This window comes from Neolewinella antarctica (assembly GCF_011927835.1).
GTDB lineage: Bacteria > Bacteroidota > Bacteroidia > Chitinophagales > Saprospiraceae > Neolewinella > Neolewinella antarctica.
This window is the reverse complement of record NZ_JAATJH010000006.1, coordinates 176596-229351: the sequence shown is the minus strand read 5'-3', so window position 1 is coordinate 229351 and position 52756 is coordinate 176596. Positions and strand designations below refer to the sequence as shown.

At 54.2% G+C, this 52756-nt stretch carries 43 protein-coding genes and 1 pseudogene (1 of these 44 cut by a window edge); 23 read left to right on the top strand and 21 right to left on the bottom strand.

The window, feature by feature from the left end; translation table 11 throughout:
* Window positions 1–83: 83 nt before the first annotated feature.
* From GGR27_RS20650 to GGR27_RS16605, 8 genes are all read right to left on the bottom strand, one after another.
* A complete protein-coding gene (locus tag GGR27_RS20650) occupies window positions 84–392 on the bottom strand; it encodes a helix-turn-helix domain-containing protein (RefSeq protein ID WP_406603642.1) in 309 nt (102 codons plus the stop codon).
* Window positions 393–652: 260 nt separating this feature from the next.
* On the bottom strand, window positions 653–1750 hold the full coding sequence (locus tag GGR27_RS16630) for an NHL repeat-containing protein (protein ID WP_168039391.1): 1098 nt from the start codon (window positions 1748–1750) through the stop codon (window positions 653–655).
* 130 nt (window positions 1751–1880) lie between these two features.
* Complete coding sequence (locus GGR27_RS16625) at window positions 1881–2456, bottom strand: IS630 family transposase (RefSeq protein ID WP_320060364.1); 576 nt, start codon at window positions 2454–2456, stop codon at window positions 1881–1883.
* Complete coding sequence (locus GGR27_RS16620) at window positions 2447–2908, bottom strand: helix-turn-helix domain-containing protein (RefSeq protein WP_168039389.1); 462 nt, start codon at window positions 2906–2908, stop codon at window positions 2447–2449. The genes GGR27_RS16625 and GGR27_RS16620 overlap by 10 nt, the downstream gene beginning before the upstream one ends.
* A gap of 88 nt (window positions 2909–2996) precedes the next feature.
* The gene (locus tag GGR27_RS16615; protein ID WP_168039387.1) at window positions 2997–4607 is read right to left on the bottom strand and encodes a P-loop ATPase, Sll1717 family; all 1611 of its coding nucleotides are present in this window, start codon (window positions 4605–4607) and stop codon (window positions 2997–2999) included.
* A gap of 266 nt (window positions 4608–4873) precedes the next feature.
* Complete coding sequence (locus GGR27_RS19880) at window positions 4874–5731, bottom strand: ATP-binding protein (protein ID WP_209037968.1); 858 nt, start codon at window positions 5729–5731, stop codon at window positions 4874–4876.
* On the bottom strand, window positions 5688–6512 hold the full coding sequence (locus GGR27_RS19875) for an AlbA family DNA-binding domain-containing protein (RefSeq protein ID WP_209037967.1): 825 nt from the start codon (window positions 6510–6512) through the stop codon (window positions 5688–5690). The genes GGR27_RS19880 and GGR27_RS19875 overlap by 44 nt, the downstream gene beginning before the upstream one ends.
* On the bottom strand, window positions 6428–8401 hold the full coding sequence (locus GGR27_RS16605; RefSeq protein ID WP_168039385.1) for a Na+/H+ antiporter NhaC family protein: 1974 nt from the start codon (window positions 8399–8401) through the stop codon (window positions 6428–6430). The genes GGR27_RS19875 and GGR27_RS16605 overlap by 85 nt, the downstream gene beginning before the upstream one ends.
* Before the next feature lie 176 nt (window positions 8402–8577).
* Here GGR27_RS16605 and GGR27_RS16600 point away from each other — a divergent pair, with 176 nt between their 5' ends.
* Window positions 8578–10821 carry a T9SS type A sorting domain-containing protein gene (locus GGR27_RS16600; protein WP_168039383.1) on the top strand — a complete coding sequence of 748 codons (2244 nt, stop codon included), beginning with the start codon at window positions 8578–8580 and terminating at the stop codon, window positions 10819–10821.
* A gap of 389 nt (window positions 10822–11210) precedes the next feature.
* Window positions 11211–12008, top strand: coding sequence for an N-acetylmuramic acid 6-phosphate etherase (gene murQ, locus GGR27_RS16595; RefSeq protein WP_168039381.1), 798 nt, complete (start codon window positions 11211–11213; stop codon window positions 12006–12008).
* A gap of 54 nt (window positions 12009–12062) precedes the next feature.
* Here murQ and GGR27_RS16590 read toward each other — a convergent pair whose 3' ends face one another.
* Window positions 12063–12548 carry an RNA polymerase sigma factor gene (locus GGR27_RS16590; protein WP_168039379.1) on the bottom strand — a complete coding sequence of 162 codons (486 nt, stop codon included), beginning with the start codon at window positions 12546–12548 and terminating at the stop codon, window positions 12063–12065.
* 248 nt (window positions 12549–12796) lie between these two features.
* Window positions 12797–14686 (bottom strand): amidophosphoribosyltransferase, encoded by a 1890-nt coding sequence (locus GGR27_RS16585; protein ID WP_168039376.1) that lies wholly within the window; start codon window positions 14684–14686, stop codon window positions 12797–12799.
* Between the two features lie 829 nt (window positions 14687–15515).
* Here GGR27_RS16585 and GGR27_RS16580 point away from each other — a divergent pair.
* The 5 genes and pseudogenes from GGR27_RS16580 (at window position 15516) to GGR27_RS16560 (ending at window position 19623) form a co-directional block, all read left to right on the top strand.
* Entirely contained in the window at window positions 15516–16082 is a 567-nt protein-coding gene (locus GGR27_RS16580) for a hypothetical protein (protein WP_168039374.1), read from the top strand.
* Between the two features lie 15 nt (window positions 16083–16097).
* Window positions 16098–16517, top strand: a pseudogene (locus GGR27_RS16575) (exostosin domain-containing protein); the annotation flags it as partial.
* Between the two features lie 382 nt (window positions 16518–16899).
* Complete coding sequence (locus tag GGR27_RS16570; RefSeq protein WP_168039372.1) at window positions 16900–17505, top strand: TlpA family protein disulfide reductase; 606 nt, start codon at window positions 16900–16902, stop codon at window positions 17503–17505.
* A 166-nt stretch (window positions 17506–17671) separates the two neighbouring features.
* On the top strand, window positions 17672–18055 hold the full coding sequence (locus GGR27_RS16565; RefSeq protein ID WP_168039370.1) for a BlaI/MecI/CopY family transcriptional regulator: 384 nt from the start codon (window positions 17672–17674) through the stop codon (window positions 18053–18055).
* The gene (locus GGR27_RS16560; RefSeq protein ID WP_168039368.1) at window positions 18052–19623 is read left to right on the top strand and encodes a M56 family metallopeptidase; all 1572 of its coding nucleotides are present in this window, start codon (window positions 18052–18054) and stop codon (window positions 19621–19623) included. Before GGR27_RS16565 ends, GGR27_RS16560 begins: the two co-directional genes overlap by 4 nt.
* A 496-nt stretch (window positions 19624–20119) precedes the next feature.
* On the opposite strand, the gene GGR27_RS16555 is transcribed toward GGR27_RS16560, so the two are convergent.
* The 4 genes from GGR27_RS16555 to GGR27_RS16540 all read right to left on the bottom strand — a co-directional run bounded on the left by GGR27_RS16555 (window position 20120) and on the right by GGR27_RS16540 (window position 25234).
* Window positions 20120–20821, bottom strand: a complete 702-nt coding sequence (locus GGR27_RS16555) for a hypothetical protein (protein WP_168039366.1) — start codon at window positions 20819–20821, stop codon at window positions 20120–20122.
* A 474-nt stretch (window positions 20822–21295) separates the two neighbouring features.
* Window positions 21296–22687 (bottom strand): hypothetical protein, encoded by a 1392-nt coding sequence (locus GGR27_RS16550; protein WP_168039364.1) that lies wholly within the window; start codon window positions 22685–22687, stop codon window positions 21296–21298.
* 383 nt (window positions 22688–23070) lie between these two features.
* Window positions 23071–24462, bottom strand: a complete 1392-nt coding sequence (locus tag GGR27_RS16545; RefSeq protein WP_168039362.1) for a hypothetical protein — start codon at window positions 24460–24462, stop codon at window positions 23071–23073.
* A gap of 382 nt (window positions 24463–24844) precedes the next feature.
* Entirely contained in the window at window positions 24845–25234 is a 390-nt protein-coding gene (locus tag GGR27_RS16540) for a hypothetical protein (protein WP_168039360.1), read from the bottom strand.
* A 293-nt stretch (window positions 25235–25527) separates the two neighbouring features.
* Here GGR27_RS16540 and GGR27_RS16535 point away from each other — a divergent pair, with 293 nt between their 5' ends.
* From GGR27_RS16535 to GGR27_RS16490, 10 genes are all read left to right on the top strand, one after another.
* Window positions 25528–27195: an AMP-binding protein gene (locus GGR27_RS16535; RefSeq protein ID WP_168039358.1), complete on the top strand. Its 1668-nt coding sequence runs from the start codon at window positions 25528–25530 to the stop codon at window positions 27193–27195.
* Window positions 27196–27423: 228 nt separating this feature from the next.
* Window positions 27424–29916 carry a type I restriction-modification system subunit M gene (locus tag GGR27_RS16530; protein WP_168039356.1) on the top strand — a complete coding sequence of 831 codons (2493 nt, stop codon included), beginning with the start codon at window positions 27424–27426 and terminating at the stop codon, window positions 29914–29916.
* Window positions 29910–31136 carry a restriction endonuclease subunit S gene (locus GGR27_RS20490; protein WP_168039354.1) on the top strand — a complete coding sequence of 409 codons (1227 nt, stop codon included), beginning with the start codon at window positions 29910–29912 and terminating at the stop codon, window positions 31134–31136. Before GGR27_RS16530 ends, GGR27_RS20490 begins: the two co-directional genes overlap by 7 nt.
* A 108-nt stretch (window positions 31137–31244) precedes the next feature.
* On the top strand, window positions 31245–31676 hold the full coding sequence (locus tag GGR27_RS16520; protein ID WP_168039352.1) for a hypothetical protein: 432 nt from the start codon (window positions 31245–31247) through the stop codon (window positions 31674–31676).
* On the top strand, window positions 31673–32089 hold the full coding sequence (locus GGR27_RS16515; protein ID WP_168039350.1) for a helix-turn-helix domain-containing protein: 417 nt from the start codon (window positions 31673–31675) through the stop codon (window positions 32087–32089). Before GGR27_RS16520 ends, GGR27_RS16515 begins: the two co-directional genes overlap by 4 nt.
* Window positions 32089–32535, top strand: a complete 447-nt coding sequence (locus GGR27_RS16510; RefSeq protein ID WP_168039348.1) for a hypothetical protein — start codon at window positions 32089–32091, stop codon at window positions 32533–32535. The genes GGR27_RS16515 and GGR27_RS16510 overlap by 1 nt, the downstream gene beginning before the upstream one ends.
* Before the next feature lie 88 nt (window positions 32536–32623).
* Window positions 32624–33976 (top strand): AAA family ATPase, encoded by a 1353-nt coding sequence (locus GGR27_RS16505; RefSeq protein ID WP_168039346.1) that lies wholly within the window; start codon window positions 32624–32626, stop codon window positions 33974–33976.
* A complete protein-coding gene (locus GGR27_RS16500) occupies window positions 33963–34568 on the top strand; it encodes an RloB family protein (RefSeq protein WP_168039344.1) in 606 nt (201 codons plus the stop codon). Before GGR27_RS16505 ends, GGR27_RS16500 begins: the two co-directional genes overlap by 14 nt.
* Window positions 34569–34908: 340 nt before the next feature.
* The gene (locus tag GGR27_RS16495) at window positions 34909–38004 is read left to right on the top strand and encodes a type I restriction endonuclease subunit R (protein WP_168039342.1); all 3096 of its coding nucleotides are present in this window, start codon (window positions 34909–34911) and stop codon (window positions 38002–38004) included.
* A 6-nt stretch (window positions 38005–38010) separates the two neighbouring features.
* Complete coding sequence (locus GGR27_RS16490) at window positions 38011–38748, top strand: M48 family metallopeptidase (RefSeq protein WP_168039340.1); 738 nt, start codon at window positions 38011–38013, stop codon at window positions 38746–38748.
* Between the two features lie 84 nt (window positions 38749–38832).
* Here GGR27_RS16490 and GGR27_RS16485 read toward each other — a convergent pair whose 3' ends face one another.
* Both GGR27_RS16485 and GGR27_RS16480 read right to left on the bottom strand, forming a co-directional pair.
* Complete coding sequence (locus GGR27_RS16485) at window positions 38833–39810, bottom strand: tocopherol cyclase family protein (RefSeq protein ID WP_168039338.1); 978 nt, start codon at window positions 39808–39810, stop codon at window positions 38833–38835.
* A gap of 112 nt (window positions 39811–39922) precedes the next feature.
* Window positions 39923–40531 carry a superoxide dismutase gene (locus tag GGR27_RS16480; protein ID WP_168039336.1) on the bottom strand — a complete coding sequence of 203 codons (609 nt, stop codon included), beginning with the start codon at window positions 40529–40531 and terminating at the stop codon, window positions 39923–39925.
* Between the two features lie 264 nt (window positions 40532–40795).
* On the opposite strand from GGR27_RS16480, the gene GGR27_RS16475 reads away from it, so the two are divergent.
* Complete coding sequence (locus tag GGR27_RS16475) at window positions 40796–44407, top strand: AsmA family protein (RefSeq protein WP_168039334.1); 3612 nt, start codon at window positions 40796–40798, stop codon at window positions 44405–44407.
* Window positions 44408–44482: 75 nt separating this feature from the next.
* Here the strand turns inward: GGR27_RS16475 and GGR27_RS16470 are convergent, their stop codons facing one another.
* On the bottom strand, window positions 44483–44980 hold the full coding sequence (locus GGR27_RS16470) for a hypothetical protein (RefSeq protein ID WP_168039332.1): 498 nt from the start codon (window positions 44978–44980) through the stop codon (window positions 44483–44485).
* A 169-nt stretch (window positions 44981–45149) separates the two neighbouring features.
* Window positions 45150–45719: a carbonic anhydrase gene (locus tag GGR27_RS16465; RefSeq protein ID WP_245184709.1), complete on the bottom strand. Its 570-nt coding sequence runs from the start codon at window positions 45717–45719 to the stop codon at window positions 45150–45152.
* 376 nt (window positions 45720–46095) lie between these two features.
* Between GGR27_RS16465 and GGR27_RS16460 the strand changes: the two genes are divergently transcribed.
* From GGR27_RS16460 to rny, 3 genes are all read left to right on the top strand, one after another.
* Window positions 46096–46407, top strand: a complete 312-nt coding sequence (locus tag GGR27_RS16460) for a hypothetical protein (protein ID WP_168039330.1) — start codon at window positions 46096–46098, stop codon at window positions 46405–46407.
* A gap of 3 nt (window positions 46408–46410) precedes the next feature.
* The gene (locus GGR27_RS16455) at window positions 46411–46713 is read left to right on the top strand and encodes a cell division protein ZapA (protein WP_168039328.1); all 303 of its coding nucleotides are present in this window, start codon (window positions 46411–46413) and stop codon (window positions 46711–46713) included.
* A gap of 118 nt (window positions 46714–46831) precedes the next feature.
* Window positions 46832–48523: a ribonuclease Y gene (rny, locus tag GGR27_RS16450; protein ID WP_168039326.1), complete on the top strand. Its 1692-nt coding sequence runs from the start codon at window positions 46832–46834 to the stop codon at window positions 48521–48523.
* 146 nt (window positions 48524–48669) lie between these two features.
* Here the strand turns inward: rny and GGR27_RS16445 are convergent, their stop codons facing one another.
* Entirely contained in the window at window positions 48670–49380 is a 711-nt protein-coding gene (locus GGR27_RS16445; protein WP_168039324.1) for a DUF2461 domain-containing protein, read from the bottom strand.
* 203 nt (window positions 49381–49583) lie between these two features.
* Here GGR27_RS16445 and GGR27_RS16440 point away from each other — a divergent pair, with 203 nt between their 5' ends.
* A complete protein-coding gene (locus tag GGR27_RS16440) occupies window positions 49584–51413 on the top strand; it encodes an ABC transporter ATP-binding protein (protein ID WP_168039322.1) in 1830 nt (609 codons plus the stop codon).
* 213 nt (window positions 51414–51626) lie between these two features.
* Window positions 51627–52055: an SRPBCC domain-containing protein gene (locus GGR27_RS16435; protein ID WP_168039320.1), complete on the top strand. Its 429-nt coding sequence runs from the start codon at window positions 51627–51629 to the stop codon at window positions 52053–52055.
* A 228-nt stretch (window positions 52056–52283) separates the two neighbouring features.
* Here the strand turns inward: GGR27_RS16435 and GGR27_RS16430 are convergent, their stop codons facing one another.
* Complete coding sequence (locus GGR27_RS16430; RefSeq protein WP_168039318.1) at window positions 52284–52724, bottom strand: hypothetical protein; 441 nt, start codon at window positions 52722–52724, stop codon at window positions 52284–52286.
* On the bottom strand, window positions 52711–52756 hold the end of the coding sequence (locus GGR27_RS16425; RefSeq protein ID WP_168039316.1) for a peptide MFS transporter. It continues 1817 nt past the right edge of the window; only the last 46 of its 1863 coding nucleotides appear in the window; its start codon lies off the right edge, out of view — the gene reads right to left on this strand; its stop codon occupies window positions 52711–52713. Before GGR27_RS16425 ends, GGR27_RS16430 begins: the two co-directional genes overlap by 14 nt.

Here is a 52756-nt window from a genome sequence, read left to right as displayed (position 1 = left end):
CCTTGGTGCGCGAATCTGGAAAAGTTCCTTTATCGAATAATAGCGCTCGATCCCGGACAAAATCACCCGATTGTTAAAAATGTCTAGTAGTATGGGAGGCAAGCCTTCTTCAACCCATCGCGAACTTTGGTGAATTTTTGATAGAGCGGATGTCTTAATGTTCCTTTTGGTACTCGCATTATCCGTTCTAGACCTCCATCATTCTGCATACGGACAATGTTAGTAACCGTATTGAGGTGACAATCGACGGCCAGGGAAACATCCGAGTAAGAAAACTTGTGATGGATCATCCAGAGCACTAGCAATCGAACACGGACACCCGGGCAAGTATGAGAATTTTTGTGGACCTTTATGGTCTCGATATCAGTTTGACTGAGTTCGAAGGGAAGCATATTTATGGCGTGTAGTTACCCCAAAAATACTGCTTCCCAGTTTTTCATAGATCCACGGTTGTTTTACTATAGCGCATTGAACCGACTATTGAAACAGCATTCTTGCGTAGAGATTCAGCACGCAAAAAGGTAGCTCAAGTAGCGATAATAGAAAAAGAAATTTTCAAATTCACCAGACGGCCTATCTCGCAGCAATTTTCTGCGCACCTAAAAATTTTGTAGCTAGTCATTAATTAACAAGAGCCCTACGAATTCGATAATTATTTCCATTCATCTGGCAAAATACCTAAAGTATTACCACCACCTATCCATATATTGTCATCAAGGTCTCTGGACAGCTTTAATCCATCTCTCAAAGTCGGAAGATTACTATTCTGCGCACTTACTTGAAAAACACTATCCTTTCTTGGAGCATAAAATGAAAAACCATTCATATGAGAGTAAATAATACTGCTATCTACAGATCTGCCTAGAATATTAATTGCACCTCTAGCAGGCTCGATTAGATCAGGAACTGCATTGTAGCTCTTTATTACCTTACTAGCATTCAATTGAAGTAAGTTTTCTCTTGGTGTTTTAATTAACACTCCTTCAATTTCATCCGGGACTATGTGAGTCACGATGTATGTATCAGAAAGTGGAGAAAGTGGGTGTACGGACCATTCTTCATCGTTAAACGTGTAGATAATATTGCTGTTAGCATACCAGACTGTCCCGGACACATCAACAGCTAATACAAAGCCGAAGAAAGAATTATTTGGACCGCTAATAATACGTCGCAGCGCAGAATTTGATTCATCATAAGTAATTACGCTATCATTCTGGACTCTTGATATTCCGTTATTATGAGCAATCCAAACTTCATCATTACTCTCGTCGATGGTAATACCACCCACAAAACCCGGGAGTGTAATAGATGACCAAGAACTACTCCGAGTATCAAAAACAGCAATCTTATTCTTTACAACACCAGAAGAATGAAGGTAGAGTTTACCATTTGACGAGCCCTCGATGATCTGGAAATAAGGGACGTCTAAAGTGTCCGGCGCAGTGAACGTCTGCACTTGATTAGATGAGATGTCATAGGAGAATATCTCTAGTTCCCGGTGGTCATTAGTTTTGGCAATACAGCCCCAAATGTATCCAGGTAGTCTTGCGGTAAAGTCTACAATATTATAATCCTTACCCGGATTTGGCCACTGCAAATTAACCAATTCAACGTTAATTGAGTCTACTACTCCCACTTGCGGTTCTGGCTCTAATTCTGGTATTAATGGTCCCCCTAATATGGTTTCTTCAGTTTGGCAAGAACCGAAAGAAAGTATCGCAAAAGCACAGAGGTAAATAATATTTTTCATTGTTCGGGTAATTTGTAGTACGTCATTCAAATCTAAATTACGACTTTGTAAACTGTTATCATCAACAGAATTCCGTCAAAAACGATATTTAATGTAACTTTAACTAAGGATAAGTAGTTGGACAAAATTATCATGACATCTTTTCTAAAATAAAATTGATGTCAAAAAGTCCATTTCCATAGTTGGCTAAAATTTCTCTGATTCGAGCGTGTAGCGCTTCTGCACTATTAAAATCTTCTGGTCGAAGCCATTCATGTTTTATTTTTCGCCACAAGGTTTCAATTATGTTGAGATGTGAACAGTAAGGCGGTAGATAGAAAAGCTCTAAACCTTTTTCTTCCCACTCATCAACTTTATCCATCACCAACTTAGAACTATGCCATGGAGCATTGTCCAAAACAACAACGGTTCTCTTGTCAATAGTAGCTGCAAACTCCGTCATCCATTCAATGATTTGGTTAGAATCAACGCGGCCAGTAGTTATAAAGCTAGATAAGTCTCCAGAATAATTTAGCAGCCCAAACACGTTGAGCTTGCAACTTTTGCTACTTCTCAGACCGTACTGTTCACCCACCCTAATCCAATCATAAGGTACATTGGGTTCTAAATTAAAGGCGCTTTCATCCGCAAATCGTAAGTCTATGTCGCCTAGTAATGCTAATGATAGCAACGATTTCAAAGATTCAGTGGCTACATCTACTTCAATTTGGGACGGCCGCTTGGCTGGTTGACGGCGGAAGCGTTTCCAGGCCCAGCCGTTTTTTTTAGAATTCTCTTAAGTGTCTTCTTGGACATCGGCTTTCCGGTAAATTTCTCAATCTGTTCCAATGCCTGACTTAATTTTTGTGGGTACTTCTCCACCAACTTTTCAATTTTATCAATCGCCTTCTTATTATCAATCCGCACGATTGGCGGTCGCCCCTGACCCTTTCCCGTTCGTAAGCCCTCTATTCCATGAGCCTCGCACCAATTGAACCAGCCCGCTACAGACTGCCGTGTAGCACCTTCCATTGAAGCGATCTCAACCATTCCATAGCCTTGATTACTAAGCAGAATCATGTTACAGCGCGATCTGAAAGTGTGCTTACTACCTGTCTTCCAGCCCTTCATTAGAGCTGCATTTTCATCTGCCGAGAGCGTTACGTATCTTGATGCCATAATCACAAGATAGAAAAGTTACGATAAATCTGTCCAAGTACTTAAATCCATTGGATTTCAATATAGCACCTGTTGTATTAGCGGTATTTTATTTTCTACTATTTTTAGTCCTGTCAATAACCTTGCCAATATTCAAGGCTTTTCCTAGACCATAATGAATTGTATACTCTGTATGAGTTTTAATCTTCGGAGAAATATTACTGTAACTTCTTTGTCTATAACACCATCGATGCCAATCTTTCCCATCAACCTTATCAATAAAACCAATAACGTTGAGGTTATATAAAAACTGCAAAAACCCATCAGCAGTTTCTGCAAAATCAGGCTTACTGACATTACTAGATTCTATATGTTCGATGTACTCGTTGAAGGATATCAAATAACTATTGTAACCAAATTTGTATCTTCCATATAAGAATTCAAAAAATTTAAGGAACGTCTCATAATCACTAAGTGCATAATAGAACGAAAGCTGATCTTTTATCTCACCAAGAAGATACTCAGAATACTTGTTCTTAAATTCCCTACTTTCAAAGTCATCTTCTGTAAATACGCCTAATTTTATTCGATTTGTCGATGCATATTCAGCCTTCATTATATCCATGGCTGATATAATGTCCCTAGGCCTAGACATTCCATATCTTAAAAAACCTATAAATGAGTCATCTGGCGATCCTTTCAAGTTAAGTTTATATGGAAAATAATGATCCCACGCTTCGCCTCTTGTTAAATTTGAATCTTGTTGTTTAGATAATAAATTGTCAACTATATTGAATAATACAGAGTCACGGTATACATTGTATGAAGTCCTTAGATCAAGTAACACACTATTATCAGCAATCTTGTTATTGGTATTTTGCAAACCAATGGATTCAAAAATATCTGGTCGCAATAGCATTACCACCTTGAGTCTACCTGGAGAATCCTTTATATTCGAAAAAAAGTCGCTATTTATAGTCCATAGAGCATTTGCTAACCCCTTGATACATTCAAGATACTCATGATATTCTATATTTGATGGCCTGATATCTATTCCGTCAATAAATATAGTATGGCTCTTTTCTAGTTTTAAAGCTGACAATGCTTCTTCAAACTGCTTTTCTATATAGAATAAGTTCATTTGAAATCTAGACTCAGAAAAGGAAGTTCCTACTTTTGATTCCCCAGAAAAGCTAGCCTTTTTCGCTGCAATCAACTCAGCTGCAAATGAAGTTTCCTCCATAATATTCAAAGCATAGAGGATTTCTGGATTGAATGCATTAGAATAGTATTGATCAATCGCAGAATTAAGGATGTTTAACTTACGTGAATAAATTTTTTCCAAAAATCCTTTTGGTTCGTTTTGGATAATTTGTTTGCTGATCAGAAGGTACAGAATAACTTTCCAAATACTTTGGTAATCTGACAACTCCAACTGTTTCTTTTGCTTCAGCGATACAAATTTCCTGTAATCAGTCTCGCGGATATATTTCAATGATGATTGATAGTTTTTGTACTCGCTGTTTGATAAGAAGACAGCATACGCAGTTTTGCCAGTACCTTTGTCCCCTACTAGAAAGTATGTCGTTTCCTCGAGCAATAAATCTAGCTCTTCAGATTTAACAAAAACTCTATTGAAGAGATCCTTGTTTTTCCGATGCTTATAGTTTTCAGCATCATTAAACCCTAGTCTCAGGTTTTCTATTAATTTATAGCGCATATGGGATTTTTAGTAAACCTACGTCGAAATTACAACATCTCGTCAAGTGTTGTAATTTTTTTGTTGCACACAACGTTCGTAGCTGCGCAGGCCGCCTTAATCAAATTTAGGGAAAAACTTTGACTCGAAGTAATTAGGCCGTTTTTGCGGTAAAAAGCGTAAAGCGTCAGCACGCTTTTTACCGCAAAAACGGCCGGAAAATAAACCCTTGAATCAACTTAAATAGTACGTGGGCGGCTTGTCGTAGCTACAGTGTTAGCTGCATTTTATTTTTCTGATAATTTGTACTTATAATTAAAGTAGCTTTTTTCTTCAGGATCGACCATTTCTAAGACTCCTTCGGTTCTTAACTTCTTAATTGCTTTCTTAACCTTGTTTACATCATCCTCACCACTAATATTACGCACATCACCGTTAGTAATAAACGAATCAGGATTGTCACCGAAGTACTTAAGAATCACCTCTCTTAAAGATTCAACTCTTTTATGCTTCAATATTACTTTCACAGAATTCTTAAGTTCAATAATCTCAGGTTCAACTAGATTTAACTTTTTCATTTCATTTCTTGCTGTGTCTAAACCTTCACCAATATTATGATTAACAGGATCTGGAAGATTGTGTAGCATTCGGACTAAATTCAGATTACGAGCAAATCGTTCTTCATATATATTGTCTGTGTTTATGTAGCCAGGAAGCTTACCTGGACTGATTATCTCAATTCGATTATCATAAATCCTAACATGTATATCATCACTAATACTGTAATCTCTATGAATTATAGCATTCACTAATATTTCATGTATAGCTATGGCCGGGTAGTCAATTTTTTTTGATTTTCCGTTTACTGTAATAGTAGCATCAGATAGAAGTCTGGTTACCTCTTTTATACCGTTGTGAATTTGTTCTTCTACAGGACCATTAATAGAAGTCGGCTTTTCTTTTAATTTGTCTCTACTGTATTCTTCATCAGACGTTAGTAATCTATAGATTCTTAGAGAGCAGTTCGAACCGATCTCAGCAGCAGGGTCTTCGTCAAATAACAAAGCACAACCTACATTTGGGAGTGACTCTCCTTCAATCTTAGCAAGTAATTTCTGTTTTCTTAAAAAATACTCCGGTATCAAGTTTTGTGCCTATCCGATTTTTGTATGATAATACGTTCTCACTTTTGAGGTAATCATTCAATTCGGCTCCTTTTATCGCTATCTGCTCATACTTGTAAAATCCTTTCGAATAAGCTAATTGTGTGATTCTATCTCCCTTAATTTTAGATTTACGAGCATTTACCCTTATATAACAATCACCGTTTGCGCAATAATGTACTGCGGGGCTTTTTGGAATGATAATGTGTAGCACCAATCCTTTAGATTTAAAATCTATGAATTCAATTTCCATGTTTTCTACCGAAGGATCAGTACCTTCAAGCAGATGATGGATAATTTCATTAGCCTCTTCTTCATTGACAAAATCAATTAAGCGTTCGGTCTCTACTTTCTCGTCTTCAATTCCAATGTACAAATCACCTCCATCAGAATTTGCAAACGCTACAAAGGTTTCTTGTAGCTTATTGGGAGCTATTCTTTTGCTTTTAGCATCATTGAAGTGATCTTCACTAATTAATTTTAGTAATTTCTCCTCACCGTCAAAGGCGTCTCTTCTTTCAAACATAGTATAATACTTTTTATCAATAATATTTTCGCAAGTTACGATTTTTTTGTTGCAGCTAACACCATCAATCACGTAATCGCAATATGCGACAGTATTTATCTTATGACCCTCATTTTGAATTATAGGTATTTGCAAAGCAACTACCCCCCCCGTCAATCCACCACCCGCCCAAAAACCCGCACCACCCCAAACAAAACCACCAACCCAAGCACCATCAACACCCCACAAAGCAACCAACCCCCACCAAGCGCCGACGAGACCGTATTGCAAACCAACGCCACCGCCCCCACCGTAAGCGCGTAAGGCATCTGCGTACGGACGTGGTCGATGTGGTTACAGTCGGAGGCGAGGCTGGAGAGAATGGTTGTATCCGAAATCGGGGAACAGTGGTCGCCGAGCACGCTGGCGGCCAGCACAATGGAGATGACGTTGTAGGTCAGCCGCGTAGCTTCTTCCGGTGACCAGCCCGACTGCGTCGCCACCGCCCACGTCAACGGAATGGCGATGGGGTACAGAATGGCCATCGTGCTCCAGCTGGAACCGGTGGAGAAACTGACCAGGGCGGAGAGCACGAAGATGATCGGGGGCAGCAGGTAAGCGTTAAGGTTGCTACCGAGCAGATCGACGAGGAAATCGGCCGTATGCAGGTCTTCCGTGGTGAGGGCCAACGCCCAGGCGAGCGTCAGGATCAGAACGGCGGAAAACATGGCTTTGAAGCCGGAGGTCATCACGCTCATCGACTCGCCGATGTTCATGATCCGCTGGCTGACGCTGAGGATGATGGCGACGACGACACCGGAGATACTCGCCCACAATAGGGCTACGTAGGAGTCCGCCGCGCCGACCACCGTACCGAGCTTGCCGAAGAAATTACCGTCCATGGCCGACCAAACCGACGCCCAACCGTCGGTAGCCGGCGGTACGTCTAAACCACCGTAGATCGAAGCAAACCCCGTGCTGAGTAGGCCGATGATCGTCATCACCACCACGGTGAGCACCGGGATAATCGCGTTGCGTGCCTTCAGCGGTGCCCCCGGCAGCGGACTAAGGTCTTCCTGCTCCTCCCCCACCGCGGCCTCGGAACCAAGTGCCTTGACTTCCCCGGTGTCGCGGGCGCGCCGCTCGGCCCGGTACATCGGTCCGAAATCACGACGGGTTATAATGAGCATCAGAATAAATGCCAGCGTCAGGACGGGATAGAAACTGTACTTGAGCGATTCGATGAAAATAGAATACGGAGCTATTCCAGCGAGGGCGGGCACGTCCTTGATGCCGTCGCCGATGTAGCCGAGTTCCGCACCGATCCAGGTAGTGATGAAGGCGACCGAGGCGATGGGCGCGGCCGTAGAGTCCACCACGTAGGCCAGTTTTTCGCGGCTGATGCGGAAGCGGTCCGTCACCGAGCGCATCGTGTTGCCGACGATGAGCGTATTTGCGTAATCGTCAAAAAAGATCGCCACGCCGAGCACCCACGTAATGAGCTGCGCACTGCGGGGCGTGGTGGCATATTTCGTGAGCCGTTCCACGACGCCCGCCATGCCGCCGTTGCGGGAGATGATAGCGACCATGCCGCCGATTAGGAGGGAAAACACAATGATGGACAAGTGCCCGCCATCGTTCAGGGCCTTGATGACGTAGTTTTCCACGGTTTCGAGGAGGGCGCGGACGATGCCGAGGAAACCTTCGAAGCGTAATCCACCGGCAATGAACGCGCCCACCCAAACGCCCGCGAAAAGACTAACGATGACTTCCTTAAAGATCAGTGCCATCCCAATGGCAATTAGTGGGGGGAAGATCGATAACCAAAGGGGAATACGGCGTAACCTATTGTCCGCATTGTCGACCGAGGCTTTGAAATGGTAGAGCGCGTAACGGTCGCCCGACTTCACCAGGTTGAGCCCTTCCGCAATGGGCAGCGTTTGTTTATCGGCGAAGGTGCTGTAGCCGAGTTCCGCGGGTTCTCCGTTGATGCTGACCGGTCCGACGCCGTCCGGCAACCAAAATTCGCCCTTCGTTTGTTGCAGGTTCTCGAGCCAGTCCTGCTGGTCGGCCTGCGCGGAAAGTGGCGAAAGGGTGAGTAACAGACCAATTAGGAGGTACTGGAGCGTAAACTTTGGTGGGGGCATAGCGTAATCTTGGGGCTGGGAAGATAGTTAGTAAATTAGTCCGCTGCGCGGTTAGGCGCTTCGCGCTTAGGCTGCCGCATCCCGTAGCGTTGATTTGCGGCTATTCCTATCCCCGCTTAAAGGGCGACGGTATCTAAGAATAACGCTTATCTAAAACGGGTGAATTCGCCGAAAACATGAAAGTAACAAAAACCCTGCTCCTCTCCTTACTACTCTGCACCGGCGTCCGCGCCCAAAACATCGAGTTGGAGCCCATCGCCCCGCGCGTGACCGTGGACGGCCGGGAACTCACCATGCCCTGGTTCGGCGGCCTGAACGCGCCCCAGTTTCAGGCGGCGGACCTGGATAATGACGGCACCGACGACCTGCTAATCTACGACCGGACGGGCCAGCAATTCCTCGCCGCGCGCAGCCTGGGCGGCGGGCAGTACCGCGCCGCGCCCGAGCTACTCGTTAACTTCCCAAAAGTGGACGAGTGGATGGCGGTGCGCGATTATAACCAGGACGGCACGCCCGACCTGTTCACGTACGCCGACGGGGTGGACGGCATCCAGGTGCTGCGGGGCAAACGGGAAGCCGACGGCCTGCTCAGCTTCGAAGTGGTTGACTTCGGTGGCGCGCTGCCCATCCTCTACTTCCCCTTCGGCAACGGCCGCACGAACATCTTCGTCACCGCCATCGACTACCCTTCCATTGCGGACGTAGATTTTGACGGCGACCTCGATATCCTCACGTTCAGCGTCATCGGCGGCTACGTGGAGTTCTACAAAAACGTGGCCGTGGAACGGGGCTTCGGGGCGGACACCCTAATTTACGTGCTGGACGACCAGTGCTACGGTGGCTTCTTCGAATCCGGGCTTTCGACCGCGCTCGACCTGGCCGCAGCGCCCGGCGAATGCTACGACCAGGCGGGCCTCCGGCCCATTCAGACGCGGCACTCCGGCTCCACCATCCTGTCGCTCGACTACAGCGGCAACGGCCTGATGGACATGCTGCTCGGCGACATTTCCTTCTCCCAACTCACCCTGGGGCTCAACAACGGCAGCCGGGACCAGGCGTGGATTTCGGAGCAAGATCCTAACTGGCAAGCCGGGGGCGTCACCGCACAAATCCCTTCCTTCCCCGCCGCTTTCCACCTCGACGTCGATCAGGACGGTGACCGCGACCTCGTCGGAGCACCCACCACAACCCTCAACGGTGGCGACGTAGAGGTTGGCTGGCTGTACGACAACGTCGGCACCGACGCCGCGCCGGATTTCCAATTTTCCACGCGCCGCTTCCTGGTCGACGAGATGATCGACCTCGGCACCAGCGCCAACGCGACGACCTTTGATTACGACGCCGACGGCCGGCTCGACCTCGTGCTCGGCAACAACGACGAGTACACGGGTGCGAATACGCTAGACAGCCGCCTGCGGCTATTCCGCAACGTCACGCCGCAAGGTGGTGAGCTCGCCTTTGAGCTCGTCGACGAAGACTACCTCGGCCTGAGCAGCTATACGAACGCCCTGTGGGCCTACGCGCCTACGTTCGGCGACCTCGACGCGGACGGCGACGAGGACGTAATTATCGGTACGCGCGACGGTAAGTTAATCTATATCGAGAATCGGGGCGGAGCGGGCCAACTGGCCAACTTTGGTGCGCCGGTCTTCGAATATTTCGGTCTGGATGCCGGTCAGTTTTCGAAGCCGTTCCTCTCCGATCTCGACCGGGACGGTGCGCTGGACTTGCTCGTCGGTGGCTTCGACGGGCGCATCCGCTTTTACCGCAACGCGGGCACGGCGACGGAACCGCTGTTTGATCCATCCACCTCGGCCGCGGGAAACGCGCTGCAGTTGGGGGGCATCAACGCCGCCGTGCCGGGGTCGAGCACGGGCCACCCCACGCCGTGGGTCATCCAGCGCACGGACCACACGCTGGTCGTGACGGGCAACCAAAACGGAACGTTGGAAGCTTATCGCTTCGGGCTGGATACGACCGTAAACGAGCCCTTTAAACTCCTGACCGAGGTGATTGACGGGGCTACGTTCGGCAGCTACGCTAATCCTGCTTTCGGTGATTTTGACGGCGACGGCGGTCTGGAATTAGTGGTCGGTAACGAGCGCGGCGGCGCGGCCTTTTTTCGGACGAATTTGCTGAACGACACGACGGTTCCCCTCCGCAACGTGCGGCGGGCGGATTTCGACTTTACGGTCTCTCCCAATCCGACTACCGGCCGAACCATTGTTTCGGGCTGGCCGGCGGGAAGCGTCACGGAGGTCACTATTTTTGACGTGAGTGGCCGCCAAGTTGCGCAAATCCCGGTGGATGTGGCGCGGTCGCGGGTGCAGTGGAACGGGAAAAAGCAAGCAAAGGGTATTTACCTAGCTCGGCTGACCGGACCGGGCGGGACGGCGACCCGCAAGATTGTGGTTAGGTAACTGACCTTACGCAGCACTTTTCTTTTCTGCCACACAGAGCACGGAGAAAACAAAGAAGAGCTACTCTTTGTGACCACACTACTGGACATTTTCAAATCGGACGCTTGGAGGACTCGAAACCCTTCGCTGCGCTTTAGTTTCGAGACGCTCCAAGGTTCTAAAATTCTACTTGAGGACCTTGGAGCGTCCTCTGCCGTGAAGCCGAAGGCGAAATTGTTGAGGTCCTCCAAGCGTCCGGGGAAAATGTCCAGTAGTATGCTTTGTGACCTTTGTGTGCTACGTGGTTAAATCTTTTGCGTACGGTCAGTTAAGTAACCTAAGTTAGACTTTGTCCGAACCAAGTACCTTTGCCGACGGGCGTGCCACCAAAGTCGTACGCTACCCGAACCATGCAAAAAATTACCGAACAACCCGGTCTCCACCGCCATCTCGAAACGAGAACCACTGCAGACTTACTGACCCGCATCAACGGTGAAGACCAGAAGGTCGCGCTGGCCGTAGAGAAGTGCATCCCGGAACTCACGAAATTGGTGGAAGCAATCGTCCCCCGGATGCAGCGCGGCGGGCGGATCTTTTACGTCGGTGCGGGAACGAGCGGCCGGCTGGGGGTGCTGGACGCCAGCGAGTGCCCCCCGACGTTCGGCGTCCCGCCGGAGATGGTGGTCGGCCTCATCGCCGGTGGCGACCACGCGCTACGCCACCCCGTCGAGTCCGCCGAAGACGCACTCGACCAGGGCTGGAAGGACCTGGAAGCTCACCACATTAACGAGGATGACATATTGATCGGCATCGCCGCCTCCGGAACCACGCCCTACGTGATCGGTGGCCTCAAGGCAGCGCGGGAACGCGGCATCCTTACCGCCTGCGTCACCTGTAACCCCGGCGCGCCCGTCACGGACCACGCCGACCACCCGCTCGTGGCCGTCGTCGGCCCCGAGTTCGTTACGGGCTCCACGCGGATGAAGTCCGGCACGGCCCAGAAGATGATCCTGAACATGATCACGACCACCACCATGATCCGCCTCGGCCGGGTGAAGGACAACCGGATGGTGGACATGCAGCTGAGTAATGCTAAGCTGGTGGACCGGGGGGCTAAGATGATTGTGGACGCGCTCGGCATTAGTTACGAAGAAGCGGAGCGGCGACTTTTGAAAATGGGCAGCGTACGGGCGGTTATTGAGGCCTAAAGGTTAGCGACTACCGAACTCGTAATAAACCCCGCCCCGTACGCTGTAGTACTGTCACACCGTTCTTAGTTGCTGCCGCGCGGTCCAAACCCGGCTCTTAGCCGTCCCGATCGGCACGCCGGTGACGTTGGCGATTTCCTGGTATTTGAGCCCGTTGTTGTACAACTTGAAGGCCCGGCGGTAGATCGGTGAGAGTGCTTCCACGCGCGTCATGATGTCTTCCGCGCTGAGGTCCGCCAGGGCGGGGTTCTCGGCGATCGTGCGGTTGGCCCAGTTGGTGGTGGGCACGTCTTCGGTGACGATCTCCAGCCGCCGCTTTGCCTTCCGGTAGTCGGTGATGAAAACGTTGCGGATGATGGTCTTGATCCACGCCTGGATATTGGTGCCGGACACGAAGCGTTCGTGGTTTTTCAGAATGAGGTAGATGGCTTCCTGCAGCAGGTCCATCGCCCGGTCTTCGTCGCGCGTCAAGGTCAGGGCGAAAGGGCGGTAATCCGGGTAAAAAGCGTGGCTCAGGGTGTTAATTTCCTGGGGAGACATAGGGATTTATTTTGCTATGCTCCAAATATGCCGGCACCCGCGACCGCGCCCGCTATTTCTTCGGCGAAGTGGTGTTAATTATCGATCAATAACTTTTTTAGGAAGAATAGGCGGTAGGAAGAGTAGGCGGTAGGAAGAGAAGGCGGTAGGAAGAGAAGGCGGTAGATATTCGTTATCACGTGAGCAACGCCTATCGTACGGGCCTACCTGCCTACCTGCCTACCGCCTAATATACTACCGCCTAAAACCTAATACCCCCGCGCGTCACTCCCCTCCATATAATTAACAAACGCCTTATTCACCACCTTGAACCCACCCGGCGTCGGGTAATTCCCCGAAAAGTACCAGTCGCCGTTGTTATTCGGGCAGGCCTTGTGGACACCTTTGACCGTCTGGTAGATGACGTCGACCTTCGGGATGGTGCCTTCCGGCGTGATGATGCGCGCGATCTCCTTGCTGACGGATTCGTAGGAGAGCTCGTTGTACAATTCCTGCACGACGTTGATCATCTTGTTCTTTGGCTTCTCCAGTTCCTTGAGCGCCTTTTCGTAGACCTGCTTCAGCAGCTTTTGCTTGCCCTGCTTCTTGAGCAGACTCTCCATGGCCTTGAAGGCGACAAACTCCCCCATCCGGCTCATGTCGATGCCGTAGCAATCGGGGTAGCGGATCTGGGGGGCGGAACTGACGACGATGATCCGCTTCGGCTTGAGGCGGCTGGCGATTTTGATGATTGAATCCCGCATGGTGGCGCCGCGGACGATGGAGTCATCGAGCAGAACGAGGGTGTCCTTGTGGTTCTTGACGATGCCGTAAGTGACGTCGTAAACGTGGCTGATCATGTCGCCCCGACTGTTGGTGTCGGCGATGAAGGTGCGGACCTTGCCGTCCTTAACGATGATTTTTTCGTTGCGGACTTTGGTATTGAGGATCTTATTGAAGCCGTTTTTGCCCTTCTTCTGCTGTTTGGCAATCTCCTTTTCCTTCCAGTTCGTCAGCTCCTGTTCCAGCCCTTCGACCATGCCCATGTAGGCCGTTTCGGCGGTGTTGGGGATGTAGCTGAATACGGTGTTGTTGAAGTCGTAGTCGATGGCTTCGGCGACCTGCTTGGCCAACAGTCGGCCGAGTTCTTTGCGCTCCAGGTAAATATCGCGGTCGGTGCCCCGGCTGAAGTAGATCCGCTCGAAAGAGCAGGCGGCGCGGGGGATGGCCTTGATGAAGCGTTCCATCGACGTTTTCCCGTCCTTTTTGATGATCAGCGCGTGACCGGGTTTGACCTCCTTGATCTCGTGGAAATCAACGTTAAAGGTGGTTTGCAGGGCGGGCCGTTCGGAAGCAACCGCTACGAATTCCTCATTCTCGAAGTAAAACGCCGGCCGAATACCCGCCGGGTCGCGCATCACGAAGCCGTCGCCGTGGCCGATCATGCCGCCCATCACGTAGCCGCCGTCGAACTTCTTACTGGCACGCTTCAGCAAGCGCTGCACGTCGAGTTCTTCGGCGATGATGTCGTTGATCTCGATGTTGGTGTGGCCATCGGGCTTGTGCCACTGGTGGATGCGCTGGACTTCGTCGTCGAGGAAGTGGCCGATCTTTTCGAGAACGGTGACCGTGTCGGATTTCTCCTTTGGGTACTGGCCGAGTTCGACGAGTTCCTGAAATAGTTCGTCGACGTTCGTCAGGTTGAAGTTACCGGCTACGATCAGACAGCGCGTCTTCCAGTTGGACTGGCGAAGGAAGGGGTGGCAGGTCTCGATGTCGTTGCTCCCGTGCGTGCCGTAGCGGAGGTGGCCCATCATGAGCTCGCCGGTGTAGGGGAGGTTGGTTTTGAGGTATTCACCGTCGGCCAGTTGCTCCGGTGTAAGTTCGTTGAAGCGGCGGTAGACGCCCTTCCAGAGGTGGTCGAGGTAGTTTTTGTCGTTGCTCCGCTTACGGCTGATGAATTTGCTGCCGGGCGGGTGGTCGAGCTTGATGGTAGCCATGCCGGCGCCGTCTTGCCCGCGGTTCCGCATCTTGCGCATCAGCAGTTGGAGACATTTCAGGCCGTGGATCGGCGTGCCGTATTTCTCTTGGTAATAACTTAACGGTTTGCGGAGCCGGACCATCGCCAGGCCGCATTCGTGGTGGATTACGTCGCTCATTAATTGGTCTTTGGTCTATAGTCTGCGGTCGTCCAGGATGCGGCGGCCGCGACTTGCCTTTGGGGGAGCAAAGATAGGGCTCGGCGGGGCGGCGGGCGGGGCTTGTTCTCCACATTGTTGGGGCCAGGATGTGGAATTTGCGCGGTCGCCCTGATTAAGAGCGGGACTAGCTGGCGCGGTCGCGGGTGCCGGGGAAGGACGGGGAGGTGCGGAAAAACTACCTTAGGTTATGACAACCCGAATTAACCTCGTCGTAAGTCGTGATTTATTCGAGCCTGACACGCGCGGCGATGTTCTCGATCGCGACTTCCTCGACGTTTTCTATCCACACGCACCAAGGATCCACCGGGGTTCCGTTTCCCTAATCACGTTTAAACGTTTAATCACCCAAAATAACCTAATTGAGGGTGTATCACTATCTTAACGGTAACAATACCCAAGTAAGAGCATGTTGGGACTTTAGCTACGCTGCTCCTTCGGGGTGGGTTCCTGGCCGGTTTTAGCTACGCTGCTACTGCGTGGTGAGACAGTTTTGTGATGGTTAAGGCAGCAACCACGAAGTAGCATCGAAGGTAAACCGGAGTTTAGCCGCCCCGATAGCTATCGGGGAATGAGAATTTTGCTTTTCAGTAGTCTGGGTAAAGGGTCCTAGACTACTGACTAACCACCGCAAAAGTGGCCAAAACAAGGCCGGAAGCTAAAGTGCCAACATGCTATAAGTAGCATCGACACCAGCCGGGGCAAACCTACATCGTTGTGGATCGCAAAAGCGCAAAACGTCATTTAGGGTGCTTCATGGGCCTCAATTTCCAGCTATTAAACTCTAGCCATGGCTAAGCTATTTCTTGTCGATCTAAATCGAGTAGCCGACGAATACGAAGACTACCCCCGCGAGCGAATAGAAAGAAGCTACGCGAACGACGCCCACGGGGTTCACGAACTGGTTGACGACCCCGCCGTGGCGGACGCGATTCTCTACGCGATCAATCACAAATTCCAGCCCGCCGGTTTGTCCCTCCTTGCGGATCCGGTTTTTCGCAAATTCCCGCGTAAAGCATTACTCCACGATAGTGGTGATTTTCCTTCTCCGTTACTCGGCGGGCTTTGCGCGGGCTGGCACGACGGGCTCAGTAGTTACCCCAACATGAGCCTTGGTTGGTCGTACGCCCACCCCGGGTCCGCGGAGCCTACGTTGGAAAAGTTGGCGTGGGACGACAACGCTACATACTTATGGTCCTTCAAAGGATCGGTCGTGACCCACCCGATCAGGCGGGTACTGATGAACGTAAACGATGGGCGGGGGCACTTCATCGATACGACCGATACCAGCCAAATCAATTTAAGGAAGAACTCAGCCCCCTCGGACCCGGCGAAGCGGAGTTTCCTCGGTGATTAAAAGCGGTTATTTCGGAATTCGAAATTCATCATCTGCCCCCGCGGCATCGCCCCTTCCTCCATGCGCCTGTTCGAGGCGATGCGCGCGGCCAGGGTGCCGGTGGTGATTGCGGACGACTGGGTTCGGCCGCCCTTTGTCGACTGGTCGTCCTGCTGCATCATGATCAAAGAAAATAGCATTGGCGAATTACCACAGATTCTCAGAAAGCTAGAAAGCAGGGCGGAGCAAATTGCCCGTAACGCCAGGAGCGAATGGGAACGAGTGTTCGGCGAAGAAAACTTCTTTCACCACACCGTGGAAGCTTACTTGCTGATACTGCGGGCAAGAGAGAAAGCCACCACGACCCAGAAACTTAGCCGGTACGCCAAAGTAGTGCGGGCACCTTACGGACGAATGATTTTGCGTACCCTGAAGGACAAGGTTTTGGGCCGGTGAAACTACTTTGCCGAAATAATATCGTGGCTAAATCTGACTTGCAATTAAAGCATAGTGATTGACCTTGCGCAACCGGATTATGCCACATAAACGCAAAAACGCATAGGAATACATAAACGGTGCTTCGGCGTAGCCGTACACCGATTTTTGTGCTTTTGTGTTTTGCTTCGCGGCACTTCGTGCTGTGTGGCAAAATAATCTGCGTAACGGCAGCTAGTAATTTGGCGGTTAGTGACGAGGCCGAGGAACGGAAAGTCGTAGCCTGCCGTGGCCCCGGTTCTTACGTCAGATAATACCACGACTAACGTACTTCTCCGACCATAAGAATGGGGGTAGTAGTTTTGTGTCTCCCCGACCTGACCAAACACCACAATCATTCTCCATGCCGACCCTCCGTACCCTGCTCTTTTTGTCCCTACTCGGCACCTGCGCCTGCGCCCAAAAAACGACCCAGCCCGCCGCTAGTGACGACACGACTAGCACCACGCTGGGCCCCGTAACGAATACCCACGATCACCCCGCCGAAGTAGCCGGCCTGGGGCCCGTGACCGCCACCGCGTTCGGCGCTAACCTGTACACCCCACCCGCTTCCGTCACGGCCGAGCAAGTGATGGACAGTATCCGTGCAGCCTTCCCCGGCAAAGCCATTTACCTCGATCTCTGGGCGGTCTGGTGCATGCCGTGCATCGGTGAATTCCCGGCCAGTAAGCGCCTGCACGGGCAGACGAGTGACTTGCCGGTAGAATTTGTTTACCTCTGCACCTCGTCGCGGGGCACCGAGGCGCGGTGGAAATCCATCATCAATGGCAAAGAGTTGCCGGGGACGCACGTGTTCGTGGACCGGCTGGTGCACGGTGAAATCATGGACCGGCTGCGGGCTAACTCCTACCCTACCTACGTCGTCGTGAAGGCGGACGGGAAGCGTAAGTACGACGTCAGACGGCCTTCCGAGCTGAGCCGACAGCGGATGCAGCAACTGATCAAGTAGCCACTGCACCTGCCGTCTGCCTACCCCCACTAACGGGCGTCCTCACCAAATAAACTCTATTTGCGCGGGCCCCAGATAACGGTGCCGCAACCAACTCGCGAACCTTATTACGACATTAGTAGTAGATAAATTTGCTTTATTACTACATACGTCGTACTTTTGGTACATGGCCGATAAAACACTTCCTTCCGACGCGGAATTACTTCTTCTACAAGCCCTCTGGGAAAACCCCGGCGGCACCGTCCAGGACGTCCACGCCTGGGGCGAGCGCGCCGGAAAGGACGTGGGTTATACTACCGTCCTGACCCAGCTACAACGAATGCACCGTAAGGGGCTGGTGACCAGAAAACGGGACGGCAAGCAGCACCGCTACGACGCCGTGCGCGGCCGGGAGGAGACCGAGACCGCCCTGGTCGACCGACTATCCCAGACGGCCTTCGCCGGCTCTCCGGTACGCCTTGCCCTCCGCGCCCTCGGTAACGACCGCCCGACGACCAACGAATTGGAAGCGCTGGAACGGTGGCTCATCGAACAAAAGAACCGCAAATGAGCACATCACCGTCCTTCCTCTTTTTCGAGGCGCTGGCCATCAGCCTGCTGCACTCCTGCTGGATTTTCACCCTGCTGGTCGGCACGGGTTATGCGCTGGCACAACTAAGCAAGACGGCAAAACACCGTTACGTGATCTATTTGGGAACGCTCGTCTCGTTACCGGTGGCGTTTTGCCTGACCTACGTAATGGCCTGGCGGACGAGCACCGCGGCGTGGGCGGACGCGACGTGGCTGGGGGACACCCTCGGTAACCAAGCGACACTGGCGCTAACCGATAACCTCAGTAAACTGGGGATTGATTTGGTGGTGGGGTGGACGGATTACCTCGCCGGCGCTTACCTGATCGGTCTTTTCGCTAGTCTTACGTGGGGCGCTCAACGCTACTGGATCACGAGAAAAATTCGGCGGGGCGGCCTGCTTCCGGCCCCTCCCCTGCGGGCGCTTTTCGCCGATTTACGAAAAGAGATGGCGGTGAGTGACGCCGTCCGCTGGAAGGTGACGGATCGCGTACGGGAGGTCCTGACGGTAGGAATTTTACGCCCGGTTATCCTGTTTCCCGTCGGGCTCGTCAATTCCCTCACCACGGACGAAGTAAGTGCCATTCTCCGCCACGAGCTGAATCACATCCGGCGCAACGATCCGTTCTGGAACGCCGTGCAGGAGCTTACCGTCCGCCTTTTCTTTTACCACCCGCTGGTCTACTGGCTGGCCGGGAAAATTAATCTCGAACGCGAGTTCGCCTGCGACGATGCCGTTATCCCGCACGTCGGGAAGACCGTCTACGCCCGGGCGCTGCTGCGCGTTGCTCAATATTCTCTTCACCCTAAACAAGCTTTTACCATGGCCGCCATCGACCACAATAGTTTCACTTACCGTATTCAGCGCCTATTTTCCCCCTCCGGGCAAAGTAGCCTCCGCCCCGGCTTCGGCCGCAAACGCTCTTATTTACTGGCAACGCTGGCCATCGTTCCCCTGTGTTTCACGCTGGCGTACGGCGCAAGTGATGCGAGCCAACGGGGCTGGCTAGCCGCCGATAATTCTTTAATTTCTCTTCAGGCCACCGAACGGACCATCACCGGAACGGTAACCGACGGCGAAACCGGCCAGCCTTTGATCGGCACAACCGTTATCGTGGAGGGAACGAACGTGGGGGCGGTCACCAACCTCGAAGGCGCGTTCGAAATACGCATCCCGGCGGGCGAGCAGACGCTGGTATTTGCCTACGTAGGTTACGAAACCGTGCGAGCGACCGCGCCGGCCGACGACGGACGTTTGAACGTTACGATGACGAAGGGCTCGACGGATGGCGATGCCGTGTTAAAATTCAGAACGGCGGACGGCGAACAAAAAACCTACCGAACTACTGGTGAAAAACCGCTCCTGCGGATGGACGAAAAGATCCTCATCGTCATCAACGGCAAGCCCGTCAAGGACAAGTCAGAACTGAACGTCGACCCCGACACGATCGCAAGCATCAACGTGATCAAGGCACCCGAGGAAATGAAGGCCCGCGGCTACGATTTGGAGAAGTATGAGGGGGCTATTCTGATTACTCTGAAAAAGTAGCCATCCTCGCTCAATGCGCTCATTCTTGAGTTGGAAAAGCCCCGTCGCTACCGTTGCGATCGGGGCTTTTTTAGTTCTTCGACGCATACTGAGTTATGGTGTATGGGGTGTTTGGATTACTACGGGTGGACTAACCGTACACGTATTTTACGGCCAAAAGAGAGCTAACTCACTTGACCAGACCCTGGCCGCCCACCGTAAGGACCGCCAATTCAATAACTGCCCGATTTAACTACGTTGCTGCTTCGCGGTGCAGCCTGGTCTCGCGGCACTGCTCTTCCTATCCTGGAAACCACCGTCCCGACCAAGTCGGGATGCAGGCATCCAAAGGGCTCGATCAGCACCACAATTCCGTCACTTCAATCAGGACAGTTATTAAATCGACGGTCCTAAATTCGGCAAAGCAATCGATCAAGGAAAGTAGCGTACCTACTGATTTTCGATAAGGCGAAGAAGTTGCGTTCAGCCCAGTCTGCGGAACCGTGCCGCCGTGAACTCAGTACAACACTAGCTTTCCACCAACGGTAATTGAGTAAGGGCGCAATTGTGTTACGTCGTAAGGCCCTTCCTGCGCCAGTTTTACGTCATCGGGTCGGTAAAGACCCCGGACGGACAAGCTATGTTGCAAAAAGACACCGTAGCGCAGCCCTAATTGAAACGTAACACCACCGACAACGGCAAAGTCAAAGTCCTGAAATTCAATATCCGCTTCGGTATAAACAGGGTCGGGTAGCAGCTGATCGAAAAATCCGCGGTTGGCGGTTTGAAAACCGGTCAGGCGGGTGAGCTTGACGCCGAGCTGCAATGTCGTACTTCGGTATAGAGCGTAGTTATTCGCCTTCCGGGAGGCCTCTTTGCTGCCTAAACGGTAATTAAATAGTAGGGGAATTTCCACCATCGATAGTTTGAGTACCGTCGCATTGCCGCCACGTTGGTCTACTTCGCCATTACTCGGCCGGGCACCTTCTTGAGAAAATCCGACGCCTAGACTAACGAAGTATTTGGGGCGCCATAAATATTGCGTTTCAATGCCAAACCGCAGCCCTGGCTTGTTGTATCCGAAGTAGGAATCTCCGTGGACCTGCGTGAAGTTAGCCCCCACGTAACCGGCGGCGACAAACTTTTGATTTCGGTCGGGCTGTGCGCAAATGCCTACCCCCAGGAGCAATAATGACAGCAAAATATAAAGTCGATTCACGGGGTAGTTTTTAACTAAGGAAATTGATGCTGGGAACGTTTTGCGGCCGGGACGATAACTCAGCATGATTCCCACCCGCTTTGACTAGTGCTAATGACGTCGTCGTTGCCCCCGTGACGGTCAATATAGTACTCATTTTAGTCACGGCCGTGTGTCGGGGTCAGTTACCGTAGAATACCCGTAAATTCATAGCTACATCATGGTACAAACGCGCCAAATTCATTACTTCAACTGACAGTTGACGGTTTTCGTCAATAATACCAGCCGCGTTCCGTATCCCTTCTAATTAACCTACTGCTCTAATGGCACCTGACGGTCAAATTCAGAACTTGAGCCCCGGATGTCGATCCAGAAATAATAAGATTTATCGGAAGGTTCTACTTTCTTACTTACTCCATTTCAAGGGGGCTCCAGGAATTTTGTTGCGCCCCGATAGCCAGCGGGGCGGGTGCCGTGGTCGGGGGAAGCAAAGTACTAGTCCGGGTCAGAAATATCGAGCATCGCATCGATCTCCGGACCCGCCAACCAGTCTATTCGGTAGCGATCGCTTCCCAGAACAACAATTTTACCGAGTTGGTGACCAGAAAGCGAACCGGCCGGCGGGACGGGCTCGCAACTGACGTCCTCCTCTCCGATCCGGAAGCAAATGGTATCGGAAGCAGGTACTTCGGTGATGCCCGCCGGAATAAGTAGCGTGCTCAATCCATTTTCTTTTTGGATCAGTAGCTGATGCTTCTTCTTACTAAAACGAGAGTTGGTGACCAGCAGGCGGGCGGCGGGGGCACTGCTTAATTCCGGGTGGGCCGGTTCGAATTGTCCCGCAGCTAAATTATAGCGAAAGGTCGATATTTCTCCACCGTACGGGTACTTCAGGTTTGCTACCAGGAGCCCTCCGGTAAGACCATAATAGAAGGTAGCCTCCGCAACACTCGCATCGTACTTCATTAGTACTAACCCATTCGGGATGGAAACTAAGAAATCATTTTCGGGCGTGCGTTGGAGCTGGTAAAAAGAGCCGTCGGGGAGGCGAAAATAGCTGTGTCCTCCTTGTTGCACGCCCCATATTTCGCGGAACGCCCTTTTATTTATTTCATCCGGACGGGAGAATAAGACTTTATGGTATTTCTTCCTTTCTTCGTCAATGTAAATTAATTCAGGGGTGCCGGGCGCTACCGTAACGAGGGTACTGGGCCGGCCGGCACGAAAATCCAAAAAAGATTCGTAGATGCCATCGGGAATTTCGCTTCCCGCTAGTTGTTGGACCGGGTAGATTTCCGGTGGGCTATTGGCTTCCGCGCCCGAAATTTTTCTGGCCACCCCGCCCGCCCCGGGTAACTGAACTAAGCTAGCAATCACTTGGTCCAGCAACTCCGTGAGTTTACCGGGCACGGACCTTTTTACGTAGCCGGCGCTTTCGCGCCGTACTTTCCGCACGGGGCCATAAACGAGATAGCCACCCTCGGTGGTCGGTAATAGCAATTCCGCCTCCAGCGCCAAATTGATGCGCGTGCTCATAAACGAGATTTGCTGGTTAGCGGCCAGCCCCGTTACCCGAAGAATAGCTTGCGGAAGCTGGTCATCCTGGGTAGCTTTGTTCAGTAAGCTAGCTAAGGCTTTCTCCTGACTGCCTTCCAGCCGGATGTAGTGGGGAGTGCTGTTGTGCCCACGGTACGCGATACCGATGGGCGACCGGGCGTCGGTTTGGATACTAATAATTTCGGTAATGTGATACGGCGAGTCCGAGAGATCCAACTGCTCGCCGTCGAAGTTGATGAGGACTACCTCATCGGCGGATTGGGCGAAAAATCCTCCGAAATACGGTGCTAAGAATAACGCAAACAGACAGATATATCGCAAATTATTCATGAGGTGTAGGAGCTAAATGAGGAGTTTGCCAACACAGAGTAGTGCAAAAGTGGCCAAAACAAGGCCAGAAGGCGAAGCCCTGACGTACGCTAACATTGATTACTGATGTCACGCAGACTATTTCGCCACATAAACACAAAAGCACAAAAGCACAAAAATCGGTGTACGGCTACGCCAAAACACTAATTTACTTACTCTTTTGTGTTTTTGTGGCATAATCCGGTTGCGTGTCAGTTAACTAGCGGCCGAGATCAAAAATTTACCCCCGTAAAGTAAGCTAATGAATTTTTTTTAAAAGTTCGACTCGCCGCGCGTTTCAGTAATTTTTGTTGCGCCCCGGTAGCTACCGGAGCGGGTGCTAGGGTTTCGAGATTACGTCAACGCTAGTCCGGGTCGGAAGGATTGAACAGCACGTCAACATCCGGTCCTTCCAACCAGTCTAATCGGTAGCGATCTCTTCCCATCACGACGATTTTGCCGAGTAGTCTACCGGACGGTGACGAAAACGACGGAACGGGTTCGCAAACGAGGTCCGTGTCACCAAGCTGAAAACAAACCTCCGGCGAGGCGGGTATTTCCATTTGCTTGTCCGGGGCAAGCGGGGCAGCCGTCCCATCCGCCGCCCGAATCAACAACTGAACTTTCTTTTTACTGAACCGCGAACTAGTAATCATTAATCGTGGCTTGTAAACGGCACCTTGCGTCACCTGGTCGGCTGGTATAAATTGCCCCGTGCTTAAATTATACCGAAAGGCGGTGATCTCCCCACCGTCCGGGCGCGACGCGGCTGCCATCAGCAAGCCGCCGACGAGGCCGAACATGGCGGACGCCATCACAACGTCTCCGTCATACTTCGTCAGCATAAAGCCGCCCGGGATGTGCGTGATAAAATCATTTTCCGGCGTGCGCTGAAGCTGGTAGAAGGTACCGTCGGGAAGGCGAAAAAAGGTATAGCCCTCGTGCTGCACGCCCCACACCTCACGGAACGCTCTCTGGTCCAGGCCGTCCGGGCGGGAGAAAGAGACCTGGAAATACTTATTTCCCAGTTCGTCGGTGTGGATCAATTTGGGTGCGCGGGTTTCGAGCAGCGCTAGCGTATCGACTTGGCCGGCCCGAAAGTCTAGGTGAGACGCGTACACACCACTGGGCAGGTCACCCGACGAGCGTTGCTGAATGGGGTAACTCGCCGGATACTCAGTGATCTCTTCTTCAGAAATGCTTTTGGCCACCCCGCCCGCCCCGGGCAGTTGAACCAATTCGGTAATTACGTCCTGCAGCAGCTCAGTGATTTCCCGCGGCGTAGCCCGTTTGACATTGCCGCCGATTTCCATTTGCACTTTGCGGACGGGGCCGTAGACGAGGTAGCCGTGTTCGGCCGGGATGAGTAGTTCTGCTTCCAGCTCCACCTTCATGCGGACGGCCGTAAAAGTGACCTCCTGGTTGGCAGTCAGGCCGGTTACGCGGAGCACGGCTTCCGGAAGCTGGTCGTCCTGGATCGAGTTGCCGAGCAGCCCGGTCAGTGCTTCGGTTTGTCCGCCCGCCAACCGGATGTAGTGTGGCGTGTAGTTTAAGCCCCGGTACCCGATGCCGAGCGGTGCCCATTCGTCGGCCTGGGTACTGACAATGGCGGCGATGCGGTAGGGTAAGCCCAGAAGGTTGAGCGCTTCTCGATCGAAATTGAGTACTACTTCCCGATCGGCCAGTTGAGCGGAAAGGTTTCCGAAAAAAGGCGTGAGGAATAGCGGGATGAAGTAGATGAAGGATAGGTTTTTCATGTGGTGTAGGGTCAGAGATTCTGATACAAATATAAAGCCTTGGTTTAGGAGCTAACTAATGGATTATGCCACAAAAACACACAAGAATAAGTAAACGGTGCTTCGGCGTAGCCGTACACCGATTTTTGTGCTTTTGTGTTTTGCTTCGCAGTACTTCGTGCTACGTGGCGATATAATCTGCGTAACATCAGGTATTAAGTACCGCCGCCGTCTGACTTCGCCCTGGCGTCTGACTTCGGCCTCAGGTACATACTCGGCACCCGCGTCCGCGCCCACCACCGAAATTAGTAGCGCAGCTCGACCAGCCACCTGTTTAAAATAAAAAGCCCCAACGACCGTAAGTAGTTGGGGCTCGCAAAATATTTTAATCCGGGCGATAAACTCAAATCTTCACCACTTCCGCCTTAATGGGATAATCCGCCAGAATACGGTTGGTAAAGGCCATGTGGCCCCGGGGAACGGCGAGGTAAAGTTTGCCGTGCTTGAGCTCCGCGATGGTGGACAGTAAACGCCACTTGGTCACGAGTTGGCGCTCGTCGCCGGATTTCATCCCGAGTTCGAAGTAGGATTTGCGACCGTTTACCTCACCGGTCACGTCGGGAATAAAGAACTCATCATTGTCCTTGCCGCGGCGAATTTTGGCCGGCGTCTCGTAGCCTTCCGCGTTGGCGCAAATGTTCTCGAAACCCTTTTTCTTGACGATCTTGTCTAGTAACTTTTCGATGAGCTCGGTATCCTTCTGCTGACCTTCGGTGAGTATTCCGTTTTCCATATCTTGGTGGGTGGTTATAATTTAAAAAAGCCCGCCGGGGCAGTAGCGACAAACGTGACCGGTGGGGTGAGTAAAGTTCGGGGGGAAGATACTACGGGAGGCAAGAAGTTGCCCGGAAGCGCCGAACGAAGCACTGGTTATAAACGCCCGGGGTAAGCGTATAGTTGACGAGGTGAGGACCGGGGTGGTTTGCGCGGGGCCGCCAACCGCCCGCCGTAAGTAATGAGCGCGTCGTTTCTTGGCTAAACCCTTCCGGCTTATATTTACCCCACAACTTAAAACTCGATCAACACATGTCCGACCAGCGCCCTTGGCTAGCACAGTACCCAGCCGGCATCCCCGCCAACATTGACGTCACCCCCTACCCCAACCTGAAGGGCCTCCTGGCCGAAGCCACGAAGAAATACGCCAACAAGGCCGCCTTCCACTGCATGGGCAAGGACGTAACGTACCGCGAGCTGGACCAGATGTCGACCGCCTTCGGCGCCTACCTGCATTACCGTGGCCTACAGCCCGGCGACAAGGTGGCCGTTATGATGCCCAACTTACTGCAGTACCCCATTGCACTCCACGCGCTCCTCAAGGCCGGGCTCGTCATCGTCAACACCAACCCGCTCTACACGCCCCGGGAGATGAAGCACCAGTTCACGGACGCGGGCGTGAAGGGCATCATCATTGCGGAAAACTTTGCGGCGAACTTAGAAACCATCATCGGCGAAACGGAGATTACCACCGTGGTCACGACCAGCATTGGCGAGCTCCTCGGCTTTTTCAAGGGCGGGTTGACGAACTTCGTCGTCCGCAACGTGAAAAACATGGTGCCGAAGTACAACCTCCCCGGGTCGGTCACCTTCCAGACGGCCCTCGACGACGGCGCGAAACAAAAACTCCCCCCCTACGAATCCAAGCCGGACGATACCATCGCACTCCAGTACACCGGTGGCACGACGGGCGTGAGCAAGGGCGCCATGCTGACGAACACCAACCTCGTCGCCAACGCGCTGCAGTCGCGTTTCTGGTTAGCGCCCAAGCTACCGGAGAGTACGGACGGGCGGCTGCTCTGCCCCCTTCCCCTGTACCACATCTTCGCCCTCACGGTCAACGGCTTCGGCGCGTTCACCCACGGCGTTTGTAACGTGCTGATCACCAACCCGCGCGATATGTCCACGATCGTCAAGGCGTTCAAGGACAACAAAATTGCCGGCATGACGGGCGTCAACACGCTCTTCAACGGGATGATCAACGACAAAGCTTTTCAGAAGCTGGACTTCCGCCACCTCGAACTCGCCGTCGGCGGCGGCATGGCCGTGCAGCGGCCCGTCGCGGAAGCCTGGCAAAAACTTACCGGCATCCCCCTCAGCGAAGGCTACGGCCTGACGGAGGCCAGCCCCTGCACTAACATGAACCCCCTCGACGGTAATCAGCGCATCGGCACGATCGGCCTGCCGATGTCCAGCACGGACATGCGCATTTGGCACGAAGACGATGACCGGGTAGCCAACCCCGAGGAGCGCGGCGAGATCCAGGTGAAAGGCCCGCAGGTCATGAAGGGTTACTACAACCGCCCCCAGGAAACGGCCGACGTCATGCTCGACGGGTGGCTCCGCACGGGCGACATCGGCGTGATGAGCGAAGACGGGTTCTTCAAGATCGTCGACCGGAAAAAGGATATGATTCTCGTTTCGGGCTTCAACGTGTACCCCAACGAAGTGGAGGACGTGATGGCCGGGCACCCGAAGATCATGGAGTGCGCCGCGGTCGGGTTTCCGAGTGAACGGTCCGGTGAGATGGTAAAGCTATTCGTCGTCAAGAAGGATAAATCATTGACCGAGAAAGAAGTCGAGGCTTTTGCCCGGGAGAACTTGACTGGGTACAAGGTGCCCAAGGCGATTGAGTTCCGGGAGGAGTTACCGAAGACGAACGTTGGGAAGATTTTGCGGCGGATGTTGCGGGAGGAGTAGGTTGGTTTGGGGTCTGTGGTCTGGGGTCTGGGGATCTGGGGGTCTGGGGTCTAGGGTCTAGGGTCTGGGGTCTGGAGTCTGGAGTCTTGGGTCGTGGTTTGGGGTGTTCCCTCAAACCACTAAACCCCGCACTCGCCCCGGTAGCTAATGGCGCGTCCACCGCTCGCTTTGGGCGGACATGTTCTACCTTCGCCGCCCACCCTCCCCGCCGCCCAAAATACCCCCGACTTGGCCCTAAAAAAATCCGACCTCTACGCCTCCATCTGGAACGCGGCCGACGTGCTCCGTGGCAGCATGGACGCCAGCCAGTACAAAGATTACGTGCTTACGCTGCTGTTCATGAAGTACGTGACGGACCGCGCGACGCAGCCCGACAGCCTGATCGAGATGCCGCCGCCGGAGCCGCCCGAGGGAAGCCGCCAGGAGATCGGCTACGGGGGCAGCTTCCACGATATGGTGCACTGGAAGAACAAAACCGGCGTGGGCGAGCAGCTCAATAAGATCGTCGCCCGCTTCGCCGCCCACAACGGGCTGGCCGGCAGCATCACGACGGCCAACTTCAACGACACCGATAAGCTCGGGACGGGCCAGGAGATCATCGACCGCCTCAGCAAACTGATCGGCATTTTCCAGAAGCCCGAGCTCGACTTCAGCAGCAACCGGGCCGGCGACGACGACCTGCTGGGCGACGCCTACGAGTACCTGATGCGCAACTTCGCCACCCAGAGCGGCAAGAGCAAGGGCCAGTTCTACACGCCGGCCGAGGTGAGCCGCGTGCTGGCCGCCATCCTGGGCGTCGACCGCGCCACGGCCCCCAACTTTACCGTCTACGACCCCACGGCCGGCTCCGGCTCGTTACTGCTGAAAGTAGCCGACGCCAGCCCCCACGGCCTCACGATCTACGGCCAGGAACGCGATAACCAGACGCGCGGCATGGCCGTCATGAACATGTGGCTCCACCAGCATCCGGACGCCGAGATCAAACAAGGCAACACCCTGGCCAGCCCCCAATTCACCGAGGTCGTGGGTGGCGAGGAGCGCCTGAAGCGCTTCGATTTCGTGGTGGCCAACCCGCCCTTCAGCGTCAAGGAATGGGGCGACGGCTTCGACCCGGAATCCGACATTTACCGCCGCTTCCAGGACTACGGACTGCCGCCCAACAAGAACGGTGACTTCGCCTTTCTGCTCCACATCCTGGCCAGCCTCAAACACGACGGCACGGCGGCGGTCATCCTGCCCCACGGCGTGCTCTTCCGCGGCAACGCCGAGGCGACGATCCGCCAAAACCTGCTGGAACGCGGTTACATCAAGGCCATCATCGGCCTGCCGGCTAACCTCTTTTACGGCACGGGCATCCCCGCCTGCGTGATCGTGTTGAGTAAAGCCGACTCGCAACTCGCAACCCCCAACTCCGTCTTCTTAATCGACGCCAGCAAACACTACCGCAAGGACGGCCCCAAGAACCGCCTCCGCGAGCGCGACATCCACAAAATAGTCGACGCCTACCACGCCGGCACCGACGTACCCGGCTACGCCCGCCGCGTCCCGGCCGCCGAGATCGCCGCCAACGACTACAACCTCAACCTGCCGCGCTACCTCGACGGGGGCGACGTGGCCGATAAGCAGGACCTGGACGGGCACCTGCGCGGCGGCATCCCCGACGCCGACGTGGACGCGCTGGCCGACTACTGGGCGGCGTTCCCCGGCCTGCGGGCGGAGCTCTTCAAACCACTTCGCCCCGGCTATTCCGGGCTTACGTTGGGGTCGCCGTCCCCAACCACGCGGGCACCCGCGACCGCGCCCCTGGCCACCATCCGGGAACACGCGGAATTCACGGCCTTTGAGGAAAATCTACGCGACGTATTCGCCGGCTGGCAGGAGCTGGCACTTGCGGAATTCAACGACATCGACGGGGCCACCAAGCCGCGGGAGCTGATCGCGCGACTGGGCGAGGCCATCGTCGACGCTTACGCCCGGGCCCGCCTCGTGGACCCCTACGCCGCCTACCAGCACCTAATGGACTACTGGGACGACACGCTGCAGGACGACGTCTATGCCGTGCTCGCCGACGGTTGGCAAGCCGAGCTGGTGCCGGTAACGGACAAGAAAGGCCGCGTGAAGAAAGGACAGTTTACCACCGATCTACTGCCGCCGGACATCGTACGCGATCATTTCATGGGCGCGGACGCGGGTGCCGTGCGGGTATTGGAAAGCAAAGTAGCCGACCACGAAAGCCGCCTCGCCGAACTACTGGAAGAACACGGCGGCGAAGACGGCCTGCTCCGGGAAGTGACCAGCGACAAGGGTAAAATCCTGAAAGCAGAACTCACCGCCCGCCTCAAATCCCTCAAAAAAGCCCGCGACCCGGACGACGCCGAGGAACTAGCCGTACTAAACGAATACAGCCGGACTGATGCCGCCCGCGCCAAAGCCGCCAGGGCCGCGAAGACCGCCGAGACTGAGTTGCAAGCCGCCGTCTGGACCAAGTACGCCGAACTGACCCCGGCCGACGTGCGGGAACTGGTCATCGAGAACAAGTGGCTGGAAACCATTTACGGCCGCATCGAGGCCGAAACCGCCGCCGTCGCCCAGCGCCTGGCCCGCCGCCTCGGTGAGCTCGCCACCCGCTACGACCGCCCGCTGCCGGAGCTGGAAACGGACGTGGCGGAGATGCAAGAAAAAGTGAACGATCACCTGGCTAAAATGGGACTGACGTGGTAGGAATTAAGGAAGGGTACCGGCGGACGGAGATTGGGGTTTTACCGGTTGGGTGGGAGGTTAAATACTTACCTGAAGTAGTAGATTTTATTCACGGTAAAGCGCATGAGCCTTTTGTCAATCCACATGGTGATTATGTAGTTGTTAATTCTAAGTTTATTTCTACTGATGGTAAGGTTTTGAAAAAGTGCACGATCAATAGAATGCCAGCCAGAATTGGTGACGTTTTAACTGTGTTGAGCGACCTGCCAAATGGTAGAGCACTAGCTAAATGTATAGTAATTAACGTCGATGATTTGTACGCTGTAAATCAACGAATATGCATATATAGGTCAAAGGGAGCTAATTCATCTTACTTAAAATGGATTTTGAATAGAAATCCTTATTTCATGAAGTTTGATGATGGAGTGACTCAAACTCACATTTTAAATCATCACATAGTTAAATGTCAAATCCCCCTCCCCCCCCTCCCCGAGCAGCACGCCATCGCCACCGCCCTGGGCGACGTGGATGGTTTGTTGTCGGCGCTGGATGCGTTGGTGGGCAAGCGGGAGGCGTTTAAGCGGGGGGTGATGGAGGAGTTGTTGAGTGGGGGGCGGCGGTTGGCGGGGTTTTCGGGGAAATGGGAAACTACAACCTTCGACGATGTTATGACAGGCTTTTCTAGTGGCGCTACACCACGTAGAAATCGTAAGGAATTTTATACGGGACATATTCCCTGGATCACTAGCAGTGAATTGAACTACAATACAATACATTCTACTTTTGAGAAAATAACTCCACAAGCAGTTTCTGAAACTAATCTTTCGAATTTAGAACCCGGCACATTTTTGATCGCTATAACAGGTTTAGAGGCTGCTGGCACTCGTGGCAGTTGTGGTATAGTAGGCATCAAATCCACTAGTAATCAATCTTGTATGGCATTAATTCCAATTTCAACAAAATTGATGGTTGAATATTTGTTCTATTATTATTCATTGAATGGTGATGCTCTAGCCCTAGAGTACTGCCAAGGTACTAAGCAACAAAGCTACACGGGTAAACTAGTGAAAAGATTACCAATTACACTTCCTGTCGATTTAAAAGAACAACGCGCCATCGCCACCGTCCTCACCGACCTGGACGCCGAGCTCTCCGCCCTGCGCGCCCGCCGCGCCAAAGTAGCCGCGGTGAAGGCGGGGATGATGGAGGCGTTGTTGACGGGGGCGGTGCGGTTGGTGTGAGATCATGATTGAGCACAATTTGTTGGTTGGCGCCAACCAAATATAATGATTTGTGGTAAATTACGCTGCCTAACAACGCTTCCGTTTGTTTAGCTTAAAGTAAACAATATGCCTACCTTTGCGCTTTGCAAAGTTGAACTACCCATTCACGCCCCGGTATCCGTCTACTGGTTGGAGGTTGACGGGCGGGCACCCTACTTGACTTTCGAAAAAAAGATGCTGAAGGCCGGAAACAAAAAGGAACTATCCCGGCTAGCTGTTTACTTGGAAGAGCTCGCTTACGGGCGCTCCCTTCCGAATAACGCCATCAAGGAGTTGCGGGGCGTCCCGGCCGAAGACACTTGGCGCGAGTTCGAGCTCCGGGTAAAGCAGCTACGGCTCTACTATTTTTTGTTACCACCCGACGGCCGGGTCATTGTCCTCGGGCAAATTAAGAAAGGAGATAAAGAGCAGGCAAAAGCCATCGCCGAATTACGGCAACTTAAAGCAGGATTTAAAGCCGCCTACGGGGCGGGGCAAACTACAAACGAAGAAGAATGATCAGCCAACCACTCCGGGAGCGCATGCGGGAAGAAGAATACTGGACGACCAAGCTCCAGCTGGAGATCTTCCGCCAGATCGATACGCACCTTACCAAAAATAAAATCAGCCGGAGTGCTTTCGCCGATCAGTTGGGCGTGAGTCGTGGCTACGTCTCCCAAATTCTCAATGGCGATTTTGACCACAAGCTTTCTAAACTCATTAGCCTCTTACTCGCGGTTGGGAAAGTGCCGCAGGTCCAGTTTGCTGACCTGGACAAAGTAATCGAGCAGGCTACGGGAGAGCGGCCGAGATTATACGCTACTTACCGGGCCGAGCAAACGATGCGTTTTGGGGACGAGCAAACCGCCGCAACGGTCAACGTAGTTAATGCCGATTCGGGGTCTTCCATCATTTTTGACCAGGTTGCGTAATGAAACAGTATCACCTCAATGCAGTCGAAGAGCACCAACTATTCGTGCGGGCACCGGACAGTGCGTCACGGGGCAAAGAAGTCAAAGTAGTATGGACGTTCGACGCCGACTTTAGTGCTGACGGACCGAATACCGTGACTGTCTTACTCCAAGTGAGTGCCGGTGATGCCGGGGCCGATGACCCCAAGGATGACCCGCTTGTTTCGTTGAGCGTCTCTCACCATTTCGACTCGGAGGATTACGAGTTCGAAGTGACTCACCTCGCGGACCCCGACCGGCAATCTTTTTTGGCAACGTTGTTGGGCATTTCCCTGGGTACCGTCCGTGGTTTGATCTACGCGCGGACGGTCAGCATACTGGGTAAAAGACTGGTCATGCCGATTGTCAACCCCACCGCGATGTTGCGGCATTTGGTGGAGGAGCGGGGGTGGGGTGGCCCCGAATGAGCATTCGAGCCACACCGTGAATTTCGCAATCCGTTTATGAGTACGAAACTGATGACGAAAGTACTACCTTGCGTGAAAATTTCACGGTATGCTGGTTCGTCTGGTAGTAGAAAACTTTTTGTCGATCGCCGAGCAACGGACTTTCGATATGCTACCCAATGACAAGTTGGGTAAGCTGCGGCATCACGTGCAGGATGCGGGGGGGGTGGATTTGTTGAAGCTGGGGGTTTTGTACGGGGCTAATGCGGCTGGGAAGTCTACAGTTTTTAAAGCGATGGCAACTCTGAAAGCGTTAGTGAGCGGCCAGGAATCCTGGGTGATGTATGCGCATACACGCCATCGATTTAATGAGGACAATGGAGAGCCGATCACCCTGGGGGTGGAATTCTTGGTGGGGGAGCGAGCATTTTTGTATGCGGTACAATTAAGGGAAGGAATTGTAGCGGCCGAGGAACTCTACCGATCGGGGCTGGGTGGGAAAGATGAGCTAATTTTCCGTCGCACATCAGGTAACGGTAAAAATCAATTGGAGTTACCCGCACTGGATGGCTTAGGGCAGCCGACCTCGGAGGTTAAACAGTTTATCGAGAAGAACACAATTCACGCTAATCAAGCAGTACTGGCTTCGTTAGCTGCATTTGAAGGGCCGCAGTATAAGAATATTAAAATTGCCTTCACGTGGTTTACCAATACCTTGCAATTAATAAGTCCTTCGCAATACGCAATAGGATTGGCACAGCGAATTGATCAGGATCCTGACTTTGGTAAATTCGTGAAAGAAACGCTGAAAAGTAGCCATCTTGGTATTTCGGACGTAGTAATTGAAAAACTGACTTTAAATGAGTTCTTCGGGCGTGACGATGCTAACAAAGCAAGCGAGATTCGCGCAAAATTCGAAGCCAATCCAGATGGAATACTTCCGGCTTACACCAGTTCCGGTCAGGAAGTCAGTATAGTTATGGAAAACGATAAGCCCGTAGTAAAAATGCTTGTTATAAGGAAAGGAGACAGAAGTAATGTTAAGGATTTTTCGTCCGTTGAGGAATCTGACGGAACCCAACGACTACTCGATTTTTTGCCGGCTTTTTATATAGTTGCTCGTAGTCCGACTGTTTTTTTTATCGACGAGATCGAACGTAGCCTTCATCCACTCCTTATCCACAAGTTACTTGAAAAATTTAGCTTGGATGAGCACACGCGCGGTCAATTAATCATGACCACCCACGAAAGTAATTTACTGGACCAGGATATTTTAAGAAGAGATGAGATTTGGTTTGTTGAAAAAGATATGTTTGGTGCTACTGATCTATATTCCTTAAATAAATTTAGAGAACACAATACCATCGACATTCGTAAGGGCTACCTGAATGGGCGTTACGGCGGCATTCCGTTTCTTGGCAAACTAGACACCCTAAACTGGCACGAGCATGATACTGTCTAGCATAAGGCCATTTGGCAGAAAACAACCTGATACTGATGCGAAGTTAATACTACTCATAGTCGAAGGAGAAAAAAGAGAATACCAATATTTTTCTTACTTCTCGGAAATGGATACCCGCATCAATCTACAAATTATCAGCCCTGATGGTGGAGGTAACACTTCACCTACTGAAATGATAGCTAAAGTAGAGCAACTGATTCGGCCCGGCCCAAACGGGGAAACACCAAAATATCAATTGTTGGAGGGTAACGAAATTTGGTTCGTAATCGACACAGATGATTGGGGTGATGATATCGACAAACTCCGGGCATATACAATTGAAAGAGATGATATGAATGTCGCACAAAGCAACGTTTGCTTTGAAGTTTGGCTATGCTTTCATTTTTCACCGGAACGGCAAAATTTCAACGGAATGCACACCGCCCAGGGATGGAAAGATCATTTAAATGAGGTAGTCAAACCCGGTGGTTTTGACAGTCAGCGCCACCCACTAATGATAAAGTCAGCGATTGATGCGGCCGCGGAAAATTACCAGGAGGAAGATGATAGACCTCTACTTGCCTCCACTCAAGTATTTAGATTAGGTAACTGATGTTACGCAGACTATTTCGCCACATAAACATAAAAGCACAAAAATCGGTGTACGGCTACGCCGAAGTACCGTTTGCTCATTCTTATGTGTTTTTGTGCTTATGTGGCATAATCCGGTTGCGTAAGGTCAGTTAGGTAATTCACTTTACGAACTATTGGGCAAGAAAATCGAAACCGCACGATGGAAAGCCGAGCAGCTTGAACAACGGAAGCAACTATGACAATTAACTATATTTCATAGAATACTACCCACCAAACCCCGCACCCGCGGCCGCGCAAAAAACCATCTATCAAAAACCACATTATATTAGCCGCCAGACCACAGGACCACCAGACCAAAAATGCCCCAACCCACCGACCCCGAGCACCTAACCCAAAAACGCCTCCTCAACCAACTCAACCTCGAGCTCGGCTGGCGCTACCTCGGCAACTGGCAGTCCCACCGAACCAATCGCGTCGTCGAAGAAGCAATCCTGACCGAAAACCTTCTTAAGCGCGGCTACTCCGCTACCCTTACGACCCGTGCCGTAGAAGTCTTGCGCGCGGCCGTGACGGACCAGAGTAGCGACCTCTACACCACCAACAAGGCCGTGTACCAACTCCTCCGCTACGGCGCGCCCGTCAAGCCCTCGCCCACCGAAAACGAGGTCGACGTTCACTTTATCGACTGGGGCGACCCGCAACTCAACGCCTTTAATTGTGCCGAGGAGGTTACCATCCACGGCGCCGAAAACACCAAGCGGCCCGACGTCGTCCTCTACGTCAACGGCATCGCCCTGGGCGTTATCGAGCTCAAGTCCTGCCCCGTCAGTGTCGCCGACGGAATTCGCCAAAACATCGGTAACCAGTCCGACCGTTTCATTCGGCCGTTCTTCCACGCCATGCAGCTCGTCATGGCCGCCAACGAGAGCCAGGGCCTCCGCTACGGCACCACCGAGACCATCGAAAAATACTACCTCACGTGGAAGGACCAGGCGCCCACCACCGAGCCCAACCTCCTGCGCCGCCACGTGGCCGGCCTTCTCGCCCCCGCCCGCTTCCTCGAGATCTGCCGCCACTTCATCCTTTTCGACGCCGGTGTAAAAAAGATCTGCCGGCCCCACCAATTCTTCGGTATTCAGGCCGCCATTAAGCGCATAAACGGGGCGCGGCCGCCGGTGCAAAAAGAAGAATCGAAGAGCAAAGAAGGGGAACCCGCCGGCGGCATCATCTGGCACACCCAGGGCTCCGGAAAATCCCTCACGATGGTCTGGCTAGCCAAGTGGATCGTCGAGCACGTCGACGGCGCGCGCGTCCTCGTCATCACCGACCGCGACGAGCTGGACAAGCAGATCGTCGGAGTGTTCAACGACGCCGGACGACCCATTCGCCGGGCGCGCAGTGGGGCGGATCTGATTTCCTTACTCAACCAGCACGAACCCTCGCTGATCTGCTCGCTCGTCCACAAATTCGGCCACCGCGCCGAAGGGGAAGGCGGCGAAGACGACTTTGTGAAATCCGTCCGCGCCAGCCTCCCCGCCGGCTTCCGGGCCAAGGGCAAGATCTTTGTGTTCGTCGACGAATGCCACCGCACCCAATCCGGAAAACTCAACGAGGCGATGAAGGAAGCCATCCTGCCCGCTGCGACCTACATCGGCTTCACCGGCACGCCACTGAAGACGGAGGACAAAAAGAAAAGCATCGAGATCTTCGGCCCCTACATCGGCCGGCCCTACAAATTTGACGAGGCCGTGGAGGACGGCGTCGTGCTCGACCTTCGCTACGAAGCCCGCGACATCAGCCAGCGCATCAGCAGCCAGGAGCGCGTCGACCAGTGGTTCGATTCCAGGACGCGGGGCCTCAACGACGTGGCCCGCCACCAGATCAAACAGAAGTGGGGGACGATGCAAAAGGTGCTGAGCAGCAAGAGCCGCCTCGACCAGATCGTAAGCGACGTGTGCCTCGATTTTATGGATAAGCCCCGCCTGGAAACCGGCCGGGGTAACGCCCTGTTGGTAGCCGGCTCGGTCTACGAAGCTTGCCGTTATTACGAGCTGTTCCAGCAAACGGAAATGGCCGGCCACTGCGCCATCGTTACGAGCTACACACCCTACGCCGGTAGCATCTCGAAGGAGGACAGCGGCGAGGGCAACAACGAAGAGCTGATCAAATACGAGATCTACCAGAAGATGCTCGGCGGCGACTCCCCGGAAGATTTCGAGCGCAAAGCCAAGGACGCCTTCGTCAAGGAACCCGGGCGAATGAAACTGCTCATCGTCGTCGATAAATTACTGACGGGCTTCGACGCGCCATCGGCCACCTACCTGTACATCGACAAGAGCATGCGCGACCACGGGCTGTTTCAGGCCATCTGCCGCGTAAACCGCCTGGACGGGGAGGGTAAGGACTACGGTTACGTCGTCGACTACAAAGACCTGTTCAAGAGCCTGGAGAAATCCATTAAAGACTACACCACCGAGGCCTTTGCCGAGTACGACGCCGCCGACGTTGCGGAGCTCCTTAAGGACAGGGTGGCAAGCGGCCGCGAACGCCTCGACGACGCCCTCGACGCCTGCGAAGCCACCGTGGAGCCGGTCGGCAAGCGCGATCTCGACCTCCAACTGAATTACTTCTGCGGCCGTGAAGGCGATGAATCGGTTACCGTGACCGAATTGGAACAGCGCCGCAAGGTGCTCTACAAACTCACCGCCGAGTTGAGCCGTGCCTACGCCGCACTGGCGTCTGACCTGGACGAGGCCGGCTACTCCCGTGCCCGACAGGCCGACCTGACCGCCCGCGTCCAGTGGTTCGAAAAGCTTCGCAAAAGCGCCCAGCTGCGTAGCGGCGACTACGTGGACCTCAAACGCTACGAAGCCGGGATGCGGCGGCTGATCGATTTGTACATCACGGCCGAGCCGAGCCGCAAAGTATCGAACCTGGATGATCTTTCCCTGATTCAGCTCATCGTCGAGCGCGGGGCGAAGGAAGCGGTGGAGGAGCTGCCGGAGGAAATCGCGAGCAATGAAGACAGCGTGGCGGAGACGATCCAGAACAACGTCCGCCAGGAGATCGTAGAAAAGCAGCCCGGTAACCCGGCCTTTTTTTCGCGGATGTCCGCCCTGCTCCAGGAGATCATCGAGCTGCGCGAAAGCAAGGCCATCGATTATGCGGAGTATTTACGGCAAATAGAAGAGCTCACCCGCAAGATGGCCGGTGGCGACCGCCAGGCTTATCCCACGAGCATGCAGTCCCAGCGGCAGCGGGCGATCTACGATTATCTGGGGCACGACGAGGCCCTGTCCCTGGCTGCCGAAGCGCAGATCCGTTACGCCGCTAAAGATGGCTGGCGGCACAACGCCATGAAGCGGCGGGGCGTCGAAAAGGCCATCGCCCGGGTGCTGGACGGCCACGCGGCTTTCGATGCCGCCGCCCTACTGGCCATCATCGAAGCGAACTAGACGGACGTGGCGAAGCAAGAAATCACGTCGCCGGAACGGCTCACCATCGCGGGGCTGGAGTTGACCGTTCACCAGCGGCCGGTTAAGCACCTGCATTTGAGCGTACACCCGCCGGGGGGGCAGGTCCGGGTCGTCGTCCCCCACGGAACGGACGCGGACAAGACACGCCTGTTCGTCATTTCGCGCCTCGCGTGGGTCCGCCGCCAGCAGCGAAAAATGGCCGCGCAGGATCGCCCCGTCCGCCGCGAGTACACGGACGGGGAAAGTGCTTACGTGTGGGGCCGGCATTACCGCATTCGCTTGGTAGCAACGGCCGGTACGCACCGGGTGATACTGCGGGGAGAATGGCTGGAACTACACCTACGCCCCGCTACCGACCGCGCGGGCCGGGAGCGCGCGCTGAACGATTTTTACCGCCGGGAATTACTGGAAAAGCTCGGGCCAATCCGCCGCGACCTCGAAGAAAAAACGGGCCTGGTGGCTACCGAGTACCGCACTAAGCGCATGACGACCAAGTGGGGCAGTTGCACCGTGGCGGCGAAACGGATCTGGCTTAACCTGGAGCTCGCCCGCCACGCCCCGGCCTGCCTGCGGTACATCGTCCTCCATGAGTTATTGCACCTGCGGGAACGGGGCCACACCCAGGCTTTTCGGGCGCTACTCACCCTGCACCTGCCGGGCTGGCGGGGCACCAAAGATTTACTGAACGACGATCCGGCCGGTCTTCCGATTCTTGTGGGTTGATGCTACCCCATCACTGCCCCGAAAGGGCAAATTAAATAGCCCGGGGTACGGACATGCCGCGGACAATCCGTGCCCCGGGTTTTGTTATGCCAGCAAACCCCGCGCCCCCGCCGACACTTCCAACCCCGCCCAGCTGGCCGTTCCTCGGTACGCCAATGCCCCATCCAACCACAACTCCACCCCCAGTTCCGCCCGTAAAGACTCATTAATTTTCCCCGTCATCCCGGCCGCCGTGACCGGGCTGGCGAGCGTGCCCCCTTCCGCCGGCGTGCCGGTAACGACCAGTTTCTTCCCGGGTTTCGTGAACGTCAGGGTTACGGTGCCTTGCTCTTCATGGAAATGACATTGCACCCGCGACCGCGCCCAAGTGGTAAATAAATGCAACTCTCCTTCGAAATAGAACGTCGCTAAGAAGCCAGTAAAGGAACTGCCCAGCCAGGGGATACTCGCCACGCTGGCCATCAGACTCGCCGGAGAATCCGTCCCGCTCAGGTGATTGGACTGGCACCAGACCCAGGCGTCCGGAAAGCCGCTACCCCAGTCTTTTTCCGTGTAGCCGACGCCGCCCGCCGCATCGTGTTTCTGGTCGTTGACGGTGATCGTACCCGCCAGTTCGTGGTGGAAACTGACGAGCCCGTGGTAGCACTGCATCCGGGGCACGTAGCCGTACCAGCCCATGATTCCGGGGGCGCGGACGCTGGATGCCCAGGGGATTGGGTGAAGCAAAGTGAGATCAAGTTGCAGACCCGGCAAATCGATTTTTAGTTGATCTTCACTGAATTCATGTGGTCCCAAGCGAAGAAAAAACCGATCCCGCGCCGGCTGAAATTCCGCCACGTCGTACTCGTGGTAGGTGGACGTTGCCGCCACGCCGTCCAGCACCTGCAAAAAGGCGTGGCCTACCCCGTCGGCGTCGTAACTGATGCCGGGAATAAAAGCGTAAGCCAGGTTCCGCTCGGGGACGACGACCTTAAAGTACCAGCCTTCGAAGTAAGACTTTTCCCGCCCCCACCCCTGGAAACGCGGCGCGTCGAATACCCTCGCTAATTTTTGCTGCAACATAATTGATCTACCTAAAATAAAAGCAGCCGGCTACGTTCGTAACCGACTGCTTTAGTCCTCAATGAGGCTTACTTGCGTAATGTTTTCGCGATCGCAACGGACCGGAACGAACTTAAGCCTGCGTGAACCGCTTCTCCACGGCTTCCCAGTTCACCACGTCAAAAAACGCGTTGACGTAATCGGGGCGGCGGTTCTGGTAGTTGAGGTAGTAGGCGTGCTCCCAGACGTCCAGGCCGAGGATCGGCGTGCCGGGCTGATCGGCAACGTCCATCAGCGGATTGTCTTGGTTCGGCGTGGAGGTGACGGCGAGGTGGCCGTTTTCGCCCACGATCAACCAGGCCCAACCGGAACCGAAGCGGCTACCGGCGGCGGCGGCGAATTGATCCTTGAAAAGCTCGTAGCTACCGAAGTCTTCGGTGATCGCGTGGCCGAGTTTGCCGGCGGGGTCGGGGTGGCCGCCTCCGTCGGGGCTCATCACTTCCCAGAACAGGCTGTGGTTGTAGAAGCCACCGCCGTTGTTGCGCACGGCCGTAGAGTGGTGACCGGCTTCCTTCAAAATCTCTTCGATGTCCTTACCGGCGAGGTCGGTGCCGTCGATGGCTTTGTTCAGTTTCGTGGTGTAGCCGGCGTGGTGCTTACCGTGGTGGATTTCCATGGTGCGCGCGTCGATGTGTGGTTCGAGGGCGTCAAAGGCGTAGGGGAGTTTGGGTAATTCAAACATGCGTGTCAGTAATATTTTGGGTGAAAAATAGCGGTGGCGGTCAATTGTCGTGCCGGTTACCTAACGCTTTTGCCGGGGCTGATGTTGAACTCGGTGGGTCTACCGGCTAGCGGATAGGCGCTATTCAAGCTAAAACGGAAGCAGCGCGGGGGCAAAAGTGACTACCTTAGTCGCACAAGCTAGTCGCGTGCGTCAGCGCTACAGAACCGTAGGCTATTGCCAGCGGTTCTAAAGGGCTACCCGACCGACGGCACCTCTCATTTTATGTTAAAAAAAATCCTGTACTGGTTCCTGGGCATTCTGCTCTTACTGGCCATCGTCGTGGCCGGCGTGGCGTGGTACGCGGATGATTACCTGGAGTCCAACCAGGAAAAGTTGCTGCAGGACTTCATGTCGACAAAGGGCATGTCCGTTGCCGTGCGGGAAATTCGCCTGCAGCTTTGGGAAGATTTCCCGGAAGTGAGCGTAACGGTAGATAGCCTCGTCGTGCGCGACACCACGGGGACGGATAAGCACCCTACCCTGATCAACGTGCAGCGGTTAAAGACGCGCGTCACCCTCAAAGACCTGCTGACGGGCCGCATCCACATCAACGAAGTTACCGTCATCGACGGCACCCTCCACCTGGAAAGCGACTCCACCGGCCGCTTCAACCTGGGTGACTTTACGCAGCGCGATACTACGGCGGCGGACGATGAGCCGAAAGAGGACCCGTACCTCAGCGTCGACTGGGAAGGCCTGAACGTGGAGCTCGACCGGGTCGATATTCACTTCATTCACCCCCTGAAGAAGAAGCGCATCGAGGTAGTCGCCCGTAAAGTCACCGCAACGGTCGACCGCAACGGGGCCGGCGACCTCTACGCGAACACCGATCTGGACCTGGATTTTACCACGCTCGCTTTCAACACCGATAAGGGAGGGTTCCTGCAGGGCTCCCCGCTGAAGGGGCTGCTCAACGTTACTTTCGGGAAAGACCTGTGGACCATCGAGCCCGCTACGCTGAACATCGGGAACAACGACCTGGTGATCTCCGCCGAGATCAGCACCGAAAAAGCGGACACCAGCCACATCCACATCGCTACGGATTCGATCAGTTACGCGGAGGCGCGGGCGATCCTGAGTACGGAGCTCCAGGAAAAGATGGGCCGTTTTGACGCCAGCGGCCGCTTCCCCGTTTCGGCCGACATCCTTACGCCGCTCACCAGCGGGGTGGACCCGGAGGTCACCGTCGCTTTTCGGTTCACCGGCCAGAGCTTGCGCGTCAAGCAGTACGATTTTCTCGACGTGCACGGTACCGGTTCGTTCGTTAACCGGCTCACCGTCGAGGAAGGGGGCATCCCGAATAGCAAGCGTAACATTCGCGTTCTGGCGGATAATTTTGCAGCCACTTATCTCGGTAGCATCCGGATTGAAACGCCCCACCTGAAAATGGCGGTTGCGGGGACGGACCCGATTTTGCACTCCAATGTGCACCTCTACGGCCCCGCTAAGGGCATCAGCGATTACCTGAAAAACGATGCGTTTTTCTTCCGCCGCGGTCGCTTCACGATGGATGCCGAAGTGCACGCCTCGCTGCTTTCGTTCGAAGATTTGGTGGAGACGACGGACGGGCAAATCAATTTCTATAACACCTCCGTTTACTACGGCCCCGGCGGCGTCAACTTCCCCTTTGCGTCCATCGCGGCCAGCAAACGTGGCCAGGATATCGACTTTACGATCAACAGCCAGCGCTTGAAATCCGGTTTCGCCTTCGACCTGACGGGCAAGCTCGACAACATCGTTCCGCTGCTGGTCGAGAAGCCGAGCCAACGCATTACCTCCGACGTCACGCTGCACACCGGGCGGTTCGACTGGAAGGATTTTCGGGCACTCTTTGGTGAGGATGGCCGGTTGGTTCTTGAAGATGAGGGCGTCCCGACTAAGTACGGGACTGGTGCAAAGGTCAGTGAGGGAAATAGCCAGATTGGTGTGGCCAACCAGAAAGAACTTACCGAAGAAACCGACGCTCAGCAGGTAGCCGCCATGAAGTTAACCCTACTGGGTATCGAGGAGGCTTTTCACCCGAACATCACCATGAAGATGGACACCGTCGCCTACTACGACGTCTTCACGTTGACCGACTTCACGACCGGCCTCCACTTTAAACAGGATACGCTCGTGCTGGAACGCAGCAGGTTCAACTGGTCGGGTAGCGAAATGGATTTTGCCGCCAGGATGAACATGAGTGGGATCGGAGAAACGCCCTTCGTCGTCGATTTTCGGGCCGACCACCTTAACGTCAACAGCTTGCGTACTTCGCTCGACTATTTCGGTTTAGCCTTGCCCAAGGGTATGGAGACGCTGCCGTCCGATCTGCACATCGAATTTAATCACGCCGGTAAAATCGCCGATTCCATCGGTATCGTGGCCGGGTCGAATTATGGTGAGCTAGTCTTTAACGACGGCCGCGATAACCTCTTCGCCGGCAACCTCACCTACGCACCCAGTGATACGCCGGGCGGGTTGCAGACCAAAGTGCACCTCAACGGTGACCCACAAGTCGTCAACGTGCTTTTCGCCGCCGAAAACTTCTTCTTCGGGGAGGGTAATTTTACGATCGACCTGGATCTGGACGGAACGCCCGAAGACTTACCCAGCCTACTCAAAAACAGTACGCTACGACTCTCCATCGACTCCAGCCGCGTTCTGTACCGACCGGCCGACGTGTACATACCGATTCGCCGGTTCAACGTCGACGTTGCCAACGAACGCGCTGATTATTCGCTGACCCTGGTGACTGATTCTACCAATCGCTCCGTCAACATGACGGGCTATATGGATCAGCTGGCAACCTTTATGTTTCCGGATTCAACGCGGGCGCCCGAACCATTCCGGATGAAGGCGGACGTGCGGGCCGGTTCGCTGGGCTTGGCGGATTTGGAGGACTTCATTCAGACCAACATCGGTGACGGTGAAGAAGCCGTCGACACCACGAAAAACCAGCTCAAGAGTGTTCTTTCGGCGACGAGCGGGGTGTTCAACTCCTTCCGGCCGGACCTCAGTTTGCAAATTGACACTTTCTTCCTCTCACCAGAAAATCCCCTGCTCGATCTTGCTACCGGCATTCGGGTGCGGGATGAAAAGGAACTAGTACTGGAGCAAACGGGCTTCACGATCGGCGAGGGCCGCGTCGAACTCGATGCCGTCTACGCGCTCGATCGTCTCGACGCTTCCCCCTTCAAAGTCAACTGGAAGATCGAGAACGTAGACCTCGACCTGCTGCTGGGAGAATTCGCCGAGATGAGCCAGGGTAAGCTGAAAAACACGGGTGATGTCCAGGGTGCCCTGACCCTGACCGGCAACATGACTAGCCTGCTCGACGAAAAGACGCAGCAAATTATCTTCGACAGCACGCAGGGGACGATCAATTACCGGATGGAAAACATCGTCCTGAAAGATTGGGAACAGCTAACTGCGGTGGGCGAGAAAGCTAAAATGGCACACCGTTTTCAGCGCTTGGGTCTGGCACCGCTGGCTGGGCAATTAGAGATGCGTGACGGCGAAATCACCATCCCCCGGACGGAGATTCAATCTACCGCGCTGCATCTCTTTTTGGAGGGCAACTACAGCCTGGAAAATGGCCCCGATTTACTCGTGTCCGTGCCCGTATTCAAAAATATCAAGCGGGGTATTTTGCGAGACTCGCCCCCCAAGACCGGCTACGCACGCGCGGGCTGGAAGGTCTACTTAGTGATGACCAAAGACAAAGCAGGTGAGTCGAAAACGAAGTTCCGACTGCTGCGCAAGAAGTACTTCAAAGAGCGGGGGCTTTTAGAAGAATACAACGCTCACAAAGCCAAAATACGGGCGGAGCGTAAGCACCGAGAAAAAGACTAGCGGTAATTGTGGTACGCAATACTTTGATCTACCGTAAGTCTTGCAAAGCACCCAGGATCAACGATTCACCACTTTTTAGTGACAGCAGCCAGCGGCGGTGCCTTCGTTTGCGCTAGAGTACCTGCCTTTCGACGTTTCGTACCACCGGCACGTCTTTCCGTGGCGTTTGCTGCTGTTGGCACTCAACCAGTAATCCGTACGGGTTGCTTCGTTTGCACCGGAATACGTACGAACATCGTTACCTACGGATACGCCGGGAAAATCGTTTGGATAAACCCAGGTTTCGATCTTATCGGACAGTCCGCCGTGATTCAGTGCGGAGTTGAGTTGCTGGAAGTATGTGAAATCATTTTCCTGCCCGAGAATGAGGATGATGCCCGCCCGCCGGTTCGTCTGTAAACCGTACCATAGCGCCTGACCGATGCTGTGCTTCCAGTTGGCGGCCCGCTCTACCTCAATGGCGTAGTCAGCGGTAACGATATCGGCGCGGCCGCTGGTGACGGGTACTTCCGTGCGGCCGTGGAGATGCTTCGCCAGGGCGTTGATGTAAGCCGCTTCGGATTGTGCGGGCAAGGCGACTGAAACGAAAATGCAGGTGAAGAACAAGCCGAGAAAGCGGATGATAGCCGAGTGTTTAAGTTAGTTAGCAGGGAGAGATTGATTGGCGCCAGCTGGGCACCAAAAAAAGGGGTTCGTTCACCTGCGTGAACGAACCCCACTCGTGTTTTGGGTTAGTTAGCGCCTAGAGCATATCGACCTTGCCACTCCCCAGGTTGTAGTAGGCGGGTACGATGTTGAGCTTACCGGCGTCCACGGCGTCGCGGATGATCTTGGAACGGGACTTGAGTTCCTGGACGGTCAACTCGGCGTTCTTACGAACTACGTCGTTGATGTCCGCACCGTCCCCGAGAGCGCTGATGGCGGGTGCAACGTGGGCGAGCAGGTGGTTGAGGTTATAACCATTATCACCACCGGCTACGGCGGCCGTCACCGCACCGCAGGCTTCGTGGCCGAGGACGACAATGGTGGGCGTGCCGAGGTGAGCAACTGCGTATTCGATGCTCGCTATGGTGGACGTGTTGGCCACGTTACCGGCTACGCGGAGCACGAAAAGCTCGCCGAGGCCGGCATCGAAAGCCAGCTCGGGCACCACGCGGCTGTCGGCGCAGGAAAGCACGATGGCGTAAGGCTCCTGACCAGTGGTAAGACCTTTGCGGCGGTCGCTGTTCTGTAGTTTACCATCGAGCTTATCGGAGACGAAACGCGCGTTGCCTTGCTGGAGGCGGTCTAATACTTGGGGGGAGGTCATCATGGTGGGTGTGGGTATTGTTTGTTGGAATAAAGTTACCGACGAGTACTTTGTTTAGTTTGGCGAGCTGATACGAAGCGCTCGGGGCAAGTCGTCAGTGTAACAGATTTAGCGCGGTAGATACGGTTTAAGTGCTATCGTTTCTTGCGTGGGTCAGGCAATAGCTTCCATTTTACGTAATTTAAGTAGGCTGATTCTCGTCCTCCGCCCCCCGATCCCCGCTCCTATCCGTCCTCACCCGGCACCGGCGACCGCGCCCACGATGTAGCCAAAAAAGAAGAGCCAGAAATTTTCTACCGCCCAAATATCTTATTCCGTACCTTGCGCGTTGACACTCACGACCGCGGGGTCAACACCTCTACGTCACTCATTTAACCACATGGAACCGTTAGACTTACTTGACGGCCTGGAAATAAAACTCCGGCAATTAGCAGCAACTTCGGACCGCCAACGGGCGGATCAGACGCGGCTCGTAGCCGAGAACCAACAATTAAAGCGAGAGCTCGACCGCCAAACCGGCATCGTCACCTCGTTGAAAGATAAACTAGCCCGCGGACCGGTGGGTACGGGAGAAGCCGTCAGCGACGACGATACTTCCACCCCTGCACCCCCCAAACCAGTGGACCGGGAAACGATCGAATTCTGCCTCAAGGAAGTCGATCGCTGCCTGGACTGGCTGCAACGCAACTAAATAATGGCAAGCGATAACTCGGATCTAAAATCAATCATCGTGGTCATTGCCGGCCGCCCCTACCCCCTGCGCGTCAAACCGCGCGAAGAAAAGGGCGTCAAGGCCATGGTCGACCAGATTAACGAACGGTTCAACGACTACCAAGTCAAGTTTAGCGGCCGCGACCAGACGGACTGCCTCGTGATGACCCTGCTTACCTACGCCGACGAACTGCGCACCGCCCGCAACAACAGTGACGGTGGGCAAGGAAGCGAACTGACCGATCGGTTGACGACCCTCAACGAGTTGGTGGAAGGCATGCTGTAGCGCGCGGCGCCCCGCGGGCCATCTTCCCGCACCAAGGTTCAAGGAGTTCCGGGCCAGGTCAAGTAATACTAAGCTAGACGGCTTCCGTATTTACTTACCTCCAGAACAGATAATCCCCATGGAATTTATCCTACCACTCATCATCGGCCTGGTTATCGGCGCGATTGTGGTGTACTTCGTCTCCGCCGGCCAGCGCAAAGCCCTGGTTGCAGACGGTCAAACCAAGGACACCACCACCAAGGCCCAGGCGGAAAGCATGATCGCCGAAGCTAAGCTGAAATCCGAGAAGACAATCGCCGCCGCCGAGCTGAAAGCGGAGAAGACTTTTTCCGAATTCAAGGACAAGCAGGAAGTTTTCAAGAAAGAAAAGATCAAGGAAAGCCGGGACAAATTCCAACGCTTCAAGGATGAATTCAAGCAAGAGAAAGCCGAAGAACTCGTCGAGCTAAAGGAGAAGCGGCAGTCGCTTCGCGAGGAAGCCGAGTCGATGAAGGCCGAACGCGCCGGTTTTAATACCGAACGCGACGAGATCAACAAGCAGCAAAAATCCCTTCTCCAGGAAGAGCAGCGCCTCACGCAGCGCAACAAGAAGCTCGACGAAGAAATCGCCACCGCCCAACAAAAGCAGGACGAACTCGACACCCAGCACGAAAAATTCAGCAGCGAACTGGAGCGCATCTCCAACCTCACCGCCGACGAAGCGAAGGCCCGCTTGCTCGAAGACGTCCGCCAAAAGACCACCAACGAAGCCCTCAACCTGAAGCGGCACCTCCTCGAAGAAGCGCACGCCGAAGCGGCCAAGGACGCCCGCAAGATCATCATCAACACCATTCAACGCATCGGCGCGGCGGAGACGATCGAAAACACCGTTTCCACCTTCGCGCTCGACAGCGACAACGTCAAGGGCCAGATCATCGGCCGCGAAGGGCGCAACATCCGCGCCATCGAGACGGCCACCGGCTGTGAACTCGTCGTGGACGACACGCCCGAAACGATCGTCATTTCCAGTTTCGACCCCATTCGCCGGGAGATCGCCCGCCTGTCGCTCAAGCGCCTCGTCACCGACGGCCGCATCCACCCCGCCCGCGTGGAGGAAGTGGTTAATAAGGTAAAAAAGGAGATGAACAACCAGATCGTCGAGATCGGCAAAAAGACCGTCGTCGAACTGGACATTCATGGTTTACCGCAAGACTTGGTTCGCTACGTAGGCCGGATGCGTTTCCGGAGTTCTTACGGGCAAAACCTCCTGCGCCACTCCATCGAAACGGCCCACCTCTGCGCCACGATGGCCGCCGAAATGGGCATGAGCAAGAAGAACATCAAACTCGCCAAACGCGCCGGCTTACTCCACGACATCGGCAAGGTCGCCGACGAGGACACGGAACTCAGCCACGCGCTCTACGGCATGCAGATCGCCGAGAAGCACAAGGAAAACCCGATGGTCATCAACGCCATCGGTGCGCACCACGACGAGATCGAGATGAACAACATCCTGTCGCACATCATCCAGGCGTGCGATGCCATTAGTGGTGCCCGACCCGGCGCTCGCCGTGAGGTACTCGACGGTTACATCAACCGGATTAAAGAGCTCGAAGAGATCGCCGTCAAGAACCCCGGCGTCGCTTCCGCCTTCGCCATGCAGGCCGGTCGCGAGCTACGGGTGATGGTGGAGGCCGACGAGGTTTCGGATCAACACGCGGAGGAGTTGAGCTTTAAGATTAGCCAGGAGATTCAGGAGAGTATGCAGTATCCGGGGCAGATTAAGGTGATGGTTATTCGGGAGAAGCGGGCGGTTAATTTTGCGCGCTAGCGCTCTTAGTATGGTAGTAGTTTAGTCTGGTAGTATGGTAGTGCTACCGCGAGGCAATGCTCGCTTCGCTCGTGCTGCTACCTAGTGGAGTACCGCAGGTAAGACAGAGCCGTGCGGTAGCACTATCATACTACTGTACTACCATACTAAACTACTAATTCCCCATTCCCATCAGTAGTAAGCACATCCGTAAAGTAATCGAAGAACGGTCGAATCGTCAGCAACGCTTCTAGGTTCAGATCGACGTAGTCGTCCGACAGCACTTCGGCGTCCGTAAAGCGGCGCATGGCGTAGAAATTCTTGTAGCGGAGTAGTTCGATGTGCGGATGGTCCTTTGGGTAGCCCCTTGGTGAGGTCTTGAGCTTGTCTCCTTGCATCTCACCGAAGACACGGACAAAATCTTTGTCGGTGACGATGGCCCGGAATTCCGATTCATCCACGGCCAGTTCTTCGCGGATGCGCTTGAGGTCTTCGCGCTCCGGGTTGTAGAAACCGCCGCCGGCGCAGCTGGCTTGGATGAACGTTTCTTGGTGAAGACCTTGAGGGACAACGTGAAAGTAGTAACCACCCCGGCGCAGTTTCCCATCCCGCGTAAAACTACCGGAGAAGTTACGTTTGTAGGGACGTTTGTCTTTGCTAAAGCGGACGTCGCGGTAGATGCGGTGGAGGACTTTTTTGCCGGTTTGCTCTTCTAGTTGGTCGTGTTGGGATAGCTTTTCCAGGAGGGCGGTGGAGAAGTCGATCATGTTGTCGAGGGCGGCCTGGTACTTGGGTTTGTTTTCGGCGAACCAGTCGCGGTCGTTGTTTTTGGCTAGCTTTTTCAGGAAGGTTAGGGTTGATTTTTTGATTTTTGGCATGGGTGGGGTTTTGCCTCCGGCGGTTTTTACTGCGTAAGTACTACGTGCTCCGGAAGATGAGGAAGAGGTATAGGAGGGAAAAAGAAGGGAAGAGTGTGATCAGGGAGCAACTTCTTCCTCTCCTTTTTCTTCTTCTCCTTCTTCCGGAAAACACCGGAGGCCACTAAAACAGCACGCAACACATCGTGTTTATCTTTGCCACCATGAATTCATTCCGCCGCCTACTGGGCTACCTGGCCAACTACCGCGGCCTCGTCACGCTGGCGATCGTCAGCAATGTGTTGACGGCGATTTTTACGGTGGTGGCCATTCCCTTGTTTCAGCCGTTTTTGGAGTTGCTGTTCGAACAAGTGGAGCCCGTCACGGAAGCGCCGGCGGAGGTGAGCATTTTCGACGTGGAGTCGATCGGCCAGCAGGCGAATTTCTGGATGAGCGAGTTCATCGCCACGGCGGGAAAGGAGACGGCACTGGCCTGGGTTTGCGGCTTTATTCTGCTGAGTTTTTTGTTTAAGAATCTCTTCCGGTACGCGGCGCTGTTCTTCATGTCGCCGGTGCGGAGCGGGATCGTGCGCGACCTGCGCAACCACCTCTACGCCCACCTTTTGCAGTTGCCGATGGGCTACTTTACGGAGGAGCGGAAGGGTAATCTGCTGAGCCGGATCACGTCGGACGTGCAGGAGGTGGAGTCTAGTATTTTGAACGTACTGGAGGCTATTTTTCGGGAGCCGTTCATCATCGTCGGCGCGCTGGGGTACATGATCATCACGAGCCCTAGCCTGACGGTATTCGTGTTCGGCCTGATGATTTTTACCGGGGTGGTCATCGGCGGGGTTGGGAAGCAGTTGAAGCGTAGTAGCACGGTCATCCAGGAAAAGCTGGGCGACATCGTCAGCCGGACGGAGGAGAGTTTGGGGGGCTTACGGATCATCAAATCTTTCGGGGCGGAGAAGTACCAGGCGGGGCGGTTTGCGGAGTTGAATGACAGTTACCGGCACTCGCTGGTCCGGTTGCTCTGGCGGCGGGATTTGTCGAGCCCACTGACGGAGTTTCTCGGTATCGCTACGGTGGCGTTGTTGCTCTGGTACGGTTCGCGCGAGGTGTTCAGCGGGTCGATGGAGGCGAGTACTTTCATCAGTTTCATTTTCGCTTTTTATATGGTCATCGACCCGGCCAAAAATCTCAGTAAGGCGTGGTACAACATTCAGAAGGGGCTCGGCGCGCTCGACCGGGTGGAGGAAGTACTGGATTTACCCAACGCGATCGTGGACAATCAGGGGGCGCGGACGCGGGATGCCGTGGAGACTGGGCTGAGCCTGCGCAGCGTGAGTTTTCAGTATTCCAACCATACCCCGGAAGTGCTGTACGATATTAGTTTCGACCTCCCGAAAGGCAAAGTTGTTGCGCTAGCCGGCGGCAGTGGCGGCGGCAAGTCCACGATCGCCGACCTCCTCCCCCGCTTCTACGATCCGACCTCCGGCAGCATCACGCTCGACGGGCACGACCTGCGCGACTACCGCCTCAAAGACCTCCGCGACCGCTTCGGCATCGTCTCGCAGGAGGCCATACTCTTTAACGATACGATCTACAACAACATCGTTTTCGGCCTGGAAAATGTTACCCCCGACCAGGTAGAAGAAGCCGCCCGCGTCGCCAACGCCCACGACTTCATCACCGCCACCCCGGCCGGTTACCAGACCAACATCGGCGACCGGGGCAACAAGCTCAGTGGCGGCCAGCGCCAACGCCTCACCATCGCCCGGGCCATTCTCCGCAATCCGGACGTGCTCATCCTCGACGAAGCGACCTCCGCCCTCGACGCTGAGTCGGAACGCCTCGTGCAGGACGCGCTACAAAAGCTAATGGCCGGGCGGACGGCTCTCATCATCGCCCACCGGCTATCCACCATCCAGAACGCGGACGAGATTATTGTGCTCGACCGGGGGCGGATCGTGGAGCGGGGCACGCACCTGGGCTTACTCGGGCGGGGCGGGGCCTATAGTAAGTTGGTGGCTTTGCAGGCGGCTAACGAGTAAGATGGTAAGAAAGTCAAGCTTTTGGTAATGAGTCGCCGGGAGGAATCAGTACTAAAATAAACTGTGGCACCCATAAAGGCCCTTGTTTTCCTCATGAAGTGTTAGCCCAGCTTAGCTCTTCGTACTGAACCACTACGCCCTCAGTCGACTTACACAGGGTACCCAGTCTTTTACCTGGGGTCTCAATCAATCACAACGTAAATATCCACCACCATGGAAAACAAGCAACTAACCGTTACCACCACCGTCCCCGTCACTCCAAAAAAAGCCTGGAGCTACTACACCGAAGCCGAGCACGTCATTAATTGGAACTTCGCCTCCGAAGACTGGCACTGCCCTAAGGCCATTAACGACCTTCGGGTAGGCGGAGACTTCATCATCACCATGGCGGCTAAGGACGGCTCGATGACCTTCGACATGGAAGGAACGTACGACAAAGTCGATTCCCCCGAACACCTCGCCTACACACTGACCGACAAGCGTAAAGTGGCGGTCGACTTCAAAGGCGGCGGCTCCGAAACGGAGGTAACGATCACCTTCGACCCGGCGGATAAGCAGTCGGACGAACAGCAAACGCACGGCTGGGAAGGCATTGCGAATAACTTTAAGGCTTACGTGACCAAGATGGAGGGAGGTAAGTAAGCGCGCGAAAACGGACGAAACGGGGGTATAAAGACAGTCATTTACTGCCTTTGTACCCCCGTTTGTTATTACAACAAAAATGCCCCACTAACTCTGCTCACAAGAATTTACCCGGCACCCCCGATAGCCATCGGGGCCGCGCCACACCTCCTCCCCCCTCCTCTTTTTCCTCTTCAACTTCTTCTGGAGCACGTAGTACTTGCGCAGCAAAAATCGCCGGAGGCAATATCACAAATACCGAAACCCAAACTCCCCCACCCCGGGCCGCGCCAACCAGAGCGCCCCCACCACCGGCACCAGCACCCAGTACAAACTCAAATTCCGAGTCAGCAAAGCCAGCGAAAGCACCATAAAAGCCGCCCCGACCAGCAAAGCTAGCCGCACGATCACCGTCGTCCGGTAATGCGCATAAGCCCCCGCACCACCGAGCCGCCGTAGGTTGTTAGCACTCGTCACCCGCGTCTTATCCATAAACCGCGCCATGGCGATCATCACGATGGCGTAGGCGATAAGCGCGTAAAGGTCCTGACGGGGCCCCAGGAGGTAAAGCACCTCATCCCGCTCCACCGTAATCATGAAGGCGGTAGCGACGGCGAAGGCTGCTAGCCCGGCCAGCAGGACGTAAAATATGCGGTGTAACGACCGTAAATCCGTGTTAGTCAATGCCATGCATCATCTTTTTCATCCAGCCGCTGATGGCA

What these genes read in the sequence shown, in the direction of transcription:
- GGR27_RS16565 (WP_168039370.1), top strand. Translation starts at nt 17,672, where the DNA reads ATGGCCGATAAAACACTTCCTTCCGACGCGGAATTACTTCTTCTACAA.
- GGR27_RS20650 (WP_406603642.1), bottom strand. Translation starts at nt 392, where the DNA reads ATGCTTCCCTTCGAACTCAGTCAAACTGATATCGAGACCATAAAGGTC.
- GGR27_RS16520 (WP_168039352.1), top strand. Translation starts at nt 31,245, where the DNA reads ATGCCTACCTTTGCGCTTTGCAAAGTTGAACTACCCATTCACGCCCCG.
- GGR27_RS16500 (WP_168039344.1), top strand. Translation starts at nt 33,963, where the DNA reads ATGATACTGTCTAGCATAAGGCCATTTGGCAGAAAACAACCTGATACT.
- GGR27_RS16600 (WP_168039383.1), top strand. Translation starts at nt 8,578, where the DNA reads ATGAAAGTAACAAAAACCCTGCTCCTCTCCTTACTACTCTGCACCGGC.
- GGR27_RS16465 (WP_245184709.1), bottom strand. Translation starts at nt 45,719, where the DNA reads ATGATGACCTCCCCCCAAGTATTAGACCGCCTCCAGCAAGGCAACGCG.
- GGR27_RS16505 (WP_168039346.1), top strand. Translation starts at nt 32,624, where the DNA reads ATGCTGGTTCGTCTGGTAGTAGAAAACTTTTTGTCGATCGCCGAGCAA.
- GGR27_RS16620 (WP_168039389.1), bottom strand. Translation starts at nt 2,908, where the DNA reads ATGGCATCAAGATACGTAACGCTCTCGGCAGATGAAAATGCAGCTCTA.
- GGR27_RS16515 (WP_168039350.1), top strand. Translation starts at nt 31,673, where the DNA reads ATGATCAGCCAACCACTCCGGGAGCGCATGCGGGAAGAAGAATACTGG.
- GGR27_RS16485 (WP_168039338.1), bottom strand. Translation starts at nt 39,810, where the DNA reads ATGTTGCAGCAAAAATTAGCGAGGGTATTCGACGCGCCGCGTTTCCAG.
- GGR27_RS16540 (WP_168039360.1), bottom strand. Translation starts at nt 25,234, where the DNA reads ATGGAAAACGGAATACTCACCGAAGGTCAGCAGAAGGATACCGAGCTC.
- GGR27_RS16550 (WP_168039364.1), bottom strand. Translation starts at nt 22,687, where the DNA reads ATGAATAATTTGCGATATATCTGTCTGTTTGCGTTATTCTTAGCACCG.
- GGR27_RS16605 (WP_168039385.1), bottom strand. Translation starts at nt 8,401, where the DNA reads ATGCCCCCACCAAAGTTTACGCTCCAGTACCTCCTAATTGGTCTGTTA.
- GGR27_RS16480 (WP_168039336.1), bottom strand. Translation starts at nt 40,531, where the DNA reads ATGTTTGAATTACCCAAACTCCCCTACGCCTTTGACGCCCTCGAACCA.
- GGR27_RS16495 (WP_168039342.1), top strand. Translation starts at nt 34,909, where the DNA reads ATGCCCCAACCCACCGACCCCGAGCACCTAACCCAAAAACGCCTCCTC.
- GGR27_RS16585 (WP_168039376.1), bottom strand. Translation starts at nt 14,686, where the DNA reads ATGAGCGACGTAATCCACCACGAATGCGGCCTGGCGATGGTCCGGCTC.
- GGR27_RS16440 (WP_168039322.1), top strand. Translation starts at nt 49,584, where the DNA reads ATGAATTCATTCCGCCGCCTACTGGGCTACCTGGCCAACTACCGCGGC.
- GGR27_RS16435 (WP_168039320.1), top strand. Translation starts at nt 51,627, where the DNA reads ATGGAAAACAAGCAACTAACCGTTACCACCACCGTCCCCGTCACTCCA.
- GGR27_RS16460 (WP_168039330.1), top strand. Translation starts at nt 46,096, where the DNA reads ATGGAACCGTTAGACTTACTTGACGGCCTGGAAATAAAACTCCGGCAA.
- GGR27_RS16590 (WP_168039379.1), bottom strand. Translation starts at nt 12,548, where the DNA reads ATGTCTCCCCAGGAAATTAACACCCTGAGCCACGCTTTTTACCCGGAT.
- GGR27_RS16630 (WP_168039391.1), bottom strand. Translation starts at nt 1,750, where the DNA reads ATGAAAAATATTATTTACCTCTGTGCTTTTGCGATACTTTCTTTCGGT.
- GGR27_RS16455 (WP_168039328.1), top strand. Translation starts at nt 46,411, where the DNA reads ATGGCAAGCGATAACTCGGATCTAAAATCAATCATCGTGGTCATTGCC.
- GGR27_RS16580 (WP_168039374.1), top strand. Translation starts at nt 15,516, where the DNA reads ATGGCTAAGCTATTTCTTGTCGATCTAAATCGAGTAGCCGACGAATAC.
- GGR27_RS16445 (WP_168039324.1), bottom strand. Translation starts at nt 49,380, where the DNA reads ATGCCAAAAATCAAAAAATCAACCCTAACCTTCCTGAAAAAGCTAGCC.
- rny (WP_168039326.1), top strand. Translation starts at nt 46,832, where the DNA reads ATGGAATTTATCCTACCACTCATCATCGGCCTGGTTATCGGCGCGATT.
- GGR27_RS16560 (WP_168039368.1), top strand. Translation starts at nt 18,052, where the DNA reads ATGAGCACATCACCGTCCTTCCTCTTTTTCGAGGCGCTGGCCATCAGC.
- murQ (WP_168039381.1), top strand. Translation starts at nt 11,211, where the DNA reads ATGCAAAAAATTACCGAACAACCCGGTCTCCACCGCCATCTCGAAACG.
- GGR27_RS16475 (WP_168039334.1), top strand. Translation starts at nt 40,796, where the DNA reads ATGTTAAAAAAAATCCTGTACTGGTTCCTGGGCATTCTGCTCTTACTG.
- GGR27_RS16430 (WP_168039318.1), bottom strand. Translation starts at nt 52,724, where the DNA reads ATGGCATTGACTAACACGGATTTACGGTCGTTACACCGCATATTTTAC.
- GGR27_RS16615 (WP_168039387.1), bottom strand. Translation starts at nt 4,607, where the DNA reads ATGCGCTATAAATTAATAGAAAACCTGAGACTAGGGTTTAATGATGCT.
- GGR27_RS16535 (WP_168039358.1), top strand. Translation starts at nt 25,528, where the DNA reads ATGTCCGACCAGCGCCCTTGGCTAGCACAGTACCCAGCCGGCATCCCC.
- GGR27_RS16510 (WP_168039348.1), top strand. Translation starts at nt 32,089, where the DNA reads ATGAAACAGTATCACCTCAATGCAGTCGAAGAGCACCAACTATTCGTG.
- GGR27_RS16545 (WP_168039362.1), bottom strand. Translation starts at nt 24,462, where the DNA reads ATGAAAAACCTATCCTTCATCTACTTCATCCCGCTATTCCTCACGCCT.
- GGR27_RS16570 (WP_168039372.1), top strand. Translation starts at nt 16,900, where the DNA reads ATGCCGACCCTCCGTACCCTGCTCTTTTTGTCCCTACTCGGCACCTGC.